Source organism: Pseudomonas sp. Os17, from assembly GCF_001547895.1.
In the GTDB taxonomy this organism is placed as follows: Bacteria; Pseudomonadota; Gammaproteobacteria; order Pseudomonadales; family Pseudomonadaceae; genus Aquipseudomonas.
The window spans coordinates 3,268,282-3,325,952 of record NZ_AP014627.1 but is presented as its reverse complement, the minus strand read 5'-3'; the positions used below and the strand labels follow the sequence as shown (position 1 = coordinate 3,325,952).

At 67.9% G+C, this 57,671-nt stretch carries 10 protein-coding genes (2 of these 10 only partly in view); 3 read left to right on the top strand and 7 right to left on the bottom strand.

Translation table 11 applies throughout. The annotated features are described in order from the left end of the window. The 3 genes in view from POS17_RS14690 to POS17_RS14680 are tightly spaced (at most 56 nt apart) and all read right to left on the bottom strand, a layout consistent with a single transcriptional unit that may run on beyond the window. On the bottom strand, nucleotides 1-4,438 hold the 5' portion of the coding sequence (locus POS17_RS14690; protein ID WP_060839240.1) for an SDR family NAD(P)-dependent oxidoreductase. The gene continues 7,643 nt to the left of window position 1, outside the view; the window shows 4,438 of its 12,081 coding nt (coding positions 1-4,438); it begins with the start codon at nucleotides 4,436-4,438; its stop codon lies off the left edge, out of view. Further along, the gene (locus POS17_RS14685) at nucleotides 4,435-19,344 is read right to left on the bottom strand and encodes an SDR family NAD(P)-dependent oxidoreductase (RefSeq protein WP_173655898.1); all 14,910 of its coding nucleotides are present in this window, start codon (nucleotides 19,342-19,344) and stop codon (nucleotides 4,435-4,437) included. Before POS17_RS14685 ends, POS17_RS14690 begins: the two co-directional genes overlap by 4 nt. A gap of 56 nt (nucleotides 19,345-19,400) precedes the next feature. Next, nucleotides 19,401-39,410 carry an amino acid adenylation domain-containing protein gene (locus tag POS17_RS14680; protein ID WP_060839239.1) on the bottom strand — a complete coding sequence of 6,670 codons (20,010 nt, stop codon included), beginning with the start codon at nucleotides 39,408-39,410 and terminating at the stop codon, nucleotides 19,401-19,403. Nucleotides 39,411-40,150: 740 nt separating this feature from the next. Here POS17_RS14680 and POS17_RS14675 point away from each other — a divergent pair. From POS17_RS14675 to POS17_RS14665, 3 genes are all read left to right on the top strand, one after another. Continuing rightward, entirely contained in the window at nucleotides 40,151-40,468 is a 318-nt protein-coding gene (locus POS17_RS14675) for a hypothetical protein (protein WP_148654960.1), read from the top strand. A 124-nt stretch (nucleotides 40,469-40,592) separates the two neighbouring features. Continuing rightward, nucleotides 40,593-41,573: a response regulator gene (locus POS17_RS14670; protein WP_060839237.1), complete on the top strand. Its 981-nt coding sequence runs from the start codon at nucleotides 40,593-40,595 to the stop codon at nucleotides 41,571-41,573. Nucleotides 41,574-41,593: 20 nt separating this feature from the next. After that, a complete protein-coding gene (locus POS17_RS14665; RefSeq protein WP_060839236.1) occupies nucleotides 41,594-42,511 on the top strand; it encodes a LysR family transcriptional regulator in 918 nt (305 codons plus the stop codon). Here the strand turns inward: POS17_RS14665 and POS17_RS14660 are convergent. From POS17_RS14660 to POS17_RS14645, 4 genes are all read right to left on the bottom strand, one after another. After that, a complete protein-coding gene (locus POS17_RS14660; RefSeq protein ID WP_060839235.1) occupies nucleotides 42,508-45,747 on the bottom strand; it encodes an ATP-binding protein in 3,240 nt (1,079 codons plus the stop codon). The genes POS17_RS14665 and POS17_RS14660 overlap by 4 nt on opposite strands. Nucleotides 45,748-45,825: 78 nt before the next feature. After that, the gene (locus tag POS17_RS14655; protein WP_060839234.1) at nucleotides 45,826-47,271 is read right to left on the bottom strand and encodes a TolC family outer membrane protein; all 1,446 of its coding nucleotides are present in this window, start codon (nucleotides 47,269-47,271) and stop codon (nucleotides 45,826-45,828) included. Nucleotides 47,272-47,353: 82 nt separating this feature from the next. After that, nucleotides 47,354-56,332, bottom strand: coding sequence for a TcdA/TcdB pore-forming domain-containing protein (locus POS17_RS14650; RefSeq protein ID WP_060839233.1), 8,979 nt, complete (start codon nucleotides 56,330-56,332; stop codon nucleotides 47,354-47,356). A 122-nt stretch (nucleotides 56,333-56,454) separates the two neighbouring features. Next, nucleotides 56,455-57,671, bottom strand: partial view of a type I secretion system permease/ATPase gene (locus POS17_RS14645; RefSeq protein ID WP_231979037.1) — the 3' portion only. 925 nt of this gene lie beyond the right edge of the window; 1,217 of the gene's 2,142 nt are visible here — the last part of the coding sequence; the start codon falls outside the window, past its right edge; its stop codon occupies nucleotides 56,455-56,457.

Genomic DNA, 57,671 nt, shown 5'->3' with positions numbered 1-57,671 from the left:
GCGGCCGGGGCGGCGTGGTCGGCGTGGCGGTCGGCACAGCAAACCTGGCGGCCAGCGCCGCCGAGTGCTCGCGCTGCAGATAGGCCGCGAAACGCCCCAGCGTTGCGTGTTCAAAGAAGATCGTCGGCGCCAGGCTGAGCCGCCATTGCTGTTTCAGGGTGTTGGCCAGGGTGGTCAGGCTGATGGAGTCGAAACCGTACTGGCTGAACTCCACATCCGCACGGATATCGCCGGCAGGGATTTTCATCTGCGCCGACATCAGCTCGGTCAGTGCCCGCAACAGGGTGTCAGTCAAGGGCGCCGCCGGCGAGGCAGCGGCCACCGGCGCCAGCGAGGCCCGGGGAGCACCGGTCACCAGGGCGCTAATCGGCTCAGGCTGCCCGTGCATCACCAGCACCTGGGGCAATGCCAGCGCCACACACTGGCGCAAGGCATGAATCCCGGCGTTGCTGGGCATCGCCTGCAGGCCGGCGCTGTCAGCCATGTGCTGCGCGGTGGCGGCATCGACCTGCATGCCGCCGTCTTTCCACAGCGGCCAGTTGATCGCCAGGCTCAGGCCACGGCGCAGTCCCCGGGCGGTGAGCTGCTGGCGGTAAGCGGCGTAGCGGTCGATGAACCCGTTGGCGGCCGCGTAGTCCGCCTGGCCGACATTGCCGACCACGCCGGTGCCCGAGGAAAAGCCGATCCAGAAATCCAGTGCCAGGCCGGCGGTGGCGCGGTCGAGGTTGCAGGTCCCGGCCACCTTGGCGGCCATCACCTGCCGGAGTTCGTCGTCCTGCTTGTTGATCAGCAGGCTGTCGCGGATCACCCCGGCGCTGTGCAAGACGCCGTCAAGGCTCCGGTATTCGGCGACGATGGCGTCGATCAGGCGTTGGACCGCCGGTGCGTCGCTGACATCCAGTTGCCGGTACTCGATCCGGTTGCGCCCCGGATCCAGCCCGGCCAGGCTGTGCGCCGCCAGGGGCGAACGGCCGGTGAGGATCAAGGTGGCACCGCTGACACTGGCCGCGATGGCTTGGGCGAACAGCCGGCCGAGGCCGCCCAGGCCGCCGGTGATCAGGTACACCCCACGGTCCTTCCACGGCGCATCGATCGCCAGATCCACCGGCGGACAAGGCTGCCAGTGCTGCACCTGACGCCGGCCGTCCCGGTAGCGAATCCCCACCTCGGCGGCCGCGGCATTCTCCGTCAGGCGTTGCACCAGCGCCTGCTGGTCATCCAGTTCGAGCACCTGGCCCGTCACTTCCGGCAGCTCCAACTGCAGGCTGCGCAACATGGCCGCCAGGCCACCGACCAGCCGGTCACCGGCCGGGTCGTGCACCGCCAGCTGGAGCAAACGCCGGCCGCTGCCCGCCAGCAATGGACGGATGTGCTGCAACAGCAGCAGGGCCAGCTGTTGATAGTCCGCAGCGCAATCGGCCTCGACAGGCTCCAGTACCGTGCAACGGCACCTGGGGTCCTGGGCGGTCAGTTGCTGCTGCGCCTTGGCGGCGATCTGCGGGTCAAAGCCACTGAGCAGGATCAGGCGCTGGCCCACGTCCACTGGCGCCCCCGCCGGTGCCGCCTGCTCCAGCCAGCGGGGCTGGAACAACAGGGTCTGCGGCGGCTCCGACGCGTTGTCGGCCGGGGCATCCACGGGGTTGAGCACCCGCGAGGTGAAGCCCTGCATCACCACGCAGGGGGTGCCGTGCTGATCCAGCAGCTCGATGTTCAAACGCTGCAAGCCGCTGTCGGCCTGCTGGTCGGCGCGGCGCTCGGCATAGCTCACCCGCGCCCACATTCGTTCGCTGCAGTGCTCCAGGACCTGCAAGCCTTCCAGGGCAAACGGCAGGGTTGGCCGGGCCAGGGACGGCAAATGCTGGCGCTCGTCTTCGCTGAGCACCACCTCGGCGCCCAGGCTCAGGGCGATGGCGGCCTGCAGCGCCGAATCCATCAGCGCGGGGTGCAACACGTAGTCCGCCAGGCTGTCGCGCTGGCAGTCGGGCACTTGCAGTTGCGCCAGCACCTCGCCGTGGCCCAGGGCCACCGATTGCAGGCCCTGGTAGGCCGGACCGTGCTCAAAGGTCATCGCCCGATAGGCGTCGTAGCACTGCCGGGCGCTGAGCTGGCCGCCGTTCATGCGTGCCTTGAGCGCCGCCAGATCGACCTGCGGCGGCTGCGGCGACGGGGCCAGACCGACCAGCCCCTGGCTGTGCAGCAAGGGCTCGCCGGTGGCCTGCGCGGAGAGCGGGTCCAGCTCGCGGCTGGAGATTTCAAAACGCAGTTGCGCGTCCTCGTCCCGGATCAGCTCGATATTCACCTGCCGGGGCCGGGCGCCGATGATCAAGGGCCGCAGCCACACCACCTGGGTGAAGGATGCAGAGTGCCCTCCCGTGGCCAACGCCACTGCCGCCCGGGCCATTTCCAGGTGGGCGACACCGGGGAAAATCCGTTGCCCGCCCACCACGTGCTGCTTGAGGAAAAACTCCTCGCCATCAAACACGCTGCTAAAGCGCTGGCAGCGGGAATCGGAAGTGTCGCGCCCGAGAAAGGGATGCAGGGGCCGGGGGGCGGCCGCACTTGCGCTGCTGGCCGCGCCGCCTGCCGCGCCCCGTTGCGCCGGGGCGATCCAGAAGTTCTGCCGGGCAAACGGATAGACCGGCACATGCACTCGGCGGGCGTCGCCGGGGTGCTGACGATGCAACCCGGCCCAGTCGAGCGTGCCGCCCGCCGCCCAGGCCACGGCCAGCGATTGCAGGCTGTCCTGGTCGACGCTGGCCGGCAGCGCGATCTGCGCGCCGGGCCCCGCCTCCGCCTGCCCGGCCCAGCAATGCCGGGAACTGCGGCCGTCCAGCCAATCATTCAGCAAGTGGCGCAGCTGGTCCTTGTCGGCACACAGGAATATCAGCCGCTGGGCCTGGGCCATTCGCCCGGTTTGCAGGGTGTAGGCCAGGTCCTTCAGGCGCAGCGCCGGGTCCAGCAAGGCCTGGCGCACCCGCCGGGCATAGCGCTTGAGGCTCTCGGCGGTGCGGGCCGACAGGGGCACCAGGCAGGGTTGCGCGGCGTCGTCGAGCGCTGTCGCGACCGGGTCGGGGGCTTGGCGGATGACCATGTGCACATTGGTGCCGCTGTGGCCAAAGGAGTTCAGCGCGGCCATCTTCGGCGCGCTGGCGAGCCACGCCCGGGGCTCGCGATGGATATGGAACGCCGAGCCGGCCAGTTCGATCCGCGGGTTGAGCTGCTCGAAATTCAGCAGCCCCGGCAACTGCCCGTGCTTCATCGACAGCAGGATCTTGATCAGGCTGACCACCCCGGCCGCCGCCGACGCATGGCCGATGTGCGCCTTGGCGCTGCCCAGGGCGCAAAAGCCGGTGTCGCCGGTGAACTGGCGGAACGCCCGGACCAGGGCGTTGACTTCCACCGGATCGCCCAGTGGCGTGCCGGTGCCATGGGCCTCGACATAGCTGATCTGCCGCGGGTCGATGGCGAAACGGCGGTACAGCTCGCTGATCAAGCGTTCCTGGGCCTGGCCGCTGGGGGCGGTGATGCCGTTGCTGGCACCGTCCTGGTTCATCCCCGAGGCGCAGATCACCCCGTGGATCGGATCGCCGTCGGCCAGGGCCCGGGACAGGCGCTTGAGGGTCAGCATGCCCACCGCTTCGGACAGCACAATGCCGTCACTGCGCTGATCGAAGGTATGGCAGCGGCCGCTGGGCGAGAGCATGTCCATTTGCGCCAGGCTGATCAGCCCGGGCTCGCCCAGGGTGGCGAACACCCCACCGGCCAGCGCCAGGTCGGCCTCCTGGTTGCGCAGGCTTTCACAGGCCAGGTGAATGGCCGTGGCCGAGGAGGAACAGCCGGTGTTGACCACCAGCGCCGGCCCCTTGAAGTCCAGGAAATAGGAGAGCCGCGAGGCAATGAGCGCGTCGGACGCGCCAATGAAGGTTTCGTGGAAATAGCCGCTCGGCTCCGCCCCGACAAAGATTCCCACCGCCTGGTCGCGAAAGCTTTTCGGGTTGTAGCCGGCATCTTCCAGGGCTTTCCAGCTTTCCTGCAGGATCAGCCGCTGGTGGGGGTTCATCGACTCCGCATCCCGGGGCGAAATATTGAAGAACAGCGGATCGAAATCGTCGCGCTGCTCCAGGATGCCGCCCCACTTGCAGTAGGTCTTGCCGGGCTGGCGCTCGGCCGAATAGCTGCGTTGCAGGTCCAGATAGCGCTCGCCCAGCTCGACCACGCCGTCGGCTCCGGTGCTCAGGTTGTGCCAGAAGCGCTCGACATTCTCGGCACCGGGAAATTGCCCCGACATGCCGATCACGGCAATGTCCTCGTGGGCCGGCGCGGTGGCGCTGGCCTGGGTCCGTGCCTTGAGCTGCTGCAGCAGCTGCCGAGCCTCGTCGGCGCTGATCTGGCCCTGTTGCAGCCGGGCAATGATGGATTGAAATGCTTGGCTGCTCATGAGTGTCCTTTCCTGGCTGTGGCCTGTGCGGCGCCGTGGCTGGCCGCGGTGCTGTGGTTGACGAGGGTCAGCAATTCTTCGATTGCCAGTTCGCCGCTGAGAAACGCGGCCTCCAGTTGCTGCCCGGATGGCACGGGCATGGCGGCCACCGGGGGCGCTGCACCTGCGCCCAGGCGTGCGCACTGCGCCGGGTATTGCTCCAGCAGATAGCCCACCAGGCTCTCCAGCGATGGATAGTCGAACAGCAAGGCGGTGTTGAGCGACGTCTCCAGCGCCTCGCCAATGTGGCTGACAAAGCTCACCCCGAGGATGGAATCGATGCCGTAGTCGGCAAAGGGCTGATCGGCCTGGATCCGTCCGGGCTCCAGCTGCAGTGTCTTGGCCAGGCCATCGAGCACCAGGGCGTTGAGGGCGTTGAGCACCTCGCGCCCCTCGCCGCCAGCAACAACGGGCACCGGGCGCGGGGCCTGGGGCATGGCCTGCGGCGCTTCGGCCGCAGCCGGCAGCGTCAGGCCTGCGGAGCCATCGCGCTGGGCCACGACAATCTGCTGGCCCAGGCCGTGGGCGCATTGCGCCGGAAAGGTCACGCCGTGGAAGCCGCTCTCGCCCAGCACCCGGGCCCAGCTCTGCGGATACAGGGCCGGGGTGCCGGGGATGCGCAGCTCGGGGTCTTCATACAGCCACCAGCCCTTGAGCAGACCGAATGTCAGGTGGGCGAACAGCGACCTGTCGCTGATTTCATTGAGCAGCAGCACCCCGCCGCTGCGCAGCAATGCCGCGGCATGGGCCAGGGTGCGCCGAATGCTGCTGGTGGCGTGCAGCACGTTGGCGGCAATCACGATGTCGTAGCTGCCCGGCTCCAGCCCCTGGGCCTGGGGCGACTGTTCGACGTTCCACAGCTGATAGCGCAGGAACGGATGGGCCGGGCCATAGGTTTTCCTGGCGTACATCAGGAACGCCTGGGAGATGTCGGTGTAGCAGTATTCGGCGATCCGCTCACGCCAGGGGTGCAGGGCCGGCAGCACGATGGAACTGGTGCCACCGGTGCCGGCGCCGATTTCCAGGATGCGGATCGGCCGCTGCGGCTCGCGGCCAGACAAGGCCGCCAGGTGTTGCTGCACCACGCCGGCCAGCACCTGGTTGAAGTAGTCGGACAAGGCGTTGTGGCGATAGACGCCCTCGACCTTGTCCATCGAACCGTTGGGGAACATCACATCGGTGGCCTGGGTCCGCCCGCCGAGTATCGCCGGCAGCTGTTGCAGGCAGGCGTCGACCAGTTCCACCTGGGCCCGGCGTTGCGGCTCGGCGAGCAACCGATCCCTGAGCTCGCACCAGCATTGCTCCAGTGGCTCCAGGTCCGGCGTCTCGCTCACCGCCACCTGGGTGCCCTGGCGTTGCACCAGCCCCTGCTCGTGCAGGAGGTCCAGGCTGGTGGTCCACCAGCGACCATAGGCCTCGCCGATACCGGCCTGACGGCGCAGCGCCTGGCTGTCGGCAAACTGCCCGGGCTGGCTGAACAGGCCCATGCGCTGCAGTTGCACCAGGGTCATGGCCGCCAGGGCGCGGTCGAACGGCAACGGGTCGTGGGCCGCCAGCAGGGGCGCTGCCGCCTCGCGGTAGGCGGCACAACCGTCGTCGTCAGTGGCCGGCTCGCCGCTGCGGCCAAGGACCACGGGCCGGGGTTGCAGTTGCATCAGTTGCTGGACGGGCGCCGAGGCGGCCATGCACAGCACCTGATCGAGCTGGCCGTGGCGCAGGGCCTCGACAAAGCGCGCAAAGCACTCGAAGCCTTCGCGGTCCTCCAGCGCCCCGGCGTGGCGGCTCATGGGCTGCGCAGTCGGGTCCAGCGCCTGTTGCTCGGTCAGCGACGACAGCCAGAACCCCCAGTTGATCGCCCCTACCGGGAATGCCGCCTGCTGTCGCAGGCTGCGCACCAGGGTGTCGCCGAAGGTGATCCCGGCGGCATAGGCCCCCAACCGTGCCGCGCCGGAGAAGGCAAAGCTCTGCCCGGACGAGAAGTAGCAGAGGAAATCCAGCGGCTCCCGGGCCAGGGCCCGGTAGAACTCGATGCCGCCGCGGCTTTTCACCTGCAGGATGGCGTCGAACTGCGCTTCGGGAATGCGGCTGATGGGGTCTTCATGGTTGAACACCACGGCGGAATAGATCGCCCCGCTGATCGCCCCATGCTGCTGCTTGATCTCGGCCACCGCCCGTTGCAGCGACGCCGGATCGTTGGCGTCGGCCTGCAGGTAGTGCAACTGCCCCGCCCCGCCCTGGCCCTGCGGCAGGCAGCGGGCAAGCCGCTGCTGCACCTTGGGATCGGCGGCGTCACTGCGTCCGAGCCAGATGACCCGGGCCTGATAGTCGGCCAGCAAATAGCGGCTGATGATGCTGCCCACCGTGCCGCCGCCCCCGAGAATCACATAGACACCGCCCTGCTTGAGCGCCGCAGTGACAAAGCGGCCGTCGGCCAGCGGCGGCTGGGGCTGCCAGTTCAACGGGAAAATGCGCTGGCGATAGCGCACGCCGTCACGCAGGCCCAGCACCTCGCCCCGGGCCAGCCCGCCCTCCTCCTGCAACTGTTGCAGCAGGCGCGGACGACGGCGGTTGTCGGCCAGTTCAGCGCTGGCGACGTCCAGGTTGCGCACCCGGAAGCGGTGTTCGCCCTGGGCAAGCGCATAGGCCATGCCCGTCAGGCCGCCGCCCATGGCATTCACCGTTTCACCGCTGATGTCGAAGTTGTCCTGGCTGACGATGTAACTGTCGATGGCCTGGCATGTGCTGTGCGCCTTGAGCCACTTGATCAGGCGCAGCAGCAGGCGTTCATGGGTGATCGGGCTGTCGAGCTGGGCCTGCCAGTGATCGGCTGCGGCGTGATCGCCGAAGAAATACAGGCAGTCGATGGCCGTGCAGGCGCCCAGGCATTGCTCCAGCGCCTGTTCGTCAGAGGCGTCCAGTGACCAGTGATCCGGCGCCAGACGGAGCGTTTGCGTGCCCGGTTCCAGGCGGATCACCCGGCCTGCGCCGGTGACAAAACCGGCACTGAGCAGGTAGTGCGCGGTGAGCGCCTCGGCCACCGGGCGCAGCGCCGCGGCGCCGACGATCAGCACGCAGCGGTGCTCGCTGCCTGCAAGGGACGCGGCCGGGGTCTCGCCCGCCTGCCCTTCGGCCTGCCAGCGAGCTACATAGCTCAGGCGGTCACTGGCGCTGGTGCCCGGCGCCGGGGCGTGCTCAGGCGCAACCACCGCTGTCGCTGCCGGCGGGGCCAGCGGCAACCAGAACCGTTCCCGGGCAAAGGGGTAGACCGGCACGCTGATCCGGTACGGCAGCGCCCCGCTGCGCCGGGCCAGGAGCTGCGACCAGTCGATGACCTCGCCTGTGACCCAGGCCTGCAGCAGCGCCTGCAGTTCGCCATTGCGGGCCCACTGCTCGTGCTCTGCCGCGCGCTCGGCATCGGCCCGGGCGGCCGGGCGCTTGCCCTGCAGGTCGCCGCTGTACAGGCCGGGCTGCGAGGCGTCGGGGGCGTCGATGAAGCCGCGCAACCGGCTGGCCAGCGCAGCGGGGGAATCAACGATCAGGCCGAGTCGCGCCGTCATCATTTCCCGGCCGTGCTGCAGGGTGTACGCCAGGTTCGCCAGATCGGCGCCCGACAGCGCCGGCCGCGCCTGCACATAGGCCAGCAGCGCCCGGGCATAGTCGACCAGGCGCGCCATGTCCCGGGCCGACAGCAGAATCACTTCGGCATCGCCGGCATCCGGCGGCTCGCGGTATTCGTCGTGTTCCTGGAGCAGCACGTGGGCGTTGGCGCCGCCGGCACCAAAGGACGACACCCCGGCAATACGCGGCCCGGCGCCTGGCGGGCACCAGTCGCCCAGGGTCTGTTGCAGGTAGAACGGCGTGGCCTCCAGCCGCAGATTGGGGTTGAGGGCGGCGGCATGCAGGCTGGGCACCAACTGCTTGTGCTTGAGCTGCAGCACGACCTTGCTGACCCCGGCGATGCCGGCGGCACCTTCCAGGTGGCCGATATTGGCTTTGACCGAACCCAGTGCACAGTGGCCCAGGGCCACGCCGTCCTGGGCGAACGCCTGGGTCAGGCCGCTGACTTCAATGGGGTCCCCCAACTCGGTGCCGGTGCCATGGGCCTCGATGTAGCTGATCTGGCTGGCATCGAGCCCGGCCTGGTCGATGGCCAGGCGAATCACCCTGGCCTGGGCCTGGGGATTGGGCACGGTATAGCCGTTGGTCTTGCCGCCATGGTTGACCGCCACGGCGCGGATCAGCGCATGGATGTTGTCGCGGTCGGCCAGGGCCTGGGACAAGGGCTTGAGCAGCACCGAGCCGACCCCCTCGCCCGGCACGAAGCCGTTGCCGCCTTCACCGAAGCTGCGGCAGCGGCCGTCCTTGGAGAGCATCTGCCCGGCGCTCAATTCCACGTAGTTGGACGGATGCAGGTACAGGTTGACCCCACCGGCGAAGGCCATCCGGCACTCGCCCCGGCGCAGGCTTTCGCAGGCCCGGTGCAGCGCGGTCAGGGACGACGAACACATGGTGTCCACCGGTTCGCTGGGCCCGTTGAGGTCCAGCACGTAGGAAACCCGGTTGGCCGTGGAACTGAACGAGGTGCGCGGAAAGACCTGTTGGCCCTGCTCACGCAAGGCCGGCCCATAGAGGCCGTAGCCGGTCTTGGTGATCCCGGCAAACACCCCGACCTGGCCCTGATACTGTCGAGCCAGATCGGCCTTGGTGATCCCGGCGTCCTCCAGGCACTGCCAGCAGGACTGCAGGAACAGCCGCTCCTGAGGGTCCATGTTGACCGCCTCACGGGGCGAGATATTGAAAAACAGCGGATCGAAATCGGCAAAACCGTCGATGAAACCGCCCCATTTGCTGTAGCTGCGTGCCTGCTTCAGCGCCTCGGCGACCGAGTCCACGTAGAAACCTTCGAGCGGCCAGCGCTGGGGCGGGATCTCGGTGATGCTGTCGCGGCCTTCCTTGAGGTTGTGCCAGTACTGGTCGAGATCGGCCGCCTGCGGATAGCGCCCACTGATCCCGATAATGGCGATGGGCTCGGCGGCGGCCAGCGGCGCCGCTGCAGCGGCTGGAGCGGCTGGGGCGGCTGGGGCTGGCGGCTGGGCAGGCGCCGGGGCCGACACGGCTTTGGGCTCCTGGCCGAGCCCGCTCCACACCAGGCAGGCGCGGTGATGCTCGGCCACCAGGTAGGTGCTCAGCGCTTCCAGGCTGTGGTACTCGAAAAACAGCGTTTTCGACAACAGGCGCTCTGCCGGACGCAGCGCCGGCATGCCGGCGAACACCTCCTCCAGCGCCCGGTTGAGGCGGATGATCATGATCGAGTCGATGCCGTACTGCTCCAGCGGCGCGTCGCTCTCGACCCGCTCCGGCGGCAGTTTGGTGACGGCACAGAACTGCGCCTTGAGTCGTTGCACAATCGCCGCTTTGAGCTGCCCACGGTCGACTGCCTGCTCCGGCACATCCGGTGCGGCCGCGGCCGCCAGCGCCTCGGTGGCGCCAAAGTGGCTGCGAATCTGCGCCAGATCGCCTTCGATCACCAACAGCCGTGACAGGCCGGCCCTCAGCCCCTGTTGCAACGCCTGCAGGCCATGTACCGACTGCATCGGCACCATGCCGGTCTGGCGGCGGATATGGGCCTGGTCGGCGGCACTGACCTGCATGCCGCCGTCGCGCCAGAGCGGGTAGTTCAGCGACAGGGTCTGGCCAAAGCGCAGGCCCTGTTCGACGCGCTGGTTGCGCAGCTCGGCAAACTGATCGAGGAAACCGTTGGCCGCGGCGTAATCGGCCTGGCCAATGCTGCCCAGTACCGCCGAGCAGGAGGAAAACAGCACGAAGAAGTCCAGATACAGGTGACGGCAGGCGCGGTCCAGCAGGTCGGTGCCCAGCACCTTGGCGGCGAACACCTCGACCATGTCCTGCGGGGTCTTGAGGGCCAGCAACCGGTCGCGGTTGACGCCGGCGCCGTGGAACACGCCGTTGAGGCCACCGTGGGCCGTGCAGATGCCGGCGATCAGCTGTTCCAGCGCTTCGGCGTCGGTCAGGTCGAGCGGGTGATAGGCCACGCGGGCACCGGCGTCACGGATCGCCTGCAACTGCGCCTGCTGGCGCGCATCCAGCAGCGAGCGCCCCACCAGGATCAAGGTCGCCTCCCGGCATTGCTCGGCAATCGCCCGGGCCACGATCAGCCCCAGCCCCCCGGCGCCACCGGTGATCAGGTAGACCCCGCGGTCTTTGTACAGCGGGCGGGCGCCGGCATCGCCGGCGGCGACATCGTCCGCCAGTTCCTGCCATTGCAGCTCCTGGTGTTCCCCGAGCAGGCCGATGCGCTGCAATACCGAGCTGGCGCGCGAGTGGCGGGCCGCAAGGAGCGCCGGCAGCAACGCCAGTTGCGCGGCGGACAACCCTTGGCCGGGCTCGGCCCTGACCAGCAGGCAACGGGCACTGAGCGCCGGTTGTTCCAGGCACGCCGTCTTCAGCAGGCCGTCGAGGCCGGCGTAGAGCCGATCCTGCGGTGTCTGTTCGGCGATCATCAGTTCCACGTGGACCCGGCCCTTGAGGGCCTGCACCCGCAGCATCAGCGCCAGTGCCAGCGCCTGGTAGCAGGCCGCCGGGCCACTCCCGGCGCCGGCCAGCACTTCGCCGCTGATGCCGGCGGCAGCGCTCAAGGCTTGCAACTGCGCCACTTGCGCCGGGTTGAAGCCGACCCACAACAGCAACGACTGGCCCACGTCAGCCTCGGCATCGACGCAGGTGCCGAGCGGTTCCTGCCAGACCGGGCGGGCCAGGAACAGCCCACTGGCGGGCAGCTGCAGCGGTGCTGCTGCGGGCGCATCAGTCTGCAACAGCGCATGGGGCGTCTGCTCGACCCAATAGCGCTCCTTGGCAAACGAGTAGGCCGGCAGATGAATACGCCGGGCCGAACCGGCCGGCCACAGCGCTGCCCAGTCGATAGCGGCACCGTCCACCCATTGCCTGGCCCACTGCCCGCTGGCGTCGGTGACCTGCGTCGGCGCCTGGCCGTTGGCCAGACGCTGCAGTTCGCTGCGCAACTGCCCCAGGTCGCTGACCACCAGCGCCGCCCTCACCCGCATCGGCTCCCTGGCGGTCTGCAGGGTAAAGGCAATATGGCTCAGCGGGGCGTCGCCGCGCTCCAGCCACTGGGCCAGGGCCCGGGCGTTGTCGCGCAGGCTCTCGGCGGTCTTGGCCGACAGGGGAATAACCCGGCTGACGGCGTCCGGCGCCGTGCTCGCCTGGGTGATCGGCGGATTCGAGTATTGGCCGATCACCAGGTGCGCATTGGTACCGCTGTGGCCAAAGGAATTGAGCGCGGCGAGCAGGCGCGCGCCGCCCGGGGCCTGCCAGGCTTGGGCCTGACGGTTGATGTAGAACGGCGAATGTTCGAGATCGATCAGCGGGTTGATCTGCTGGAACCCCGGCATGGCCGGCAAGGTGCCGTGGCGGATCGACAGCAGCACCTTGATCAGGCCGATGACCCCGGCCGCTGCGGCCGCGTGGCCGAGGTTGGCCTTGGCGCTGCCCAGCGCGCAGTAGCCCTGGGCGTCGGTCGAGCCGCGGAACGCGCGGATCAGAGCGTTGGCTTCGACCGGGTCCCCCAGCCGGGTGCCGGTGCCATGGGCCTCGACATAGCTGATCTGCGCGGGGTCGATGCCGAACCTGTGCCAGGTGTCGCGCAACAATTGCTCTTGCGCCTCGCCATTGGGCGCGGTGATGCCGTTGCTGACCCCGTCCTGGTTGATCCCCGAAGCCTCGATCAGCGCGTAGATCGGGTCGCCGTCGGCCTCGGCGTCTTCCAGGCGCTTGAGTACCACCATGGCCACCCCTTCGGAAATCACCGTGCCGTCGGCCGCCGCGTCGAAGGCATGGCATTGGCCGCTGGGGCTGAGCATGTCGATGGCGCACAGGCTGATCAGCCCGCGCTGATCCAGCAGCGCATAGACCCCGCCCGCCAGGGCCATGCGGCTTTCACCGTGGCGCAGGCTTTCACAGGCCTGGTGGATGGCTACCGCGGACGACGAGCAACCGGTGTTGATCACCATCGCCGGGCCTTTGAGGTCGAGAAAGTAGGACAGCCGCGAGGCGACGATGGCCTCGGAGCTGCCGGTGAAGGAGTCGTGGTGATAACCGCCCGGCTCGGCGCCGACGTACAGGCTGACCGCCTGCCCGGCCAGTGCCATGGGGTTGTACCCGGCATCCTCCAGGGCCTTCCAGCTTTCCTGCAGCACCAGGCGCTGATGCGGGGTCATCGACTCCGCTTCGTGGGGGGTGAGGTTGAAGAACAGCGGATCGAAGCAGTCGCGATCCTCGAGTATGCCGGCGCGGTTGCAATAGCTTGTGCCCGGCCGTCTGTCGGCGCTGTAGGCATCGGCCCGCAGGTAGTCCGGCCCCAGTGCCTGCACGCTGTTCTTCCCGGCCAGCAGGTTGTCCCAGAGTTGCTCGACGTTTTCGGCGCCGGGGAACTGCCCAGCCATGCCGATCACCGCAATCGGCCCGCCACCCGGCGGCGCCAGTGGGCTTGGGGTGTCGCCGCCGGCCAGTGCCGCGGCCATCACCGGGTTGTCCAGCGTCGCGCTCATCGCGGCCTGGGGCGGGCTCGCAACGCTCGCCAGTGCCTGGGCAATCTGCGGGCCATGGGCCTGTTGCAGGTAGCGGTGGAGCTTGCTCACGGTGGCCTGCTCGAACAGGATCGCGCTGTTGAGCTTGATCCCCAGCCGGTTGCCCAGTTGCTTGACGAAGCCGACGCCGAGAATCGAGTCCACGCCGTAATCGGAAAACGGCGTGCGTACCCCGATGCCCTGGGCATCGGCCTTGAGGGTCTTGGCCAGGGCCTCGATGATCACCTGCTGCAGTCGGTCTGCAACGTCTTCGGGGGCTGGGGTGCCGCTGGCAGGATGCTCGTTCACTCTGGACTCCTTGTCGGGTGCCGGCGCGGCGGGCCGGGGCGGCGCAAAAGCGGGCAGCGCCAGGGCGTCGCCGTGGGCGGTGATGATCTGTTGCCCCAGGGCGACTGACGCCGGGACATGCAGTTGGACCTGCTCGAAGCCGCTGCTCCACAGCAGCTCGAGCCAGGTCGGCTCGGCAATCAGCGGCGAACCGGGGATGCGCAGCGCCGGGTCCTCATACAGCCACCAGCCATCGAGCAGGCCGAAGGTGACTGTGGCCGCGCAGGTCTTGCGATTCAGTTCGTTCAACGCCAGCAAGCCGCCGCTGCGCAACAGCGCGCGGACATGGGCCAGGGTGCTGCGCATGTTGGCGGTGGCGTGCAGCACGTTGGTGGCGACCACGATGTCATAGCCCTGGCCGCTGTCCGGGGGCTGGCTGATGTCCAGCAGCTGCGTGGTGAAGTAAGGCCGGCCGGCCGCGAAGCTGGCTTCGCCGTGCTGCAGGAAGGCCCGGGAGAGGTCGCTGTAGCAGTATTCGCCAAGGTGCGCGGCCCAGGGTTCCAGGGCGGCCAGCAATGGCGCCGTGGTGCCGCCGGTGCCAGCGCCGATTTCCAGCAGGCGCAGCGGGCGGTCGGGCTCGGCCGCCACCCACTGTTGAACCTGTGCGCTGACCTGGGCGGCCAGTTGCCGGTTGAAAAAGTCCGACAGGCTGTTGTGCCGGTAAATGCCCTCGACCTTTTCCATGGAACCGTCCGGAAACAGCAGGTCGGTGGCCTGGACCTGCCCGGTCAGGATTTCCGGCAGTTGCAGCAGGCAAGCGTCGATCAGGGTCACTTGCGCCCGGCGCTCGGGGTCGGCGCAATACTGCTCGCGCTGGGTTTGCCAGGCCGCGAGGATCGCTCCATGGCGCGTGCGGGCAATGGTGGTTGCCACGGCAAAGTCTTCACCCTGCCGGCGCAGATAGCCGTGCTCCACCAGAATCGCCAGGCATTCCAGCCACCAGCGCCCAAAGCGCTCGCTGATACCGGCCTGCTGGCGCCAGTGTTCGGCGCTTTGCGCCTGGGGGGTCATGAAGATCCCCAGGGTCTGCAACTGGACCATCAGCAGCACGGCAATGGACTGGTCGAGTCGCTGCGGATCGAACAACTGCTGCAAGCGCTGGTGCTCGGCGGGGTCCAGCTCGATCCCCGGCAGCGCCGCGGGCGGCAAGGGCTGCGGCTGCAACTGCAAGGGCTGGCCCTCGGGCACGGCCATCAGTTGGCGCACGGCCGGCGAGGCCTGGAGGCACAGCAAGCGGCGCAGCGAACCGCTGGCCAGTTGCGCGACAAACCGGCTGAAACAGGCAAAGCCCTGTTCATCGTCGAGGGCATCCAGGTGCTCGCTGACGGCCTGGGCCTGCAGCGAAGCGCGCCAGAACCCCCAGTTGATCACCCCGACCGGAAAGCGTGCCGCCGGGCCTATGGCCTCGGCAAAGGCATCGGCGAAGGTGATGCCGCAGGCATAGGCCGACAGCTTGGCCGCGCCGGAAAAGGCAAAGCCCTGTCCGGAGGAGAAATAGCAGAGGAAATCCAGCGGCTGCTCGGCCAGCGCCTGATAGAAGTTCAGGCTGCCACGGCTCTTGATGTCGAGAATCTGCTGAAACTGCGCCTCGCTGGTGTGCTGGATGCTGTTATCGAAATCAAAGACCATGGCCGAGAACACCGCGCCATTGATCCGCCCGTAGCGCTGATTGACCTGGGCCACGGCCTGCTGCAGTTGCGCCAGATCGGTGCCGTCCACCTGCAGGTAGTCGACCCGGCCGCGCAGGTGCCCGGCGTTCAGGCTCTGCTGCAGTTGCGGGTGGTCGGCAGGCTTGCGCCCCAGCCAGATCACCCGGGCCTGATAGTGCTCGATCAACTGGCGGCTGAGCACCTGCCCGATCACCCCGCTACCGCCGAGAATCAGGTAGACCCCCTGCTGTTGCAGCGCCGAGCGGCTGTTGCGAGGGTCCGCCAGTTGCAGCGGGCGTAGTTGCTGAACAAAGCGCCCGCCGCGGCTGAGCTTGACCGGCTCGCCGCGCTGCGAGGCCGGCTCGGCGAGGATCTGCGCCAGCAGGCGTTGTCGGCTTTCGGCGCTCTGCAGTTCGTCGAGGTTGAGGTCCAACGTGCGCAGGTGCACCCGATGCTCGCTCTGGGCCATCGCATACCCCAGGCCGGTCATGCCCGCCCCCAGCGGGTTGCCCCGTTGCGGCGCGCCGGCAAAGGCGTAGCGGCCGAAGGACAACAGGAAACAGTCCAGGCCGCGGGCGTCGCTCGCTTGCGCGGACAATGCCTTGAACAGCCGCAGCAGCGGCAACTCGTGGTGCTGCAGGCTGTCGGCCAGCGCCGAGGGCGCCAGTTCACCGGCCGTTGGCGCGCTGATCACCATCAGCTGCGCCAGCGTGCCCAGCGCCGGCAGAATCGACGAGAAGCCTGACGGATCGGCATCGCCACAGTGCCAGTGGCCCGCCGCCAACAGCCGGGTCGGCCCCGGGCCGCAGTCGATCCGCAGCACCTGGCCAAGCTCCTGAGGATGCTCGGCCAAGGCTGCCAGCAGGCCCTCGGTCGCCTCGGCGGATTCGCCCAGGGTCACCAGCACCCGCGCTCCTGCCCCCGGCGGTGGAGCCGGTTCATCGGCGGTCTGCGCCTGCCAGCCCGGCAGGTAGCAGCACTGGCTCAAGTCCTGCGCGGCGGGCACCTCGACCACGGCCGCATGGGGGGCTGGCGGATGGGCCAGGCCCGGCATCCAGTAGCTGTTCCTGGCAAAGGGATACCCCGGCAGGCTGATCCGCTGCGGCCGCCGATACGTGCCGTGCCCATAGAGCTGCTGCCAGTCGACGACTGCGCCCTGCACCCAGGCTTGCGCCAGTTCGCTCAGTTGCCGTTGCTCCAGCCACTGGTCGATCGGCAGCGAGTCGGCGCTCTCCAGGGCCGGGTCATAGGGGTCGCTATGGCCCTGAAACAGCGTCTGCGACTCTTCGCCAGCCAGCCAGCGCGCCAGCGACTCCTGCAACTGCGGCAGGGATTCAACCAGCAGCGCCAGCCGCTCGGCCATGGCGTCGCGCCCGGTCTGCAGGGTCCACGCCAGGTCGGCCATGGCGGTCCTGGCCGCCTCCTCGCCGGCCAGGAACCCCTGCAAGCGCAGCACCGACTCACCCAGGCGTTGCCGGTCGCGGGCCGAGAGCAGGATCAGCCAGGGGCCGAGCATGGCCACTCGCGGGTCGAGGCTGGGGCAATGCTCCTCGACGATCAGCGACGCATTGGCGCCACCGGCGCCAAAGGAGGACACCGCGGCCATGCGCGGCGCGCCCTCCACGACCCAGGGTGCCAGTTGCTGCTGTACGCGAAACGGCGTGCCCTGGAAATCGATCTTCGGATTGGGCTGCGCCGCGTGCAGCGACGGTACCAGCTGGCGGTGCTGCAGTTGCAGCAGCACCTTGCTCAAGCCCGCGATGCCGGCGGCACTTTCGCAGTGACCGATATTGCTCTTGATCGAGCCGATGGCGCAGTGGGCCGCACCGCCATGGGCAAAGACCCGGCTCAGGCCGCTGATCTCGATGGGATCGCCCAACGCGGTGCCGGTGCCGTGGGCCTCGATGTAGCTGATCTGCCGCGGCTCGACGGCGGCCCGGGCCAGGGCTTTTTCCAGGACCCGCTGCTGGGCGCCGGCGCTGGGCACGGTGTAGCCGTTGGTCTTGCCACCGGCGTTGATCGCGCTGCCGCGAATCACCCCATAGATCCGGTCGCCATCGGCCAGGGCCTGGGCCAGCGGCTTGAGCAGCACCGCGCCAACCCCTTCGGCGTCGACAAAGCCGTCGGCCTCGTCAGCAAAGGCGCGGCAGTGTTCGCCGGGCGACAGCATCATCATTTCGCACAGGCTCAGGTAGTGCCGGGGGTTGATGATCAGGTTGATGCCGCCGGCAATCGCCAGCCGGCAGCTGCCACTGTTGAGGCTCTCCACCGCCAGGTGGATGGCCGTCAGCGATGACGAACAGGCGCTGTCGACCGCCAGGCTCGGGCCTTGCAGATCCAGCTGGTAAGACACCCGATTGGCAATCGACCAGTAGTTGCTGAGGGGGTTGTAGCTGCCGTTCATGACCCCGACAAACACCCCGACCTCGCCCTGTTGGTGCAGGGTCGCCGGGTTGTAGCCGGCGTCTTCGACACTGTGATAGGCCACTTGCAGGAACAGCCGCTCCTGCGGGTCCATCCGTTCGGCCTCGGTGCGCGAAAGGTTGAAAAACGCCGGATCGAACTGGTCGATGCCCTCGATAAAACCGCCCCAGCGCGTATAGAGGTGCCCGGGCAGCCCCTTCTCCTCGGCAAAATAGCGCCGCCAGTCCCAGCGCTCGCTGGGGATCTGCGCCACCGCGCACTGGCCGCCCGCCAGGTTGCGCCACAGCTCGCCCATCGACTGCGCGCCCGGATAACGGCCGTCGAGGCCGATGATGGCGATGCGAGTGTCCGCGCCCGGCTCCGCTGCCTGCGCGGGCTGCCCAGGGGCGTCGGGGCTGACGCCGGTCTGCGGGCCTTGCGCCTCGAGCTGGCCCAACAGCCGCTCAAGCTCCGCCCCGCGGTGCTGGATAAAATGCTCGGTCAGCGCCGCCAGGGTCGGCACTTCAAAGAACACCGCGCTGTCCACCGCGGCGAAATGCTCGCTGAAGGCGTGGGTCAGCCGCACCACCAGGATCGAGTCCAGGCCATAGTCTTCCAGCGGCCGGGTCAGGCTCATCCTGGCGGCGGGAATCTTCAGCGTGGTGCTGACCAGCTGGCGCAGGAAATCCGTGACCCGTTGTCGCCAGCCGTCCGCGGTGGTGCTCCGGGTCGGGCCCGCCAGCGGCGGCTGCGCAGAGTCGCGGAGCGCCTCGGCTGCCGCGCTGGGCGGCCGGCTCTCGGGCAGGGGCTGACGCACGATGCCGTCGCTCTCGGCCAGGATGATCTGCTGGCCCTGGGCATGGGCCTGCCGGGCAGGAAACAGCACCGGACCAAATCCCTCCTGCTCCAGCACCGCCTGCCACGCCGCCGGCGACAGACCGGGGCACCCCGGCAGGCGCAGGGCGCCATCGCGATGCAGCCACCAACCTTCGAGCAAGCCGAAGCTCAGGTGGGTGAACAGCGAGGCCTGGCTGATTTCATTGAGCATCAGCAAACCGCCCTTGCGCAGCACGGCCTTGGCGTTGCGCAGGGTTTGGCGGATCTGCGGGGTGGCGTGCAGCACATTGGTCGCCAGCACCAGGTGATAGTGATCGGCGTCGATCCCCTGCTCGGCGCAAGGCCGCGAGACATCGAACAGCCGGGTGTGGAAAAACGGGTGATGGGCGGCGAACTGCTCGACGCCGTGTTGCAGGAAGGCCTGTGACAGATCGGTGTAGCAGTATTCGCCCAGCTGCGAGCGCCAGGGCTCCAGCGCCGCCAGCAGGCCTGCCGTGGTGCCGCCGGTGCCCGCGCCGATCTCCAGGATGCGCAGCGGTTCGGCGTCTGCCGGGCGGCTTTCGAGGTGGGCCAACACCGCCTCGATCAATACCTGATTGAAATAGTCGGAAATGCGATTGTGCTTGTAGATCCCTTCCACCAGGCTCATCGAGCCACCAGGAAACAGCACGCCAGGGGCGCTCAGCTCACCGCGCAGCACCCCCGGCAAGCCCTTGAGGCAGGCGTCGAGCAACCCTGCCCGGGCCGCCAGATCGGGGTCCTGGCGCCATTCGGGCAAGCGCGCGTGCCACTGTTGCCACAGCGCCTCGGCGTCAGCGCCGTCGACACCGGCCACATAGCGCAGGCTCTCGGCAAGCCATAGTTCCAGGTACCCCGGGGCGACCTGGCCGTGCCAGGCCGCCAGGGCTTGCAGGTCCTCGACGCGCCGTAGCTCGAGCCCCTGAAGCTGGCTCGCCAGCAGGCGACGGGCCAGTGCATCGAGTTCGCCCCAGGCGCTGGCGTTGGTCTGATGTGCGGCTGTTTGCATGCTTCAACTTCCCTGTGACGCGTCTGCTGTAGGTGAATAAATAAGTGATGGGGCCGTCAGGTGATCGCGACCAGCGCCGCCAGCCGTTGCTCCAGCCGTTCCTGCAGCGCCGCCATGGCCCCGGAGCGGTGGCTGGACAGCCGGATCTGCTCGTGGCCCAGCAGTCCTGCCAGGCTGTCGATGGCGTCGATGTCGGAGCCCGGCAGCAGCGCGAGCAGCGCCAGTTGGTCCAGTCCGCCCGCCAGCAACTGTTCGAGGGCGCGCAGGCCTTCCTCGGGCTCGATGGAGCCCAGGCCCAGGGCCTTCATGCGTTCCCGGTAGCGGGCGTCGCTCACCGAGCCCACGCCGCCCCAGTAGCCCCAGTTGATCACCTTGACCGGGCACGACCAGCGCGCCCGAAGCTGGTCGGCAAAGGCATCGGCGAAGGTGCAGCCGGCCGCGTAGTTGCCTTGGCCGGCGGCCGTGGTGAAGGACATCATCGAGGAGAAGAACAGCACGAAGTCCAGCTGCGCGGCGCTGTCACCAAAGGCCCGGGCCAGGGCCACGCTGGTGGCGACCTTGGCCTCCAGGACCTGGCTGAAGGTCGACTCGTCCATGTTGGCCAGGCTGTGATCCTTGAGCACGATGGCCGAGTGCACCACGCCATTGATGGGGCCGAAGCGCTCGATGATCTGCTGCCGGGCCGCGGCCAACTGCAGGTGGTCCGTGGCATCGGCCTGCAGGTAGACCGGCGCGGGCCCTGCGTGCATCAGGCTGATGGCCGTCAGCTCATCGAGCTTGGCGGCGATCTGCGCATCCAGCGCGCGCCGGCCGATCCACACCACCCGGGCGCGATGCTGGCGAATCAGGTGCTGGCTCCAGACCGCGCCAATCCCGCCGGCACCACCAATCACCAGGTACACCCCGCCGTCCCGATAGACCGGCAACCGGGCCGGCACGGAGGCCGCCTGCACCCGTGCCAGCTGGCGCTGCCGCCATTGGCCGTGACGCAGGGCCAGCAGCTCGCCGCTCGCCAGGGCGGCAAACGGCGCTGTCGCCAGGCGGTCCAACTGCTCGTCCGCGAGGTCCGCCAGGTGCACTGTCCAGTGCGGGTACTCCTTGGCCAGCGAGCCGGCCAGCCCATGCACCGCCGCATGCACCGCCTGGCAGGGGTCGCCCGGGCCGGTGCTCACCGCGCGGTCGGTGATCAGGCTCAGGCGCAGCGGCCGCCGACCGTAGCCCTGGTTCAGCAGTGCCTTGATCAGCCGGAACAGCGCCAGCACGCCCTGCTGTTGCGCGGCGACCGGATCCGCGTCGGCCTCCACCGCAGGCGCCAGCCACATCACCTCGGCCCATTCAGCGTCGGCCAGCAGTTCGGTCGCGGCGCTGTCCGGTCCGCCTGGCACCAGGCGCGCCCGGGGATAGAGCCCGGCCAGCGCCTGATGACGCGAGGGGCTCACGCCGAAGATCAGCATCGCGCCCTGCCCGTCCGGCCGCGGCTGCTGTTGGGCCTCGACCACCGACCAGACCGGTGCCAGCAACTGCTGGACCGGCGTTGCCGGTGGTTGCTGCAGCAACGGGCCGAGGGATCGGGCACAGAACCCTTCCAGCCGGGCGCACAATTGCCCCTGCTGGTCACAGAGCTCGATGTCGATCCGGCCCGCGCTGTCGTGCCGGTCGCCACGCAACAGGGCCCACATCTGCCGCGTGCAAGGCGCAAGGATTTCCAGGCGCTGCAAGGCAAAGGGCATCAGCAGCGACAACGGCGCCGCCGGCCCGGCGTCCAGAGGCAGCAGCATGCCGATGGCGGCCTGCAGCGCGCTGTCGGTCATGCCGGGCTCCAGCCAGCAGTCGCCAACGGCCTGGATACCCTCAAGGTCCAGCTGTGCCAGCACCTCGCGCCGGCTGCCCTGCTGCGCGATCAGCAACTGGCGGATGCCGCGATGGCTGGCACCGTAGGCCAGGCCCATGGCCTCGAACAGCCGATAGACCTCGTCGCTGTCGAGGCTGCGCTGCCAGGGGCGCTCGCGCCAGTGCGCCAGATCCAGGCGCTCGGCCGCAGGCGCGGCCTCGCCCGTCACCCGGGCCTGACAATGCAGCACCGGTTGCGCCCCCGCGTCATCGTCGCTGAGAAGGGTTACCACCCAGTGGCCGTCCAGCGCTTGCAGGTTGACCCGCAGGCACCGCGGCGCGGACCCGACGGTCAAGGGCGCCAGCCAGTTGAGCTGTTCGATGACCATGGCCCGTGCCTGGCCGTCCCCCCGAGCCTGGCTCACCGCGGCGCGGATGATTTCCAGGCAGGCCGCTCCGGGCAGGGTTTTGCTCGCGTTCACCACATGGTCAAGCAACCACGGCTCCTCGCCGTTGCAGAGGCAGGTGAACTGGTGCCCGTCGCCGGTGGCAGTGTGGCTGTGCAGCCAGGGATGGACCCTGGTCGCCGCCGGCAAGCCCTTGGCCGCCGTGGGCGCCCAATACCGCTCGGTGGCGAAGGGATAGGTCGGCAGGCTGATGCGTTGCGGCCGCTGGCGGTCCGGCGCGCGCAATGCGTTCCAGTCGATGCGCAGGCCGGCGCTCCACAACGCCAGCAGGGCTTGCAGTTCGCCATTGGCGTAGAGCTGGGCCAGATGCTCATGTTGCAGGGTGCGCGAACGGTTCTTGAAGGGTTCGAGGGCGGCGCTGCCGGTCTGGGTGTCACCGCAGATCCAGCCACGGTCGTCGCCGCCGGCCAGACCGCGCAAGGCGTCGAGCAGCTGTTGGGCGTCGGTCGCGATCAACGCGGCGCGATGCTCCATGGCCTCGCGCCCGACCTGCAAGGTCCAGGCAATCGCGTCCAGGCGCTGCGGCGCCTGCTGCAAGTGCTCTAGCAGTCGGCTGGCGATCTGGCGCAGCTGTCCGGGCTCGCGGGCCGACAACAGGATCATCTGCGGCCGGCCATCGGGCTCCGGCTGCGGCCGGGTGCCGGCGTATTGCGCCACGATCAAGTGGGCGTTGGATCCGCCCGCGCCAAACGAGGACAGCCCGGCAATCCGCGGTCGCAGCCGCCCCTCATGGGACGGCTGTGGCCAGTCGCGCAGGTGCTGGTTGACCTCGAACGGCGTGGCGGCAAAGTCGATAAAGGGGTTGAGGGTCCGGGAATGCAGCGACGGCGCGATTTTTCCGTGCTTGAGCTGCAACAGCACCTTGGTCAGGCCGGCGATACCGGCGGCGGCCTCGCAGTGGCCGATGTTGGATTTCACCGAGCCGATCCAGCAGGTCTGCCCCGCTGCCCGCGGTCCCAGGGCGTTGGCCAGGCCGGCGATTTCGATCGGGTCGCCCAGACGGGTGCCGGTGCCATGGGCCTCGATGTAGCTGATGGCCGCCGGATCGACATTCGCGTCCTTGAGCGCGCCGCTGATGGCGGCCTGCTGCGCCCGTGGATCGGGCACGCTGTAGCCGGTGCTCTTGCCGCCGTGGTTGAGGTAGCTGCCCTTGATCAGCCCGTGGATCTGATCGCCATCGCGCTCGGCGTCCGCCAGGCGCTTGAGCACCACCACGCCCACGCCCTCGCCCGGTACATACCCGTCACCGCCCTCGCCGAAGCTGGCGCACTGGCCCTGGTTGGAAATGAACTGGCCGCTGCTGAGCATCAGGTACTTGTTGGGGTGCAGCGTCAGGTTGACGCCACCGGCAATGGCCATGGCCGTGCGGCCGCTGTGCAGATCCTGGCAGGCCAGGTGCAGCGCGGTCAGCGAGCTGGAACACATCGAGTCCAGCGACAGGCTCGGGCCTTGCAGGTTGAGGCAGAACGACACCCGGTTGGCGATGCTCGCGCTGGAACCGGCAAAGCCCATGCGCTCGCCGCGCAGGCTGGCTTCGGCGCCCAACAGTTGATACTCGCTGTACATCACACCGGCGTAGACGCCGACCTGCAGCATCGGCTCCGGTGCTCCGGCGCCGAGCTGACGGCTGTAGCCGGCGTCCTCCATGGCCGCCCAGGCGGTTTGCAGGAACAGCCGCTCCTGGGGGTCGATCAGCTCGGCTTCCAGGGGCGAGATATTGAAGAACAGCGGATCAAACTGATCGATGCCGTCGATAAAGCCGCCCCACTTGCTGTTGTGCACCCCGCTCTGCCCGCGGTCGCTGCTGTAGTAGTCGCGCCAGTCCCAACGCTCGGGCGGCACTTCGCCAATGCTGTTCCTGCCCTGGCTGAGGTTCTCCCAGAAGGCTTCGAGGGTCGGGGCGCCGGGGTAGCGCCCGGCAATGCCGATGATGGCGATGTCGTCCCGCGAGGCGGCGCTCGACGGCTGCGGCGACCACGGTTTGTCGAACAGCCGGCGTTGCAGCGCCGGGGCGCTGGGCAGCGGTTCGCCAGGCGCCTGGGCCGCAGTCGGGGCCAGGTAGCCGGCCAGGGCATGCAGGCTGGAGTACTCGAACAGCAGCCCCGGCGGCAACGCGCCAAAATGCCCTTCCAGGCGACGTGTGAGTTCAAGTACCTGCACCGAATCGATGCCGAAGTCCTCGAAGCAGCGCTGCTCGTCGATCTGCTCCGGCGGCGTGTGCAAGGCGCTGGCCAGCAAGGTGCGCAGTTGTGCGCTGGTCGAGGTCTGTGGCGCGCGGCTCATCGGCCGCGTGGCCAGGTGCTCAACCAGTGCCTGCAGGCTGGGGTATTGGAAGAACAGGGTCCTGGACAGCGCGCCGAAGCGTTTTTCCAGGACGGCAGTCATCTCCATGATCATCAGCGAGTCGATGCCGTACTGCTCGAACGGCACCTCGTTGTCCAGTCGCTCCGGGCGAATCTTCAGGGTCCGGGCCAGCAGCTGGCGCAGCCAGGGCAGCAGTGCCTCTCCCTCCAGCGGGGCTTGCTCCACCGCCACTGGCGCGGGCGGCCGGAGCAAGGCAAGGAGCTTTTCCCGGTGGCCGGCCAGCACCATCAGTTGGTCATCATCGCGCTGCAGGGCGTGATAGAAGGCCTGGACGCCGGTGGCGCTGGCCATGGCCTCAATACCACTGCGCTGCGCCAGCAGGCGCCGCGCCGTATCGCTCATGTGCAAGCCGCCTTCCAGCCATAACGGCCAGTTGATCGCCAGGGTGCGGCCGTGTCGCGTGCCGGCCGCGACCTGCCGGTTGCGCAGGCTGGCGAAGGCGTCCAGATAGCCATTGGCGGCGGCGTAGTCGGTCTGCCCCGCGTTGCCCAGCACACTGGCGATCGAGGAGTACAACACGAAGAAATCCAGGGCCAGCCCGGCGCTGCTGCGATCCAGGTGCTGCACGCCGTCGACCTTGGCCGCGAACACCGCGGCAAAATCTGCCTTGGGCTTGTCCGCCAGCAAGGCGTCACGGGTGATGCCCGCGCAATGCAGGATGCCGTGCAAGGCGCCGTAGTCAGCGACCAGGTCGCTGATCAAGCGTTCAACCTGAGCGGCGTTGGCCAGGTCCACGGCGCGGTAGTCGACAGCCTCCCCCAGCTGCACCAGCTTGGCCTGCACGGCGGGATCGCCAGCTGGCGTGCGGCCGCAGAGCACCACCCGGGCCTGGGGCGCCGCGGCCAGCAGCGCCTGCGCCATGACTGCGCCGACCCCGCCCAAGCCACCGCTGATCAGGTACACCCCGTCTGGCCGCCAAGGCGCGGGGGCCGCGTACAGGGGTTGGGGTTGCCAGCTCAGCTGCTGACGGCGCAGGGTGCCCGCCTGCGCCAGATAACGCAGGACGCACTCGTTGGGGGCGGCGGCCTCGGCGGCCAATGCGCTGAGCAGTTGCGGGGCCTCGAGCGCCGGTGCCACTTCGATCAATTGCCCGATCAACGCCGGCTGTTCACGGCTGACGCTGGACAACAGGCCGCCCAGGCCACGATAGCCCTGGGCATCGTCCGCCGGGACCAGCAGTTGAATCAGGCAGGGCTGCGCAGCGCCGAGCAAGGCTTGCAGCTGCTCGGCGAGCGCCAGCGCGGCTTGTGGGTAGTCAGCCGCAGGCAAGGCGCAATGGTCGATGCCCCGCGCCTGCAGGCCCTGGGCCAGGTCGGCAAAGGCGCGATGATGGCCCAGGCTCAGCACCCGGTGCGCCACCCCCGGCGTGGCTAGCGCCGTGGCCGGCAGCGCGTCGTCCCATTGCTTGTGGCACAGCAGCGCGGTGCTGGCACCCTGGTGGTGATCGCTCAGGGTCCTGAACGCCAGTTGATGGAGGGTTGCACAGCACTGGCCATGCTCGTCGAACAGTGCCAGGTCGAACAGATGGCCGTCCGTGGTGCTGCCGCTGCGGCGTATCTGCACCTGCAGGGCGGCCGGGCAGTCGGCGAACAGCACGCACTGGCCCAGGGTCGCCGGCAGCAGCAAGGCCGGCGTGTCCCCCAGCTCTTCCAGCAGCAAGGCCATCACGCCTTGCATGGCGCCATCCAGCAAGGCCGGATGCAGGGCAAAACCGTCAGTCAGCGCCGGGTCCTGCAGAGCGATCCGCGCCAGTACCTGATCGTCCTGGCGCTCCAGCGACAGCAGCCGCCGGTACCCCTGGCCATACTCGATGCCCATGGCGGCAAAGCGCTGGTAGCAGGCCTCGACCTCCACCACCCGGGCACCGACGCCGTTGAATTCAAGCCCGGGGGCCATGACCACGGCATAGCGGGCCCGGGCCTGGGCATGCAGTTGCAACTGGGCGTCAGGGTCGTAGGAGTAGATCCCGACCTGGTACTCGCCCTGCGCCGGCATGGTCAGTTCCAGGAACAGCTCGCCGTTGTTGGCCGCGTCGACGCTGAACGGCTGGCGCCAGGCCAGATCCTCTATCACCAGCGCCCTGCCCGCCGGCACCGGAGCGCCCAGGGCGTTGCTCAGCGCCGCCTGGATCAGGCTGACCAGCGCCGCGCCCGGGAGCACGCCCTGGCCATTGACCTGGTGCTCGGCCAACAGGCTTTCGCTGCCGCTGAACCGGCTCAGGTAACGCAAGCCGCGCAGGTCCGACACGTTGCGATGCAGCAGTGGATGCAGGCGTTCCTCGACGGCGCCGGGCACCCCAGCCGCGGCCAGCGGCGTCTGCCAGTAGCGCTCGCGGGCAAAGGGATAGCCCGGCAGGCTCAATGGCGCGGGCGTGCCCTGGGGGTACATCAGTTGCCAGTCCAGCACGGCGCCGTCGAGCCAGGCGTCGAGCAGGCGTTGCTGTGCCCCGGCGTCGAGTACCCGGCCGATGTCGAAGTCCGGCGCCTGAGCCTCGGGCTTCTGCCGGCCACGGCCCGACGTGACGCCGGCGCTGAGCAACTGCTCCAGGCCGGCCTTCAACTGGGCCAGGGAACTCACCCACCAGCCATGGCGATGCTCCATCGCCTCGCGCGCCACTTGCAGGGTGAAGGCCAGTGCCGGCAGATCGGCCTCGACCAGTGGCCCCTGGGCCAATTCGTCGAGCAACAGCCGGGCTTGCTGCAGCAGCTGCTCGGCGCTCTTGGCCGACAACAGGATCAGCACCGGGCGTTGCTCGTCGACCACCCTCGGTGGCCGTACCCGCAGGTCTTCGTATTCTTCGATCACCACATGGGCATTGGCGCCTCCGGCACCGAAGGAGGACACCGTGGCGATGCGCTTGAATGTCTGCGGCACCCCGTCGATCAGCACCTGCGGCCGCGGCCACTCGGCCAGCGTGCGCTGCACGGCAAACGGAGTGTTGGCGAAATCGATGTGCGGGTTGGCGGTATCGGCGTGCAGCGATGGCACCAGCTGGCGGTGCTGCAGTTGCAACAGCACCTTGGTGATACCGGCGATACCCGCTGCGCTTTCGCAATGGCCGATATTGCTCTTGATCGAGCCGATGGCGCAGTACTGCGTCCCGGGCGTTGCCCCGCTGCTGCTGAAGGCCCGGGCCAGGCCGGCGATCTCGATCGGATCGCCCAGCGCGGTGCCGGTGCCATGGGCCTCGACATAGCTCACGGCCCTGGCGTCGACCCCGGCCCGGGCCAGCGAATCCACCACCAGCCGGCTCTGGGCCAGGGGATTGGGCACGGTGTAGCCGTTGGTCTTGCCCCCGGCATTGATCATGCTGCCCTTGATCACGCCGTAGATCCGGTCGCCATCGGCCTCGGCCTGCGCCAGCGGCTTGAGCAGCAGTGCGCCCACGCCTTCACCGGCGACAAAACCATCGGCATCGGCACCGAAAGCCTTGCAGTGCGGGCCTGGGGACAACATCTGCATTTCGCTCAGGCCCATGTAGTGCACCGGGTCCACCAGCAGGCTGACCCCACCCACCAGGGCGCAGTCGCTGTCGCCGCGCTCCAGGCTTTGCAGCGCCAGATGCAGTGCGGTGATCGACGAGGAACAGGCGGTGTCCACCGCCAGGCTCGGGCCCTGGAAGTTGAACTGGTATGACACTCGGTTGGCCACCGACCAGTAACTGGACTGGTGGCTGTAGGTACCGTTCATCACGCCGACAAACACCCCGACCCGCTGCCGCTCGGCCAGGCGTGCCGGGGTATAGCCGGCATCGCTGATGCAGTGATAGGCCTCTTCCAGGAACAGCCGCTCCTGGGGGTCCATTTTCAGGGCTTCGCGGGGCGAAATGTGAAAGAACAGCGGATCGAACCGATCGATCTGGCCAATGAAACCGCCCCATGGCGTATAGATGCGACCTGCCGTTCCCGGGGTCCGGTCAAAGTACCGGCGCCAGTCCCAGCGTTCGGCCGGCACTTGGGCAATGCAGTGCTCCCCGGCCTTGAGGTGTTGCCACAGCTGGCGAACGTTGTCGGACCCGGCGTAGCGCCCTGACAGCCCGACGATGGCGACGTCGCTGTGGCGCTGCTGCGCCGCTGGCGGCTCGGGAGGACGCTTGGCAAAGCGCGACGGGACCGGCGTGAACAAGGGCTCGACCGGCGCCCTGGCCGGTGGCGCGCCGCTGGCCGGCGCCGGATCCAGTCCCAGCAGCTGTTGCAGCCGGTCTTTCTGGGTGGCGAGAAAATGCTCCGCCAATGCCTCGATGGTCTGGTATTCGAAGAACAGCGTACTGCTGACCCCAGCCAACTGGTCCCGCAGCAGGTTGGTCAGTTGCACCACCAGGATCGAATCGATGCCATAGGTTTCCAGCGCCTCGCGGGCGTCGATCTGCTCGGGCTCGATCTTGAACAGCCCGCCAATCACCTGCTTGAGGTAGCGCACCGTCTCGGCTTTGAGCCGGCTGCTGCTCACCTCGCCCAGCGCCGCGGGGCTGATGCCCGGTTGCGGCGCCCGGGGTGCCAGGGGCGCCTGGGCCACCACCGTTTCACGCCGCACCGGCGCAATACGGGGCGCTTCGGCGCGCTCGGGGCGCTCCTGCCAGACCAGGCCGTTGCTCTGGGCGATGACGATCTGCTGCCCCAGGTCGTGCTCGGCCAGCGCCGGGAAATGCACCTGCCGATAGCCTTCGCTTTCCAGCACCTGCTTCCACTGCCGGGGGGCCAGTGCCGGGCCGCCCGGCAGGCGATGCTGCGGGTCGTCGAACAGCCACCAGCCCTTGAGCAGGCCGAAGGTCAGGTGAGTGAACAGGCCATTGCGGGCAATCTCGTTGATCAGCAGCAGGCCGTTGTGCTTGAGCGCGGCCTTGGCATTTTTCAGGGCGCGGCGCAGGTCCGGCGTGGCGTGCAGAACGTTGGTGGCGATCACCAGGTCATAGGCGCCGGCCTTGATGCCCTGGGCGGCCAGCGGCTGGTCGACGTCGAACAGTTGGTAGCTGAGGTACGGGGCATGCGGGCCATAGGCCTGCTGCGCGTGCATCAGGAACGCCTGGGAGACGTCGGTGTAGCAGTACTCGGCGATCTGCGCTTGCAGGGGCTGCAGTTTTTCAAAGGCGCGGGCACTGGTGCCGCCGGTGCCGGCGCCGATTTCCAGGATCCGGATCGAGGCCCGGGGATCCTGCTCCAGGCGGCCGCGGACAAATTCGAGCATGGCGTCGAGCAGCACTTCGTTGAAGAAGTCCGACACCGGGTTGTGTTTGTAGATGCCCTCGACCCTGGACATCGAGGCGTCGGGGAACAGCACGTCGGTGGCCGCGATCCGCCCGTCGAGGATCTGCGGCAAGACCCGCAGGGTCGCTTCGGCCAGCAGGGCCTCGGCCTTGAGGCTGGGGTGCTCGAGCCAGGCCGGCTGCTGCCGCGCCCATTCCTGCCACAGCGCCTCCAGGTCCAGGGGCTGCGGATTGGCGACCCGGCAGGTATCGCCTTCCAGCTGCACATAGCCGCGCTGCGCCAGTTCCTCAAGGCTCTTGGCGAACCAGCGTCGGTACAGCGGCAACACAGGGCTGTGCTGCTGCAACCGGGCAAGGGATTCGCACGCCTGGGTGAACAGGCCCAGTTGCTGCAACTGGGCATAGAGCAGGCGAACCTGCAGCTCATCCAGCGCCGCCCGTTGGGCCTGCACCTGCCCGACAACGCCGCGCACCTGCCGACTGTCCGGCCGCAGGCCGTGCAGGCGCCCGATCAACGATGGATAGGCCGGCGCCCGAACCTCGCCATATTCGCCGAACAGCCCGCCAGGATGACGGGCCAGCCCCAGGTGCTCGAAGGTTTCGCTCAAGCGCCCGCAGGTGCGCAGGAAGGTCAACTGGCTCAGCGGCGCGCCGTCGTCCGGGGCACCGAGCAGCGCGTCCAGGGCACGCATCGCCTGTTTGCCGTCGATGGAGCCCAGGCCAACCTCGGCCATGCGGCGCCGGTAGTCGTCGCTGGCCACCGAGCCGACGTCACCCCAGTAGCCCCAGTTGATGACTTTCACCGGGTAGCCGCGTTGTTGCCCCAGGGCCTGCGCGAAGGCGTTCTTGAAGGTACAACCGGCCGCGTAATTGCTCTGGCCCGCCGACTTGGTATAGCTCTGCAACGAGGAGAAAAACAGCATGAAGTCCAGGGGCTGGTGCTCGAACACCTCGGCCAGACGGGCACAGACATCGACCTTGGCGGCCAGCCCCGCGGCGAATTTCTGCGGCTGCATGCGTGCCAGGCTTTGATCCTCCAGCTGGATCGCGGCGTGGATCACCCCATGAATCCGCCCATGCTCGGCCAGCACCTGGGTCACTGCCTGCTGCAGCGCGGCGTGGTTGCCGGCATCGGCGCTGATATAGCGTGGCGCCGGGCCCAACCGGGCCAGTTCACTGATGGCGGCGTCAATCCGCGCATCCTGCGGGCGGCGCCCGAGCCAGATGACCTGGGCGCCACGGGTGCGGATCAGGTGTTCGCTCCACAACCGGCCAATGCCGCCGGCACCGCCGACGACCAGGTACACCCCGGCGTCGCGATACAGGCTTTCGCCCTCGCCGCCCCGCTCCAGCGGCACCAGGCAGGGCGCAAGATACGGGCGATACCAGACATCGTCGCGACAGGCCAGGGGCTCGCCCCGGGGATCGGCGGGCAGTGACAGGGGGTCCAGGCTCGGCCAGCTGTCGCCGGCCGGCAGGTCCACCACGCACACCGGCCAATGGCTGTACTCCTTGGCCAGGACCCCCATCAGCCCGTGAAGGCTGGCGTGAGCGGGCGCCACGGGTTCATCGGTGGCCTGTTGCAGCGGGCTCGCCGCGCCGAACACCGTCAGGGTGGCGCGGGTGATGAGCGTCCAGGCCAGCGGCTGCTGGTCCAGGCCCAGGAGCAGCAACGCCTTGATCAAGCGAAAACAGCTCAACACCCCGGACTGCTGCGCGTGGATCAGTTGCTCGGCGCTGGTGTGCGCCGCCATGGCGCTGGGTGCCAGCCACAGCAGGTGCTCCAGCGGGCCGGCCTCGCGCAGCCGCGCGGCGAGCGTTTCGATGGATTCGCTGCCGTCCAGCAACATCGACGCCCGCTGCGGATAGCGCGCCGTCAACTGTTGCAGGCCTTGCGGGTCATTGGCGATCAACAGCACCCGGGCGGCGCCGGACGGCAAGGGCTGAGGCTCGACCCGCTGCCATTTCTCCAGCAGGCAAGCGTCCGTCTGCCCGCGGTCGTCGAGCATCACCTCCAGCGCCGACGGCGCTTTCATCTCCCGCAGGGCAAAGCCGTGCAGCGCAACGCAATGCTCGCCCTGCTGGTTGTAGATATCGATATCGAAAACCCAATGCCCGGCCGCGCTGGCCTGCGCCACAGGCCGCACCCAGGCCCAGACCTGCTCCCCCAGGGCCGCACCGCTGTGCTCTAGCCGGTCCAGGGCAAAGGGCACCCGGGTCTGCTGCCGTTGCACCGTTGCGCCTTGCGCAAGCGGGTCGGCGACCAGCAGGCCCAGGGTGCATTGCAAGGCGCCGTCCATCAGGCTTGGGTGCAGGACAAATTGCCGGTGATCGGCCTTCAGTGATGGCGGCAACTGGATCTGCGCCAGCAACTGTCCGCCGCTGCTGTGCAGTTCGCGGACCGTCCGGTGGCTGGGGCCGTAGTGGATGCCGACGCTGTCGAACTGGCGGTACAGCGCCTCGGCGTCCAGGCACGGGCCGTTGATCCTGGCCTGCAGCGATGCCAGTGACGCCAGGGGTTCCATGGGTTCCTGCTGCCATTGCGCCTCGCCCTGGCAGCACAGGGCCTGGGTCTGCTGTTGGAGAATCGCGAAAGTCAGGCGATGGGCGTCCACGGCATTGATCTGCACCTCAAGCGTAACGGGCGCCTGATCCTGCTCGCTGAGCGTCAGCGGTTGCGACCACACCAGGTGGCACAGGCTCACCGCTCCGGCGAGTGCCTGATCCCCCAGGGAGCGACTGACCGCCTCGCGGGCCATTTCCAGGTAGGCCACGCCAGGCAGGACTTTGTGCTCGTGCACCCGATGATCGCGCAGGAAGAACTCTTGACCGCTGAATACCGAGGTGAATTTCTGCTGCGTCAGGTCGGAGACATTGCGTTGCAGCAAGGGGTGCAGCCGGGCTTCGCCGAGCCCCTGGACCGGCGGCGGCAACTGGAGGTCGCCGGACACCCAGATCCGCTCGCGGGCAAAGGGATACCCCGGCAGGCTGATGCGCCGGGCACTGCCCAGGGGCGCCCCCAGCAGCGCCCAATCGAACGTCAGCCCCCTGACCCACAATTCCAGCAGTTTTGCGTATTTGCCTTTGTCGGCCCAGGCCGCCAGGGTCGCTTGCATGTCCTCATCGTGGGCCAGCACGGCCATCGCGGCCTTGTTCTCCTGTACCCGCCCCAGATGCACGCCGTCGAAGCAGCCGAAGTGCTCAGGCGCCTTGAGCCATTGCTCCAGGCCCTGGGCCAGGCGCTCCTGCAGCTCGCTGATGGACGCTGCGGTGAACGCCAGGCGATATTCCATGGCCTCCCGGCCCTGCTGCAGGGTCAGGGCCAGGTCCGCCAGACGCGGCAGCTGGCCTTCGCGCTCGCGCCGCAACAGGCACTGCTGCAAACGTTCGATTTGCTGTTGCAGCTGCAACGGGGTGCGGGCCGACAGCACGATGATCGCCGGTGGCCCGGCCACCGGCGCTTCCCGCTCCGGCGCCAGGTACTGGGCGATGATCACATGGCCATTGGAGCCGCCGGAACCAAAGGACGACACGGACGCGGCCAGCGGGTAGTCGCGCTCCTGGCCATCCAGATTGAGCCGCGGTTGACGCCACTCTTGCAGTTGCTGCGGGATATGGAACGGCGATTGGCCAAAGGCGATGCCCGGGTTGAGTCGGCTCGAATGCAGCGACGCCACCAGTTGGCGGTGCTTGAGTTGCAGCAGCACCTTGGCCACCCCGGCGATCCCGGCGGCCGATTCCAGATGGCCGATATTCGATTTGGCCGAGCCCAGCGCGCACTGCTGTGCCCCCGCCGGTTCCCTGCCAAGGGCCGCACTGCGCCGGGCAAAGCCCTGTTGCAGGCCGCTGATTTCGATTGGATCGCCGAGTGCGGTGCCGGTGCCGTGGGCCTCGATGTAACTCAGCTCGCGGGGGTCCATGCCGGCCTTTTCCAGTGACTCGGCGATCATTGCCCCCTGGGCATTGGGGCTGGGCACGGTGTAGCCATGGGTCTTGCCGTTATGGTTGAGCGACGTTGCGCGGATCACCCCGTAGATGTTGTCGCCATCGGCCTGTGCCTGTGACAGGGGCTTGAGCAACACCGCGCCGGCGCCTTCGCCGGGGACGAAACCGTCGCCGCCTTCACCGAAACTGCGGCAGCGGCCATCGCTGGAGGACATGGTCAACTGCGACTGGATGAAGTACTTGTTCGGGTGCAGCGACAGGTTGACGCCGCCGGCCAGCGCCACCCGGCACTCGCCCCGTTGCAGGCTCTGCACCGCCAGGTGCAGCGCGGTCAGCGAGGAGGAACAGATGGTGTCGACCGCCATGCTCGGGCCGGTGCAGTCGAAGACGTAGGACACCCGGTTGGCAATCGAGCCGAAGGAGGAATCCACCGCGTCATCGGTGCAGTCGGCGGCGGCAGAACGGGTATAGAGCAGGTACTCGCCGTGCATCACCCCGACAAACACGCCCATTTTCCCCTGGTAATGGCGTTGCAGGCCGGCCCGGTCGTAGCCCGCGTCTTCCAGGGTGTGCCAGGCGGTTTCGAGGAAGATCCGTTCCTGAGGGTCCATGCGCTCGGCGTCGCGCGGTGAAATATTGAAGAACAGCGGGTCGAAGCGGTCGACAGCGTCGATGAATCCGCCCCACTTGGTGTTGATCTTGCCTTTTTGGCTGCGGTCGGGGCTGTAGTAAGGCTGGTGCTGCCAGCGCTCGCCGGGGATTTCGCTGATGCTGTCGACTGCGTTCTTCAGGTTGTCCCAGAAGCTGTCGATGTCCGGGGCACCGGGAAAGCGTCCGGCCAGGCCGATGATTGCAATTGGCTCGGCGTGCTCGTGGCGTCGCTCGCTGTCGGGACGCGGTGCCGCACGGCTGGCCGGGGCCGCCTGTGCCGCCGCGGCCGCGGGCGCTTGAACCCCGAGCAACTGGCGACTGCGCGACGGGTGCCGGGCAGCGAACCAGTTGGCCAGTGCGCTGATGCTCTGGTGCTCGAAGAACAGCGTGCTTGGCAAGTCCCCGAAGGCTTGGGCCAGTCGCTGGTTGAGGGTGGTGATCATCAGCGAGGTCAGGCCGTAGCGGTCGAAGCTTTCCAGGCTGTCGATGCTGCTCTCGGGTATGGCCGAGACTTTCGAGAAGTGCTGCGTGAGGTAGCCCTCCAGCGCCGTTTGCAGGCGCGGGTCCGTCACCGGCGTCGCCGCCTCGTCCTCGGCGGCGCCGGTGGCGATATGGCAATCGAGGCCGGCAAAGGGGTACGCCGCCAAGGCCACGCGCCGCCAGTCATGGCGGGCAATCTGCGACAGGTCGGTGTCACCGGCCACCCAACGCTGGCCGATGGTGCTCAGGGCAGCCCGATCGAGGCCGCGCAGGTCCGCTTCGGTGGCCAGCGGTGGCGCCGCTCTGGCATCGCTGCCACAGCGGGTCGAGCACTCCGACGCGGCCTTGAGCAAGGTCAGCAGTTCGGACTCGCTGTCGGCCACCAGCGCCAGCCGCTGGCCCAGTGCAACCCTGCCGACGCACAGGGTGTAGCTGATGTCTCCAAGGCGCGCGTCGCCCAGGCGACCGGCTTGAAGGTCGTCGGCGAACGCCCCGAGCAATTGCTCGAGCTGCGCGGCGCTGGCGGCGGAAAAGGGAAACAGCCAGGGCCCGCGCTGCTCGGGCGCGGCGACCTCAGGCGGCGGCGCTTCGAGGATCAGGTGGCCGGCGGAACCACTGGCTCCGAAGGCATTGATCAAGGCCCGTCGAGGGCCTTGCCAGTCACTCAAGGTGTCGGCAATGAGCAGCTGTTTGTGCTCCGGGCCGATCAGTGGGCTCAAGGGCACGCAGCCCAGGGTCGGGGCGATCTGGCGGTGCTCGAACTGCAGCAGGACCTTGGTGATCTGCGACAGCGCCGAGGCCGATTCAAGGTGGCCGATGTTGGCCTTGATCGAGCCGACTGGCAGTGGCGTATCGCCCTGGCGGTGGCCGAAGACCTTGGCCAGCGCCGCGAATTCGGCGCCGTCCGCCAGGCTGGCGCCGGGCGCGGCAGCCTCCACGTAGCCAATCGCCTCGGCGGACAACCCCGCCTGCTCCAGGGCCCGGCGCATCGAGGCGGCCTGAATCTCGGCGTTCGGCATGCCGTAGCGAAAGGTCTTGCCGCTGTGGCTGATCGCCGTGGCGCGGATCACGCCAAGGATCCGGTCACCGTCGCGGCGGGCGTCCTCCAGGGGGCGGATCAACAGCGCACCCACGCCCTCGCCTGCCACCCAACCGTTGGCGTGGAGACCGAACGGATGCGCCTGGCCCTCTGCGGACAACAGCTGCAAGGCGCTCAGCAGCTCCAGGTGCGACGGATGGCTGATCAGGTTGACGCCACCGACGATCGCCGCCTGGCACTCGCCCTGGCGAAGGCTGGTGCAGGCAAAATGCAGGGCGGTCATTGCCGAGGAACACGAGGTGTCGAACACCACGCTGGGGCCGCTGAAGTCATTGAAGAACGACACCCGGTTGGCGATGGCCGAATGGAACGAGGTGGCGCGCTCGCCCTGGTCGCCGGGCCGATGGTGCTGGTAGTCGCCCCACATCGCGCCGACAAACACCCCCACCCGCTCGGCCCGACGCTGCAGACCGGCGGCGGTATAGCCGCTGTTTTCCAGGCAATGCCAGACCGCTTGCAGGAACAATCGCTCCTGGGGGTCCAGGGTTTTCGCCTCGGCGGGGGTGATCTTGAACAACAGCGGATCAAACAACTGCTTGTCGGCCAGGGCGCCCACTGCCCATTGCGGCGAATCCGCGGCGCCTGGCGCGTCATGCAGCAGCGCTTGGCGGCTGAGTGTCTGGATCGACGAACGTCCGGCGCAAAGGTTGTGCCACAGCTCCCGGGGGGCGGCGGCGCCGGGGTAGCGGCCGCTGAGGCCGATGATCGCCAGCGCCCCCGCGTTCTCGGGCTCGCGGGCGGTCCAGGCTTCGTCCTCATTCCCAAGCTCAGGCTGCAGCTCCAGCCGTGGCCAGCCCGGCGGCAATCCCTGGCTGACGGCGCCGCCGACAAAGCTGTGCAACAGCTCCTGGTGTTCATCCAGGTGGAAGGCGCTGCGAACCTTGTCGAAATACATCGAACCGATGGGGCACAGCCCGATGCCGAACTCGGTCTGTTGTTCCAGCAGCAACTGGCCGATGCGTCCGGCCTGGAGCAGGTGGCGATAACGCCGCTCGGGGTCGTTGCCTGCCGAGCGAGCGGACACCAGGAATATCCGTAAGCGCGCCTGTTGCGCGTGCTTGCGATTGAACGGCGTGTAGCTGCGGTTGAACGCCAGCGGGTCGCCTTCGCCCAAGGGGCTCAGGCTGTGGCTGTCGGCGTGGTAGCGATAGAGGCCGGGCGGCGGGCACTGCGCCTGGGCCTGTTCGCTGCCGGCGGCCAGTTGCAGGTAGATCTCCAGGTCCTGCAGCGCGTCGGCGTGGTACAGGTGACGGGCATCCGGCCCGGCCCGCAACAGGCTCAACAATCGGCTCAACTGCGCCACGCTCAAGGCCTGGTCGCCGTATTGGCGCTTGGCGGCGCGCAGTTGCAGGGCGTCGGCGCTGATCGGTGCAGCGGGCAGATCGATGCCCCCTGCCCCGTGCTGCGGCAGGTCACTGCGAATCTGCCGCTGTTGCTGGTGCAAGCGCTCCAGCGCGTCCTTGCCCGGCAGGTCGAAACCATTGTTGCTGGCGGCCAGGAAGTCGTCGAAGCGCAGGCCGCAGCGCCCACTTGCAGCGCCACCCGAATCGCCGGGAATCAGGCAATGCAGCACCCGGTGGCTGGGCTCCAGCTTGCACAGCTGGGCAACCGATGCCGCGTCCACGTCTTGGCTCGGGACCAGGGCCAGGTCGAAGCCGGCCTGGTGCGACAGCAGCAACTGTTCGATATAGCCCGCCTCCAGCACCAGCAGCGCCGGGGCGGCGTGATTGTAGAGCGGCTCGATGGCGGCCATCTGGGCCACCAGAAACAGTGCAAAGCCGGCCTCGGCCAGGGCTGGCGAGCCCGGATCGGCCGGCACGCGGATCGGCAACAGGCGATTGAGCCGCGGCTGGTAGTACCAGGTGCCTGAGGGCAAGCCCTCGACCTGCCCCGGGGCCACATACAGGTAGCACTGGATGGCGTTGAGGCCGCCGGCCGAGGAATAGAGGTACTTGCCCTGGCCTGCCAGCGTCACCTCACGCAACAGCGAGAGCAGGCCCCCCAGCCGTTCAAGGCTGGGCGGCGCAACCTGGACGAGGCGTTGATAGGCGCGAGGATCAAAGTCCACCCTCTGCAGCTGGATCGGCTCCGGGGCGTCGCTTGGCGGCGTCGGGCAGGTCGTTGCCACGCCGGGCCGGTCGACGCTCGCAGCGTTGTTGTCGAGGATAAAGGCGATGACGGCAGCGATGCTCGGCTGTTCGAGAAATATCTCCACCGGCAGCGTGACCTGGTACTGCTGATGAATGCTGTGCACCGCTTGCACCAGGGTGAATGAGGTGGCGCCCTGATCGAACAGATCGTCGTCGACCGCCAGTTCATCAATCCCCAGCGCCTCGATGAAGTACGCCTGCAGCCAGGCGCTCAGTGCCTGGGGATCCAGGGTCGCGGCCCGGCGGCTGTCGGGCGCCGGGCCGTCGGTGGCCAGCAGCGCCTGGCGATCGGCCTTGCCGTGGGCCGTGACCGGAATCTGTTCGACGAACTGCACCCGATTGGGCGTCATGTACTCCGGCAGGCGCGACTTGACGAAATCGCGCACTGCCTTCTTGTCCAGCCCGTCGGCAACCACATAGGCCACCAGCTTCGGGTCTTCGCCGGCGGCATCCTGGACCAGCACCACCGCGTCGCTGATGGCCGGATGGCTGTTGAGGGTGCTTTCAATTTCGCCCAGTTCGATGCGAAACCCACGCAGCTTGACCTGGGAATCGAAACGCCCCAGCACTTCGATCTCGCCGTTGTCGAGGAAGCGCGCCTCGTCACCGGTGCGATACAGCCGGGCGTCGGGTGCTGCGCAGAACGGGTCGCGAATGAACTTCTCCGCCGTCAGTTGCGGCCGGTTGAGATAGCCCCGGGCCAGGCCGACACCGCCAATGCACAGCTCGCCGGTCTGGCCGATGGGCAGCGGATTGGCCTCGGCATCGAGGATGTGGATCTGGATATTGTCGATGGGCCGGCCAATGGGCACGCGCCGGTCCGGGCGCGGTTCGGCAGGCCACCAGGTGACGTCCACCGCCGCCTCGGTCGGGCCGTACAGGTTGTGCAGACGGGCCTGCAGCCGCGCACGAAACTGCAGCAGCAGCTCGTGGGTCAGGGCCTCGCCGCTGACGAAGACCTTGTCCAAAGAGCGACACTCGCCGACCGTCGGGTGCTTGAGGAAGAAGCGCAGCATGGACGGCACGAAATGGCAGATGGTGATCTGCCGCGCCTGGATGAGCTCCACCAGGTAGTGGGCGTCCTTATGGCCTTCGGGCCTGGCCATGACCAGACAGGCGCCGCTGAGCAACGGCAAAAACAGCTCCCAGACCGAGACATCGAAGGTGAAGGGCGTCTTCTGCAGGATCCGGTCCTGTGGCCCCACCCCATAGTGACGCTGCATCCACAGCAGCCGGTTGCAGATGGCCTTGTGCGGCAACATGCAGCCTTTGGGGCGCCCGGTGGAGCCCGAGGTGTAGATCACATAGGCCAGATCTTCAGGGCGGTTGACCGGCGCGGGATTATCCTCGCAGGCGTGCAGCTCCTCACTGGCGGGGTCATCCAGACAGAGCACTTCAATGCCATAGGCAGCGAGCCGCTGGGCAAAGCGTTGTTGTGTCAGTACCACGCCGACCGAGGCGTCTTCGATAAGCAGGGCCAGGCGCTCTTCGGGGTAGCCCGGGTCCAGCGGCAGGTAGGCGCCCCCCGCCTTGAGGATCGCCAGCAAGGCGATCATCAGCTCCAGTGAACGCTCCATCTGCACGCCCACCAGGCTGTCGGGCCCGACGCCGAGCTCGCGCAGGTAGTGCGCCAACCGATTGGCCCGACGATTCAACTGGCTGAAACTCAGGCGCTGCTCGTCGAAGCACAGGGCCACGGCATCGGGGCTGCGCTCCACCTGTTGCTCGATCAACTGCTGCAGGCACAGGTCCAGCGGATACTCGTGGCGGGTGTCGTTCCAGCCGGCAATCGTCGCACTTTCCCGGGCTTGATCAGCCTCCGGGGCTGCGGACGAAGGGCTCTGTGGACCCGCTTGGGTTGGGTTGTTATCAGACACTGCGCGACTTCCCTGTCAGGTTGGGCCGATGTCATCGGCGACTGTTGATCCGTGTCATCCCGTCAGCGCGGCACGCGGCGACCAGCGCGTTGCCATGCCGTGTTGCGGATTACCTGGGAGCGTTCGGATTCTTCGTGCAGCTAATGCTTGATGGGCGCCCTGCAGCGCGACCCCAGCGGCCGCTCAACGGCACTGGCGACAAGCCTTCGGGGGCCTGCCTGGGAGAAGAAAAGCGCAAAGCAGCCGCCGGCCCTGGCGCAATAGCCAGGGTTGGGGCTGTTCAACGTGGATTCAGTGGAGAGCAAGGCCAACACATCCGTGTACCTGAACACAGTAATTCCCTATTGCCAGTGAGTGTCTGAGGCTGGTCAGCAACAACGATGCCTGCCTGGCGTCATTGTTGTTTCACACCACTTGGGGCGTATTTATCGCCTGCTTGCGCCTGCAGGTTCAGGTTGCTTCCTGCAGGACAACGGTACGAGCGTAGTAGCCGCGGATGAGCTGTCAAACCCGAATGCAAACACTTTACACATCGAGGCCCCATGGCCTGCCCGGACCTCACCCGACAGACTGCCGCCACCCCCGGCGCGGCTCTGTTTCAAGGGTTGCGAGCCGTCGCGGAAGGCTCTTCGACGCCACAAAAAAATTCACAATTGAAAATTTTCGGATCGGTATTAGGCTAACGGCCTGGGTGCCAATCGAGCCTTGGCACACTGCCATCATGAAAGAGGATGACCTTCATGAGCACTCCCAACACGGATCGTTTTCACATCTTTGGCGTCTGCCCGGCAAACGACTACTGCCTGTTCGTCGACTATGTACTCGACGACATCAAGGATCACGAAAACCGCCTGTTGCAGCGGATCCAGGACACCCCCGACCTGGCGCTGCGGCTCTGGCGCGAGACCCGGCCACTGCAAGGCACCGACATCTTTGAAATCGAATGCCTCAATGACCGGGAAGCGGCGCAGGAAGCGGTGCAATTCTGGCGGGCCTACTTCCACTCCCTGGGCGAAACCATCATCGAAGCCGAACATCTGTGCGATCACCTGGAATAAGGCCCCGGGCCGGTCGCGGCGCGGCCGGTGAGGCGGCCACGGCCGTGACCTTGCCGGCGGCGCGCTAGGCCTGGATCGGCCAAATACGCTAGACTGCCGGCCTCTTTTTTCCAGGCCCCTCGTCATGCCCGCAGAGCATGCTCCCAAGCCCTATACCCTCCTGGCGATCGACGACGATCCGCAATCGTTGATCCTGCTGTCCAATGCCTTGACCAGTGAATACGAGGTGCTGCTGGCCAAGGACAGCCAGCGCGGCCTGGCCCTGGCGCGCAGTGCCAGCCCCGACCTGATCATCCTCGATATCCTGATGCCCGAAATGGACGGTTTCCAGGTGCTCAGCGAGCTCAAGAGCCACCCGGCGACCGCCGCCATCCCGGTGATTTTCCTGACCTCGCGCAGCAGTGTCGAAGACGAGCGCCTGGGCCTGCTGCTGGGGGCCGCCGACTACATTGCCAAGCCGATTTCGCCGCCGGTGGTGCTGGCCCGGGTCGCCACGCAACTGGGATACCGCAACAAGCCCCTGCATGGCCCGCAAGCGGGCAGCGGCCCCTCGGCCGGCACCGACATGCGCGACGGGTTCATCGGCGCGCTGGCCCTGCAACTGGCCGACAACCGGCAGATCCACCTTGAGGCGCTGCTTGAGACCCTGGCGATCGTGCTGGACAGCAGTGTGACCCAGAGCGACCCCGCGGCCTTTCGCAGCGCTGCCTGCCTGGCGCTGATGGGCCTCAACCCGCCCGGCAGCGCGATCGATCAGGCTCTGGTGCGCAGCCGCTTGCTGATCGAGGAGATTCTCGCCCAAGCCGAGCCCGAGGACCCGATCCTCAACCTGGCCTGGCAACTCACCCACGCCGATGCCCTGCTGCGCGGCTCCGCCAGCCAGGACAGCACGGAGCCGCTGCCCCTGGCGGCCCGGCTGTTCGCCCTGGCGCTGGACTACCACCTGAGCCTGCTCCAGGCCAGTGCCGAAGCCCTCCCCGCGCGGCACGCCCGGGCCATGGCGCGGATGCTCCGGCAACCCGGGTTCGAGCCGTGCATCGCCGGTGACCCGCAAGCGCTTTCGGCGGCCTTGCTGAATGCGGCACAGACCTTTCATGCCCCTTGAACGGACTGTGACCCTCGCCCATGCCTAACTTCGCAGACCTGGAGCTGTTCATTCTGATTGCCGAGCTGGAGGGCCTGTCCCCCGCCGCTCGCGTCCTGTCGATCACTCCGGCGGCCGCCAGCCTGGGGCTCAAGCGCCTGGAGAACCGACTCGGCGTGCGCCTGTTCACCCGCTCGACCCGGACCATGAAGCTCACCCCCGAAGGCGCCCGCTACCTGGAAAGCGCCCAGCACGCCCTGAAGATTCTCGCCGCCGGCAAGCGCTCCCTGAGCCACGACGACGGCATGCTGGAACTCACGGTGTCCTCCGACCTGGGGCGCAACCTGCTGCTGGAGATGCTGGCCCGGCTCAAGCAGGAGCGGCCGCAGATGTACATCAAGCTGGCGCTGAGCGACAAGGAAGAAGACCTGCTCAAGGGCCGTTTCGACGCCGCGTTGCGCTACGGCAAGAGCCTGGCGCTGGACCTGGTGGAGTTGCCGGTGCTCAAGCAGCACTCGTTCATCGCCTGCGCCGCGCCCGCCTACCTGGCGGAACATGGCGCGCCCACCTCGCCGCAACAGCTGAGCGAACACGAATGCATCATCTGCCACAGCATCGGCCGGCCGGAAAGTCGTTGGCGCTTCCATGCCCACGGCAGCGTCGAGGACGTCCCGGTGCAGGGACACTTCTGCTGTGATGACGGCGACGTGGCGCGGCGCTGGGCGCTGGCCGGCCAGGGCGTGGTCAACCTGCCGCTGCTCAATGTGGTCGAAGACCTGCTCGCCGGTCGCCTGCGCCCGCTGTTGCCCGGCTGGCAGTCCGATGCCGCGCCGCTGAGCCTGGTGGTTTCGCACCGCTCGCACATCACCGCGTCGCTGCGCGCCTTGCATCAATGCCTGGTCGAGCACTGCAGCGACCGCATGGCCCGCTATCAGGCCCTGACCCGGGACGCGGGCTAGGCCCGGGCAGCGCGCCAGTCCAGCAGCAGGTCATGGGCCTGCTGGAACTCCAGCCGGTAGATCTGCTCCTGAATCGCCTGCAAGCCGCTGCCCGGGTGCTGCGCGCACAGCGCATCGATCAGCGCCAGGGCCTGGGCATTGTGCTCGCGCAGCACGCTGGCCAGCCGCTCCACCTGCAGAAGTTGCTCGGCGCTCAGCGCCTGATGGGGCGGTGCCGGCTGATGGGGCGGTGCCGGCTGACCGTCGGAAACGGGCGGCAGCTCCTGCAGGTCGGCCAGTAGCGGTGCCAGGCACTGCGCCAGGTGCTCGATCGGCGGTCGAAGGTCGGCCCGTGCCGCGCACTGCTCCTCCAGTTGCCGGGCGGCCTGCCTGACCGCCGTGGCGCCGATGCTGCCGGCCGACCCTTGCAGGCTGTGGGCCAAAAAGCCGATGGCCTGCCAGTCCCCGGCCGCCTCGGCAAGCCGCAGGCGTTCGATGATCGACTGCTGGCTGTGGCGAAAACCGGCCAGCAGCTTGTGCTGCAGCGCCAGGTCCTGGTTCACCAGCGCCAGTCCCAGCACCGGGTCGACGCCTCGGTAGACCCGCCCCGGGCCGTTGTCGGGCAGACGGGCCGGGGGTGGCGCCGGCGGCAGGTCCAGCTGCCTGATCCAGCGCACCAGCGTGCGATAGAGTTCGTCGACGTCCAGCGGCTTGCTCAGCAGGTCGTTCATTCCCGCCGCCAGCGCCCTGCCCTGCACATCGGCCGGACTGCAGGCGGTCACGGCAATGATCGGCAGCGCCTGCCAGTGCGGACAAGCGCGGATCTGCTGCGCAGTGCCGAAGCCGTCCATGACCGGCATCTGGCAGTCCATCAGCACCGCGTCGAAGTGCGGCGCGGCGCGCAACAGGCGCAAGGCCTCGGCGCCGTTGGCTGCCAGCACCGCCTGCACCCCCACCTGCCGCAGCAGGCCCTGCAACACATCCCGGTTCAACGGGTTGTCCTCCACCACCAGCACCCGGCTGCCCGCCAGCAGTTGGGCATGTTCGCTGACCGGGCGCGCTCCCGGTGCGCGGCTGGGCGCGCCATTGCTACCGGCCAGCGGTGCCTGGGGCAACTGCAACTGCACGGTGAAGTGGAACGCCGCGCCCTGGCCCAGCTGGCTCTTGACCTCGATATCGCCCTGCATCATCTGCACGATTTTCTTCGCGATGTTCAGCCCCAGGCCGCTGCCGCCGTAGCGTCGGCTGATGGAGCGGTCAGCCTGGACAAAGGCATTGAACAGCCGGGCCTGCTGCTCGTCGCTCAAGCCCACCCCGGTGTCGGTGACGCTCAGGCGCAGCAGCACCCGGTCGTCCCACTGGCGCATCAGGCACACGCCGATACAGACCTGGCCTGCCTCGGTGAACTTGATCGCGTTGTCCACCAGGTTGGTCAGCACCTGGGCCAGGCGCAGCGGGTCACCAAGGTAATGGCTGGGCAGCGCCGGGGGGATCTCCAGCAGCAAGCGCAGGCCCTTGTCCGCGGCGCGCTGGCGCACCAGCAGCAGCACGTCATCCACCAGTTCCCGCAGGTTGAAGCCGACTTGCTCCAGGCTCAGCTTGCCGGCTTCGATCTTCGACAGGTCGAGCACGCCGTTGATGGTGCCCACCAACTTTTTGGCCGCCCGGTCGATCTTCTCCAGGTAGTCCCGGGGCTGGCGTTCCAGGGGCAGGTCCAGGGCCAGATGGGCCATGCCGATGATGGCGTTCAGCGGGGTGCGGATCTCGTGGGACATGCAGTCGAGAAACTCCGACTTGGCCTGGGTCGCCAGCTCGGCGTCGCGCCGGGACTGCTGGATCTGGGTTTCCACGGCCTTGCGCTCGCTGATGTCGTGCAGCACCCCGGTGACCCGCGCCGGGGCACCGTGGGCGTCACGCTGCATGATCTTGCCGATGTCCAGCACCCACAGCCATTGGCCGTTCTTGTGGCGCATGCGGTATTCGGCGCGGTACTCGCCGACTTCATCGTTGAGGTGGGCCTGGAGCCGGGCCATGACCGGCCCATAGTCGTCCGGATGCACCAGGCACACCCAGCGCTCCAGGCCATGGCCGAAGGTCTGCTGCATTTCCTGCTTGCTGTAGCCGAGAATCTGCAGCCACACATCGTTGTTGATCACCGTCCCCTGGCTGATGTTCCAGTCCCACAGCCCCAGCGCGCCGCTTTGCAGGGCCATGTCCAGGCGCTGTTCGCTCTCTTCGATCTGCGCCACGTCGCGCTTGTGCCGCCGGGCATCGGCCAGCCGCCGCAGGCCGCCCCAGAGCAACAGCAGGAACACCAGTGTGCTCAAGGCTTCGAGCAGCAGCACCTGTTCCACCGGCAACAGCGCATCCAGGTCGCCCAGGGAGATCAGGCTCCAGGGGCCGCTGGGGTCGTTCCAGTCGAACTCCACCCGGGACAGGCCGTAGCGCCGGCCGTCCAGCGTGACCACGCGCTGTCGGGCATCGAAGGGCAAGCGTTCGGGCACGCCGTTGGCAAACGGATAGTCGCTGAACTGGCGGCGGATCTCGCCGGTGAAGCGGTTCCACGGCCAGGCCCGGTCGGACTTGAGCACCAGGGCCGGGGCGCTGGCGGCCAGCACCACGCCGCTGGGCGAGAGGATCATCTTCAGGTCGTCGCTGTGGGGCTTGCCCAGGCTGTCATCGAGCATTTCGCCGTCAAAGCGCGCCACCAGCACGCCGATCACCTGGTCCTGTCGGGTGCGCGACTCGAAGATCGGCACCGCCATGTAGAACATGCGGGTGCCGGTGGTCACGCTGATTGCCCCGTAGACACTGGTGCCGCCCTTGAGGGCTACCTTGAAGTAAGGGCGGAAGGCCACGTTCTGCCCCAGCGGCAGGCGCCCCTGATGATCATGGGCCGCCACCACCACCCCGTCCCGGTTGAGCACGAACGCGTGGTTGGCCCCCACCACCATGGACAGGGTCTTGAGGGGAATGCTGGCCCGCTCCATCAGCTCGGCCGAGGGCCGGGGCTCCAGCACCACCCGCTTCAGCGCCGGGTTGTGACGGCCCAGGATCGACAGCGCGCCAATGGCAAAACCGCTGGATTTCCATTGTTCCAGGTCCTGGGCGCGCTCCCTTGTCTGCAACTGCAGGCTGGCCTGGTAGACGTCCTCGACCTGCAGCCGGTAGTAGTTGCCCAGCGCCACTGCCGCCGCCACCGCGAGCACTACGCCCAGGGCGTAGCAGCACCGTCGGTGGCCGTCGAAGAACTCCAATAACCTGTACAACCGCTTGCCCCTTTGACTGCTGAATCCCTGTGCGTCGACGCTGGCCCGGCCTGCTGCCCTGCCCCTTCAGCGTCTTGCCAACCGGCGTGGAAACTCCGGCGGCAGAAAATCGCGGTCCGGATCGTAGTCGGCCTTGAGGTAATCACCAAGCGCCTTGAGGTCCTGGGGCGACAGGGTGCCCACCGCTTGCTTGAGCCGCAGGGTGTCGAGGATGTAGTCATAGCGGCTGTCGTTGTACTGGCGCACGGCGTTGTACAGCTGGCGCTGCGCCTCCAGCACGTCGACGATGTTGCGGGTGCCGACCTGAAAGCCCAACTGCGAGGCCAGCACCGCGCCCTGGTTGGAGATGATCGACTGGCGTCGCGCCTGGACCTGATCCACCGCGCTGTTGAGGCCGCGATGCAGGTTGCGGGTCTGCTCCACCACCTGACGCTGCAAGTTGTCGTTGAGGTACTCGCGCTGATTCATCCGCTGGTGGGCTTCGCGTACCTGGGAGCGGGTCTGGCCGCCACTGAACAACGGAATATTCAACTGCAGCCCGACACTGCGCTGCTGCACCGTGCCGCCATAGCCGTTACCGCGAATGTCGCTGTTGCCGTAGCCCAGGCCGTCGTTGTCGCCGGTCTGGTAGCGCACCACCGCGTCCAGGGTCGGGGCGTGCCCGGCCTTGCGCGCGCGCAGGGTCTGCAGGGTCGCGTCCAGGGCGTGCTGGCTGGCCAGCAGGGTCAGGTTCTGGCGCACCGCGGTGTCGACCCAGCGCCGCGCCTCGTTGGGCTCGGGCAAGAGCACCGGCATGTCGTGCCGCACGCCCTGGATCGCCTGGTACTGCTGGTGCGTCAGGGTGTCCAGGGCTTCGAAGGCATCGTCGGTGTGCTTTTGCGCGACGATCCGATTGGCCCGCGCCGTGTCATGCCCGGCCTGGGCCTGGAGCACGTCGGTACGGTCCGACAGGCCCAGTTGCAGGCCTCGCTCGGCCAGTTGCTGCTGGCGCTTGAGCGCTGCTTCCTCGGCCTTGGCCGCGGCCAGGGCGTCCTGGGCCTTGAGCAGGCCGAAATAGGCCTGGGCGCTGTCGAGCATGAGTTTCTGCTCGGCCGCGGCCAGCTCCAGCCGGGCCTGCCGGTCTTCGGCTTGGGCCGCCTTGAAGGTGAACCAGCGATCGACGCGAAAGACCGGCTGGTTGAGCACCGCCTGGTAGCTGGTGCTGCTGCGCTGGGTGTCCTGCCGCGGTTGTTGCAGGGAGGTGCTGGTGCTGTTGAGGTCGGCGCTGGCCGACAGCGTCGGCAGCAGCCCGGCCCGGGCCTGGGGCAGCGCCTCGGCGCGGGCGGCCTGGTCGGCGCGGGCCGCCGCCAGTTCGCTGTTGTTCTGCCGGGTATCCAGGTACACCCGCCACAGGTCGCTGGGCAGCGTCTGGGGCGGCGGTTGAACGGCCTGGGCCGGGGCAACGGCCAGCAGCACCAAGACAGGCAGCCAGCCGGCAAGGGCGCGCTGCCGCGAAATCATCGGGTTGATCATGGTGGGTTCTACATAGGGAAGTGATTCGGAGGCCGGGAGACAGGAGAGGCTGGGCGCCCCTCCTGTGGTAACTCCCCTGCGGTCAGCTCAACGGTGGCACCAGCACCGCCTGCGCCGCCTGGCGATCATGCGGTAGCAGCTCACGGGCACCGCCGGTGTCGGCAAAGGCCGCCATGGCCCCGCTCAGCTTGGCCAGGCGGGGGCCTTCGACGGTCGCCAGCGCGGCGTTTGCAGCCTTGTCCGGCACGGGCTGGCGCTCGCGCGAGGACAGCTCGAACACAGCGTCCTGGGACAGCCCCGCCTGGGCAAAGCCCTTCAACAGATAATCGACACTGATCACCGATGAATCGCCTTGCAGCTCGATCTGCAGGTGCCGGTGCGCCGCGCCCTGCTCGCCCAGCACCTGACGCAGCACCAGGGCATTGCCGTTGTCGACGTCGGTCAGCAGCACATCCTGGCCCCGGCGACTGACCAGGACTTTGCCGGCGTCGGCCACCGGCAGGATCAGGCGGTCCAGGGCCTGGCCGGGGTCCTCGTTGTCGACCACCACCGTGCGGTAGTGCGCCCACATCGCCGGGCTCAGGCGATAGGTGTCGTCAGCGCCGCCGCCGTGCAGCACCAGGCTGTCGACCCCGGCCAGCAACGGCGGCGCCAGTTCATCCCGGCGAGCACCGCCCCCGCCCTGCAGCAGCAGCGAGCTGCCGATACGCTGGACATTGCCGTAATGGCCGAGCTTCTGCGCCGCCCCGCCCTTGACCTTGTACAGCGCCTGTTCCGTGGGACTGAAGGCGTAGGCCGAGCGCGACGACTCAGCGGCAACGCCGATAAACCGCAGCTCGCTGGCGTTGGCAATGCCGCTGCTGGCGAACACCTGGCCGCTGGCGATATCGAACCAGCCCTGGGCGCCGCGGTCCTGCAAGGTCAACACGCCCTGGGCGCCCCAGTGCCCGGCGACTGCCGCCAGCGCCTGGGGCAGCGTGGCCAGGTGCGCCTGCTGCCAGCCCTTGTCGAGCGCCACCAGTTGCACCTTGCCGTCGTGGTCGCGCAAGAGGATTTCCCCCTGCACCGTGGTCAGGCGCAAGCCAGCATCCACCTGCACCGCCGAGCGCAGCGGCACCTCGGGCATCAGCCGCGTGGCCGCCGGCAGTTGCGCCGCGGCCTCCAGCACCTGGTCGCCGGCAAAGGCCGACGCCAGCGCTTGCGGACTCATCGGCGCCTGCAGGTACAGCGAGCCGCTCTCGGGCTCGAACAGCCGCGCACTGCCACTTGTGCTGTCGAAGCCGAGGAACTGCAGCGGCTTGCCTTGCAGCGCAGCCTCGGCCACCACCACCTGGCCGTTGTGGTACCACACCGCCAATGCCGTCTTGCCGTCCGCGGCCTTGACCCCGAACACCGCCAGGGTGGCGTTGCGGCCGTTGACAGTGGCCAGCTCCTGCCACCAGTTGGCGTGGTTCTTGAGCCAATGCTCGTTGACCGCTTCATAGCTCAGGCGTCCCGTGGCCTCGATCCGTGCCACCCGCCCATCCTCGGTCACGGCCAGCAGATGGCCGTTGAGCTGCAGCACATTGGCCAGGGTCGGCGTGGCCAGGCGCAAGGCGCTCGGCTGGCTGGCGTCGAGGACCTTCTGCCCCGGCCCTTCCTGGCGGAACAGCGCCTTGTGCTGCTGGCTGTAGAAGAAGAACACTTCCTGGCCAGCGCTCTGCATCAGGCTGCCGGCGAACACCAGGTCTGCCGGGATCGGCCAAGCGCTCCGGGGTTTGCCCTGGGCATCCAGCAGCGGCTCCTGAGCGGACGGCGGTGCCAGGTTCGGCTTGATCAGGGTGCCGTCGCTGGTGCGGACCCAATAGCGGTGCGCGACCTTGTCCTGGTCGAGGCCAAACAGCGTCACCAGCGCCGCGGGGCTCGGGTCCATCAGTGGCGCGCCAAGGCTGTACACCGGGGTGTCGCGCTCCGTGGCCTGTGCCTTGTAGCCCTGCAACAGGGTCGTGAGAGGGTCGCCATGCTGGTCGGTGCGGGCCGAGAGCTGCAGCAGCGCTTCATCGCCCACCACCCCCACCAGTTCCATGCGGTCGCCGAGGATGCGGAAGTTCAGCTCGGCCTCGCGCTCCTTGAGCTGATAACGCCGGGCCAGATAGACCGCGTCGCCCTCCTGCCAGAAGCGGCTGATCCGCCCGGCGCTGTGGTTGAACGGCGGGTTGAACTGGACATCGACCTTGCCCGTGGCGATCTCCACCCGCCAGGCCGCGGCGTTCTCGGCGTCGACGAAGTAGGCGTGCTCGCCGATCACCGCGCCCAACTGGGCGTTGCGGGCCTGTTCCAGCGCCGTGTCGGTGAACAGCATGCGGTCCTTGGCCACGTCGTAGTAGGCCCGGCCGACGTTGCGCCCGGCATGGCTGTAGTTATCCACGACCACGTACTGGCCGTGCAGTTGATGGGCCTTGGCCAGCTCGCTCAGGTGCTGCTCGATGCGCTGGCCGGGCAACTGCCAGTGCTTCGCGTCTTCTTCCACTACCTGGGCCGTCATGCCGACGAAGTCCACCTCGCGCACTTCGCCCCTGGCGTTGACCACCAGCACCTGGCCATTGCTCGCCGGGTCGAGCTTGACCACCACCCCGCCGACCGTCAGTTGGCCCTTGGACACGCTGATGGTTTCGCTCTGTAGCTGGCTGCTGTCGATGATCCAGCGCGACGGCGTGCTGCCGGCCTCGCTGGCAAGCTCGACCCGGGTGCCCTCGTTGAGCCCCACCAGATAGCGCCCGCCAGCGCCCTTGATCTGGTAGTTGAGGTAGCCGTACAGCTCCTTGGGCAGCTCCGGGATCACCAGTTGCCGGTCATGGCCATCGAGCAGTACCTGGATCGGGGTGTCGACGTATTCCTGGTGAATGCGCCGGATCGTCTCCTCGCTGGGGAAGATGTAGAAGTCGTAGTCGAAGCGCCGGTCGTTCTCCAGCCGGCGGATCACGTCGAAGCCGGTGTCATGCCGGGTGGTGGCCCCCGGCAGGATCATGTACTCGTAGCTGATGTAGGACTTGGGCGTGCCCGGCAGAATCACCGCCGAGCTTTCGCCATGGGCCAGGGCCTGCGACGCCTGGGGGTAGCCGATGCCGCTGCGCACCTCGATCGCCTGGCTGCGGTCGTGGATCATCCGCGGGAAATCCCCGGCCCAGAAGAAGTAGTTGATCGCCCCGGAACCGGTGGAACCGTGGTGGGTACGGTAGATGTACTGGCTGTCGAAAGCGATCTGGTTGTTGCGCAGGTCCAGGGTCTTGACCACCGCGCCGGCCAGGGGCACCAGCACCTGTTTGTCGGCGTCGTAACGGTAGCCGTTGCCCTTGTAGGCCTGATCCAGTGTGTCGAAGTAGCGCCCCACCGCCTTGGCGTCTTCGGCCACCGCGCCAAAGGCCTGGGCCAGCGCGGTGAAACCCACCGCCAGGCCGCCGAGGATCACCCCCGCGCCGCCCAGCACCGCGGCCGCCGTCGAGGCCCCGAGCAGGCCGGCGCCGACCCCGGCCGCGCCGGTGACGAAACTGGCCGAGTCGAACGCCAGCTGGGTGCCGAACACGGCCTTTTGCACGTCGTTCTCGGCATGGGCCAGTTCATAGGCGTCCAGGCCCACCATGGCCCCGCCAAACAGCAGGCCGGCGCCTTCGTTGACCGTATGCCCCAGGGTCGAGGCAAAGTCCTTGAGGGAGGTTTCGGCGGCCAGGGCCTCGCCGCGCAACGCGGTCTGCACCAGCTCGGTGACCTTGGCCACATCCTGCACGGTGCCATGGCCGATCTGCACCAGGCCCAGGTAGCTGTGGATCTTCAATGCCGTGGCCAAATCTGCCGAAGTGCTGCCCTGGGCCGCGTCCTGGCGGTGCTTGTCGGCAAACCACTGGATCAGCGTCTGCACCGCGAAGCCGGCGTTCAGGCCGTCCACCGCCGGCGCTTCGCCGACCCCGGCCCGCGGCCGGATCTGGCCGTGCTCCAGGGTGAAGTGTTCGGTGAATACGCGCATGTGCTCATCGACGAAACGGCGGAACTCGACAAAGGTGCCGTCGTCGGTGCTCAGCCAGCGGGTGTGTTCGGGCTGGTCGCGGTTGATGAACTGCACCCGATAGCCGCCCTCCTTCCGCTCCTCGGTAGTGGCGATGATCGGTATCCACTGGCTGCCCAGCTGGTGCTCCCGGGCCAGCCGGCTGCTGGCGGCGTCGAAGCGCGCGCCCCACTGCTCGGCGTCGAAGGTGGTGAGTGCCGCGCCCAGGCGCAGGTCGTCACTGATGCGCTGCCGGGCGTCCAGCGCCTGCTCGACCTGACGGCGCTGGCCGATGACCCCGGCCAGTTCCTCGGGACGGGACAGGTCGGCGACGTTCAGGCCGTTGCCCACCGGCACTTCGGCCATCTTGCCGGTGTCGATCTCGATGAGGTTGAAGGCCGGCAGCGACTGGCTGCCGAACGCGCCGTAGTGGGCGGCCAGCTTGCGCTTGACCAGGTGCTGTTGCATGGCCTGGGACAGGCCCTGGGTGGAATCGAAGGCAAAGATCCCCACGTTGGGGTCATAGAAGTAGTAGCGCTGGCCCTCGGCGGTGGAGGTGCTGCCGACCATCATCGAGTGGTTCTGGGTATTGAGGGCGAACATCGCCGGGCCCTTGCTGGCGGCCAGCCGCGCCACCACCTCGGTCAGCTTGAGCTGCCCCAGCGGCGTCGACGCCTGCACCGCCTCGACGTTGGAGTGCAGGCGGATCAGGCTGTTCTTGAGCAGGGTCGAGCTGCCCGCCTGCGGGTCGGCGGAGGCCAGGAACAGCTTCTGCACCAGGCTGTTGATCCCCGCCTCGCCGCCATTGGCCAGGGCCACGGCCATGGCCCGCACCAGCGGGTAGCAACGGCCGCCGGAGCGGTCCCCCACCAGGGACAGGTAGAAATCCTGGGGCGCCAGCTGGCCGAAGACGCTGCCGGCGCTCTGGAAGTCTTCGCTGAACACCGCGGTCTGGCGCAGCACCTTGTCGATGTACTCGGCCTGGGCGGTCTCGCTGATGCGGCCACTCAGGGCACCCCGTTGCTGGGGCGTGAGCGAGCCGTCGAGGAACAGCCGCTTCATGTCCAGGGAAGACATCTTGTCGTCCACCCCGGGAATCTTGATCTGGCGATAATCCCGCAGGCCGTCGCTGAAGGCCGTGCCCCGCGCGCCGCGCTGGTAGGCCTCGGTCGTGGCATAGCGCTCGCCGATGCTGCTGGCTCGCTCCTCGCCACCGCCCTGGATGGCCGTGTCGTCGGTGCGCACCACGGCGGCGCTGCCCTCCTTGGCCCTGATCTGCTGCCAGAGCCAGGTCTTTTCCACCGAGCCGGCTTCGCGCAGCACCGGCTCGTACTGCGCCCGGTAGTAGTCCTGGGTCAGGTTGATCTGCCGGATCTGCTGGTCGATCAGCGCCTTGTCGCCGGCGGTGCGTCGCTGCTCCTGCAACTGGTAGCGCCGGTCGCTCAGGTGCTGGATATCGGCGTTGACCCGGTCCTGCACGGCTTCACGCAGCTGATTCCAGGCGGCGATCGCCGGATGCTCGGGAGAGAAGGCGCCACTGTCGTAGACACCGTCAGCCACCCCGTCGACCGGCACCCCGAACTGGGCCGCGACCTTTTTCAGGTTCTGCTGCACCTGCTCGCGGTAGGCGGCGAACTCGGCCCGGTTGCGTTCCATCACCCGGGTGTCGGCGGTCTGGATCGCCAGGGGCTCGGCGCCATCGCGCAATTTCGGCCAGACCATCGGCCCTTGGCGCTGGTACTCCTGGCGCTGGAACACCAGCTGCCACTGGCCATCGACGTACTGCATGTAGGCCGCGGCCAGGCCCTCGGCGGTGCCGGCGACCTGATAGTCCTTGTAGTCCACCGCCATCACCACGTTGTCGTACAGCAGCGAGCTGTTGACCCGGCCGTCGTGATAGACCCGGTAGGTGTTGGCGTCCAGGCTGGTCACCACCAGCGAGCAGCCCGACAGGGTGCCGGTGAACAGGAAGCTGCCCACGGCCCCGTGCTTGGGAATGTCCACGTAGGCCGGCGCGGCATTGGCCTGGTTGGGGCCGTTGTAGCCGAGGAAATACGCCGGCGCGCTGTTGCCGGCCACCTCATTGGCGCCGTGCTCGGTGTATTCGAGCTCGTACAGGTCCGGCGCGACCTTGACCAGTTGTACACGGCCCTGGGCCGGCAGGCGCCCCGACTTGACCAGGGCCTCGGCACTCAGGGTGTGGCTGCGGGCGAACTGCACCGGGTCGGCGACGAACTGGCGGATGTCGGCGCTGCCCTGGCGCGCTTCAAAACCGGCCCCCTGCAACGCCAGCCCCCCCTTGAGCTGCCGATCCTGCAGCGCCTGCCCCTGCAATGCGGGCAGCGGGCCGACGCTGGTGAAGCGTGGCGGATGGAACTCCTCGCTCGCCGCCCTGCCCTGATTGACGATGGGCAGGACCCGGGCCATCACCCCGTCGTACAGCTTGCCGTGCAATGCCTCCCGGCTGCCCTCGGCGCGGTAGCGGTCGAACATCTGCAGCAGCTGCGGGCCGATGCTGCCCGGGCCCTGGGGTTCATAGCGGGCGGCGACATACAGGGTCTCGAAGAACGAGTGATAGCCGTTGCGGATCATGAACGCCGCATTGGCCATCTGGAACTGCCAGTACTGCTTGACGCTCAGCCCTTGGCCGAACAGTTCCGGCAAGGCATTGCTGACGGTCTGGGTGGTTCCGGAAATGCCGCCCACGAACGGCGTGTCCAGGTCGTTCATGTAGCGCGTGGCGGGATTGTCCGGGTCGGGACGGAACTGGCTGTAGCTGCGGTACTTGTCGTCCGCGATCAACAACGGCGCATCGGCCTGGGCCCGCTCCGGCTGGGTGTTGAGGATCAGGTAGGGGTCGGGCTGATTCAGCCGATTGTTGATCACCAGCTTGTTGGCGCCATCGGGCGATGCCAGTGCGGCGTGGCCATTGACCGGCACCGCGGCCTTGGAAAGGCTGTCGGCCACCGGGCGCAGGGCATGGAACAGCGCCTGCTTGCGCAGGCTGCGGCCCTGGTCGCTGGACAGCTGCGCCTCGACGCTGGGGCGCAGGGCGGCATCGCCCGGCTGCAGCCCGGCGGGGCCGCGCAGCAGCAGGTTCAGCAGCTGGCTGTCCAGGGAGCGCTCCACGGCCACGTGATCGAAGGTGTGCCGCTTCGGGTTGCTCGAATGCAGGGCGGCGTTGGCGTTGGCGACCCGCTGGTTTTCCGCCGTGACCGCCTGCTCCAGCCATTGCTCGTAGAGCGGCGCCAGCAGCAGCTTGGCCTGGGCAATGTCGCTCTGCACGTAACCGCCCTGCAGGACCCTGGCCAGCGCCGGGCTGTGCACCAGTTGGTCGGCCAGGCCGAACAGCAAGGCATCGTTGTCCCGGCTCTGCCACACCGACGCGGCAAAGGCCTGTTCCCAGAGCACCTTGTTCAGGTTGTTGCCCTTGATATCCCGCAGGCTGTCGCGGCTGTGCTGTGGCAGCAGTATCCCGGCCGGGGTCAGGTGGTTGCGTTGCAGCAGGCGGGTCAGTTGCTGCACGAAGGTGGCGCGCTCGCGGCTGCCTTCGAACAGGCGGCTGGCTTTGATGCCGTCGTTGCGCAGCTGTTCCAGGGTGTCGAAGAACGCCGCGTTGTACTGGTACAAGGCGGCGGTCTGGGCCTTGCTCAGGTGGCTGCTGCTGACCTTGTCGCCCTCGACGGTCATCAGCGCAAACGGCGTGGCCGCGCGGAACTCCCCGCCCTGGGGCATCTCCAGCAGGTACTGGCGCTCGGCAAAGCCCACTGCCCGCTCCAGTTCGTGGATGTTGACGAACACTCCGTCGCGGTCCGGCTGGTAGCTGTTGTGCCGGAAGTCTTCCAGGCCGATGGTCTGGAAGCTGGTGATGTCGGCGTTCTGGTTGATCAGTTCGCCCAAGGCGCTGCCCAGGGGCACTTCGCGGGGCACGCTGGTGCTGGGCGACTGGCCCGAGACCTGGATCCCGATCTGGTTGGGCACCTTGCGATCGACGTTGGTCAGCAGCAGCCGGTGGCCGTCATTCAGCAACTGGGCCTTGAAGCCTTCGCGCAGGTCGCTTTCCGACACCAGGTGGTGGGCGAAGTACTGTTCGACGAAGCCGGTCTTGACCAGCACCGAGCGGATCGGCGCATAGGTCGGCGAGCGCATGGACGGAGGCTCGCTCTTGAGCCGGTACTGCTGCTGCCAGGCCAGGGAGCGGGCCGCGGTGCCGAAGGAGAAGTTCAGCACGCCGTCGGTGGGCACCACCAGCCGGCCGTGGTCCAGGTAGAAGTCCTTAAAGCGCCCGTCGGTGCTGGCATTGACCAGCGCTACGTTCATGCGGATGTAGCCGGGGCGCTCCTCCATCATCAACAGGGAAATGTTCAGCGGCAGGTCGTCGGAGGCCCGGGGCGCCTTGGCCAGCGCCCCCAGGCTCGCGGCCTGCTGCTTGGGTCCGGCCTTGAGCAAGGCGTCGTAGCGGCTGCTGACCTCCTTGTAGGCCTGCAACTCGGCGAACAGCGTGACGTAGGCCTGGTTGAAGGTGGAGTCGGCCACCTGGGCGCTCAGTTGCTGCTCCAGACGCTTGATCCGCCCGCCAAGCTTGTCCTGCTTGGCCAGCGCATCGGCCTTCAGGCCCTTGACGTCCAACGGCTGGGCGCCATTGGGGCTGAGCATGTTCAGCGCCTTGCTCCAGGTCTTGTCATAGTGGCTGAGCGCCGCGTCCTGGCGCCTGTACAACAGGATGTCCCGGTCCAGTTGCTGCTTGTAGGCGCTGGTGGCCGGGGTGTCGGGGACGGCGTCCATCTCTTTGCGCCGCTGTTGCAGGGTCTGCAACTGGTCGGCGACCGACACCGGGTTGTCCTGCATCTGGAAGTGCTGGGCGGCCAGCACGCTCAGGGTGCTCTGCTGCATCTCCAGCAGGCGGTCGCCGACCTGGGCGAGGTAGGAGGCGCGCTCGTCGGCGCTCATGTTGAACCATTCGGTTTGCCGGCCTGAAGCCTGGATCTGTTGATCGATCAGGGAGTTGAGCAGGCGCGTGAAATCCTTGGACAGGAAAGCCATTGCAGTGATCCTTTGTCTGTGTTGCGCGAAGCCCTTCGCGTTGCGAAAGGCCGCCTGGGGGAATGCGGGGTGGGAGACGTGACGGGTGGGCGGGTCCTCCTGCCGTGGGTGGGGTCAATCCTTCATCTGCAGGGCCCACTGCCGGGCATACAGCCCGTCGAGGTCGAGCAGCTGTTGGCCTGTGTGCCTTGTTCCAGCACCCGCCCCTGGTCGATGACCAGGATCCGGTCGGCATGGCGCAGGGTGTTGAGGCGATGGGCGACGCTGATCACCGTGCGGCCCCGAGCGATGTCCTGCAGGTTGGCCATCACCGCCGCCTCCGACTCGTAGTCCAGGGCGCTGGTGGCCTCATCCAGCAGGAGGATTCCGGGGTTGCAGAGCAGCGCCCGGGCCAGGGCAATGCGCTGGCGCTGGCCGCCGGAAAGCTGGCCGCCGCGCTCGCCGACCTGGGTTTCGTAGCCCTGGGCCAGGGCCTCGATAAAGGACGCCGCCCCCGCCAGGCGGGCGGCGTCCTGCACCTCGGCATCGCTGGCCTGGGGCCGGCACAGGCGGATGTTCTGCGCCACGCTGCCGGCGAACAGCACGCTTTCCTGCAGCACCACGCTCATGTTGCGGCGCAGGGCCACCGGGTCGGCGATGGCCAGGTCGATGCCGTCCACCATGACCCGGCCGTGCTGCGGTACGTAGAGGCGCTGCAGCAGGCGGGTCAGGGTCGACTTGCCGGAACCGGAGGGCCCGGTAATGCCGACGAACTCCCCCGGGCGGATCTCCAGGTCAAGCTGGCGCAGCACCTCCTGGCCGTCTTCGGCGTAGCGAAAGCGCACCCCCTGGAAGCTCACCCCGCCCTGCAGCGCCGGCACCGAGGCCAGGCCGCCGCTGCCGCTTTCACACTCGGTGTCGAGGATGTCGCCCAGGCGCCGCAGGGAAATCAGGGTGTGCTGGAAGTCCTGCCAGACCTGGGCCAGCCGCAGGATCGGCTCCACCACATGCCCGGCCAGCATGTTGAAGGCCACCAGTTGGCCGGGGCTCAACTGGCCGTCCAGCACCAGCATCACCCCCCACCACAGCAGCAGCGCCGCGGTGAGTTTCTGGATCAGGCCGATGCCCTGCCCGGCCCAGATGCCGACGATGCGGGTGTGGAACGCCGCGCGCACATAGGCCGCCAGCTGGCGCTGCCACTGCTGCTGGAAGCCGTTTTCGATGGCCCCGGTCTTGATCGTCTCGATGCCGGTCACCGCCTCGGTGAGAAAAGCGGTGTTGGCCGCGTTCAACTCGTACTCGCGCAGGGCGCGGCTGCGCAGCAAGGGCCCCACACAGAGCCAGAACAGGAAGTACAGGG

What these genes read in the sequence shown, in the direction of transcription:
- POS17_RS14685 (WP_173655898.1), bottom strand. Translation starts at nt 19,344, where the DNA reads ATGCAAACAGCCGCACATCAGACCAACGCCAGCGCCTGGGGCGAACTC.
- POS17_RS14675 (WP_148654960.1), top strand. Translation starts at nt 40,151, where the DNA reads ATGAGCACTCCCAACACGGATCGTTTTCACATCTTTGGCGTCTGCCCG.
- POS17_RS14670 (WP_060839237.1), top strand. Translation starts at nt 40,593, where the DNA reads ATGCCCGCAGAGCATGCTCCCAAGCCCTATACCCTCCTGGCGATCGAC.
- POS17_RS14665 (WP_060839236.1), top strand. Translation starts at nt 41,594, where the DNA reads ATGCCTAACTTCGCAGACCTGGAGCTGTTCATTCTGATTGCCGAGCTG.
- POS17_RS14655 (WP_060839234.1), bottom strand. Translation starts at nt 47,271, where the DNA reads ATGATCAACCCGATGATTTCGCGGCAGCGCGCCCTTGCCGGCTGGCTG.
- POS17_RS14650 (WP_060839233.1), bottom strand. Translation starts at nt 56,332, where the DNA reads ATGGCTTTCCTGTCCAAGGATTTCACGCGCCTGCTCAACTCCCTGATC.